This window comes from Acinetobacter sp. 826659 (assembly GCF_000588515.1).
GTDB classification, from domain to species: Bacteria; Pseudomonadota; Gammaproteobacteria; order Pseudomonadales; family Moraxellaceae; genus Acinetobacter; species Acinetobacter pittii.
Map to the genome: position 1 here is coordinate 230687 of NZ_JFYD01000006.1, position 57112 is coordinate 287798.

Annotated in this window: 64 protein-coding genes, 2 tRNA genes and 1 pseudogene (2 of these 67 cut by a window edge); 26 read left to right on the forward strand and 41 right to left on the reverse strand. The window is 37.5% G+C overall.

Translation table 11 applies throughout. The annotated features are described in order from the left end of the window. Window positions 1-540: the 5' end (the start) of an ethanolamine permease gene (gene eat, locus J663_RS14000; protein ID WP_016144775.1), read on the reverse strand. 876 nt of this gene lie to the left of the window's left edge; the window shows 540 of its 1416 coding nt (coding positions 1-540); it begins with the start codon at window positions 538-540; the stop codon falls past the left edge of the window. A gap of 180 nt (window positions 541-720) precedes the next feature. Here eat and J663_RS14005 point away from each other — a divergent pair, with 180 nt between their 5' ends. The 3 genes from J663_RS14005 to J663_RS14015 all read left to right on the forward strand — a co-directional run bounded on the left by J663_RS14005 (window position 721) and on the right by J663_RS14015 (window position 4454). After that, window positions 721-1722: a phosphotransferase enzyme family protein gene (locus J663_RS14005; protein WP_033850477.1), complete on the forward strand. Its 1002-nt coding sequence runs from the start codon at window positions 721-723 to the stop codon at window positions 1720-1722. A gap of 74 nt (window positions 1723-1796) precedes the next feature. Next, window positions 1797-3122 (forward strand): phosphoserine phosphatase, encoded by a 1326-nt coding sequence (locus tag J663_RS14010; protein WP_033850479.1) that lies wholly within the window; start codon window positions 1797-1799, stop codon window positions 3120-3122. Window positions 3123-3419: 297 nt separating this feature from the next. After that, a complete protein-coding gene (locus J663_RS14015; protein ID WP_033850601.1) occupies window positions 3420-4454 on the forward strand; it encodes an AraC family transcriptional regulator in 1035 nt (344 codons plus the stop codon). A gap of 122 nt (window positions 4455-4576) precedes the next feature. Here the strand turns inward: J663_RS14015 and J663_RS14020 are convergent, their stop codons facing one another. Then, complete coding sequence (locus J663_RS14020; RefSeq protein WP_033850481.1) at window positions 4577-5917, reverse strand: aspartate aminotransferase family protein; 1341 nt, start codon at window positions 5915-5917, stop codon at window positions 4577-4579. A 403-nt stretch (window positions 5918-6320) separates the two neighbouring features. Here J663_RS14020 and mutS point away from each other — a divergent pair, with 403 nt between their 5' ends. The 5 genes from mutS (at window position 6321) to J663_RS14045 (ending at window position 11880) form a co-directional block, all read left to right on the forward strand. Then, window positions 6321-8960: a DNA mismatch repair protein MutS gene (mutS, locus tag J663_RS14025; protein WP_002115830.1), complete on the forward strand. Its 2640-nt coding sequence runs from the start codon at window positions 6321-6323 to the stop codon at window positions 8958-8960. 61 nt (window positions 8961-9021) lie between these two features. Then, window positions 9022-9552: a GNAT family N-acetyltransferase gene (locus J663_RS14030; RefSeq protein WP_033850483.1), complete on the forward strand. Its 531-nt coding sequence runs from the start codon at window positions 9022-9024 to the stop codon at window positions 9550-9552. A gap of 344 nt (window positions 9553-9896) precedes the next feature. Continuing rightward, window positions 9897-10220, forward strand: coding sequence for a ferredoxin FdxA (fdxA, locus tag J663_RS14035; protein WP_002051033.1), 324 nt, complete (start codon window positions 9897-9899; stop codon window positions 10218-10220). 131 nt (window positions 10221-10351) lie between these two features. After that, on the forward strand, window positions 10352-11074 hold the full coding sequence (locus tag J663_RS14040) for a D-Ala-D-Ala carboxypeptidase family metallohydrolase (protein ID WP_182917432.1): 723 nt from the start codon (window positions 10352-10354) through the stop codon (window positions 11072-11074). A 137-nt stretch (window positions 11075-11211) separates the two neighbouring features. Beyond that, a complete protein-coding gene (locus J663_RS14045) occupies window positions 11212-11880 on the forward strand; it encodes an O-methyltransferase (protein WP_002115787.1) in 669 nt (222 codons plus the stop codon). A gap of 116 nt (window positions 11881-11996) precedes the next feature. Here J663_RS14045 and J663_RS14050 read toward each other — a convergent pair whose 3' ends face one another. The 11 genes from J663_RS14050 to J663_RS14100 form a co-directional block, all read right to left on the reverse strand. Beyond that, window positions 11997-12839, reverse strand: coding sequence for a universal stress protein (locus tag J663_RS14050; protein ID WP_002115820.1), 843 nt, complete (start codon window positions 12837-12839; stop codon window positions 11997-11999). 155 nt (window positions 12840-12994) lie between these two features. Next, entirely contained in the window at window positions 12995-13606 is a 612-nt protein-coding gene (locus tag J663_RS14055; protein ID WP_032007531.1) for a chloramphenicol acetyltransferase CAT, read from the reverse strand. Beyond that, window positions 13599-14198, reverse strand: a complete 600-nt coding sequence (locus J663_RS14060; protein WP_032038417.1) for an IMPACT family protein — start codon at window positions 14196-14198, stop codon at window positions 13599-13601. Before J663_RS14060 ends, J663_RS14055 begins: the two co-directional genes overlap by 8 nt. 91 nt (window positions 14199-14289) lie before the next feature. After that, window positions 14290-15486 carry an HlyD family efflux transporter periplasmic adaptor subunit gene (locus J663_RS14065; protein ID WP_033850487.1) on the reverse strand — a complete coding sequence of 399 codons (1197 nt, stop codon included), beginning with the start codon at window positions 15484-15486 and terminating at the stop codon, window positions 14290-14292. Continuing rightward, window positions 15483-17624: a type I secretion system permease/ATPase gene (locus J663_RS14070; protein WP_005802602.1), complete on the reverse strand. Its 2142-nt coding sequence runs from the start codon at window positions 17622-17624 to the stop codon at window positions 15483-15485. The genes J663_RS14065 and J663_RS14070 overlap by 4 nt, the downstream gene beginning before the upstream one ends. Continuing rightward, complete coding sequence (locus J663_RS19760) at window positions 17621-19087, reverse strand: TolC family protein (RefSeq protein ID WP_033850491.1); 1467 nt, start codon at window positions 19085-19087, stop codon at window positions 17621-17623. Before J663_RS19760 ends, J663_RS14070 begins: the two co-directional genes overlap by 4 nt. A gap of 273 nt (window positions 19088-19360) precedes the next feature. Next, complete coding sequence (gene lptB / locus J663_RS14080) at window positions 19361-20104, reverse strand: LPS export ABC transporter ATP-binding protein (RefSeq protein ID WP_002122331.1); 744 nt, start codon at window positions 20102-20104, stop codon at window positions 19361-19363. After that, the gene (gene lptA / locus J663_RS14085; RefSeq protein ID WP_002122334.1) at window positions 20104-20652 is read right to left on the reverse strand and encodes a lipopolysaccharide transport periplasmic protein LptA; all 549 of its coding nucleotides are present in this window, start codon (window positions 20650-20652) and stop codon (window positions 20104-20106) included. Before lptA ends, lptB begins: the two co-directional genes overlap by 1 nt. Then, window positions 20636-21184 (reverse strand): LPS export ABC transporter periplasmic protein LptC, encoded by a 549-nt coding sequence (gene lptC / locus J663_RS14090; RefSeq protein WP_005070181.1) that lies wholly within the window; start codon window positions 21182-21184, stop codon window positions 20636-20638. The genes lptA and lptC overlap by 17 nt, the downstream gene beginning before the upstream one ends. A gap of 37 nt (window positions 21185-21221) precedes the next feature. Beyond that, a complete protein-coding gene (locus J663_RS14095; RefSeq protein ID WP_002122322.1) occupies window positions 21222-21761 on the reverse strand; it encodes a KdsC family phosphatase in 540 nt (179 codons plus the stop codon). Between the two features lie 3 nt (window positions 21762-21764). Next, window positions 21765-22742: a KpsF/GutQ family sugar-phosphate isomerase gene (locus J663_RS14100; RefSeq protein WP_002122342.1), complete on the reverse strand. Its 978-nt coding sequence runs from the start codon at window positions 22740-22742 to the stop codon at window positions 21765-21767. Window positions 22743-22955: 213 nt separating this feature from the next. Between J663_RS14100 and cysS the strand changes: the two genes are divergently transcribed. From cysS to J663_RS14115, 3 genes are all read left to right on the forward strand, one after another. Continuing rightward, window positions 22956-24377: a cysteine--tRNA ligase gene (cysS, locus tag J663_RS14105; RefSeq protein WP_033850494.1), complete on the forward strand. Its 1422-nt coding sequence runs from the start codon at window positions 22956-22958 to the stop codon at window positions 24375-24377. A 63-nt stretch (window positions 24378-24440) separates the two neighbouring features. Continuing rightward, window positions 24441-24516 (forward strand) — tRNA-Gly (locus tag J663_RS14110). 125 nt (window positions 24517-24641) lie between these two features. Next, window positions 24642-24779: a hypothetical protein gene (locus tag J663_RS14115; protein WP_033850495.1), complete on the forward strand. Its 138-nt coding sequence runs from the start codon at window positions 24642-24644 to the stop codon at window positions 24777-24779. 268 nt (window positions 24780-25047) lie between these two features. On the opposite strand, the gene J663_RS14120 is transcribed toward J663_RS14115, so the two are convergent. From J663_RS14120 to J663_RS14140, 5 genes and pseudogenes are all read right to left on the reverse strand, one after another. Continuing rightward, complete coding sequence (locus J663_RS14120; RefSeq protein ID WP_033850496.1) at window positions 25048-25677, reverse strand: hypothetical protein; 630 nt, start codon at window positions 25675-25677, stop codon at window positions 25048-25050. Window positions 25678-26061: 384 nt separating this feature from the next. Beyond that, window positions 26062-26655 (reverse strand): DUF4142 domain-containing protein, encoded by a 594-nt coding sequence (locus J663_RS14125; RefSeq protein WP_033850498.1) that lies wholly within the window; start codon window positions 26653-26655, stop codon window positions 26062-26064. A gap of 526 nt (window positions 26656-27181) precedes the next feature. Next, window positions 27182-27328, reverse strand: a pseudogene (locus tag J663_RS14130) (putative peptidoglycan-binding domain-containing protein); the annotation flags it as partial. 70 nt (window positions 27329-27398) lie between these two features. Continuing rightward, window positions 27399-27728, reverse strand: a complete 330-nt coding sequence (locus J663_RS14135) for a hypothetical protein (RefSeq protein ID WP_001210983.1) — start codon at window positions 27726-27728, stop codon at window positions 27399-27401. An 85-nt stretch (window positions 27729-27813) separates the two neighbouring features. Then, window positions 27814-28260 (reverse strand): winged helix-turn-helix transcriptional regulator, encoded by a 447-nt coding sequence (locus J663_RS14140; protein WP_033850501.1) that lies wholly within the window; start codon window positions 28258-28260, stop codon window positions 27814-27816. Between the two features lie 111 nt (window positions 28261-28371). On the opposite strand from J663_RS14140, the gene J663_RS14145 reads away from it, so the two are divergent. Next, window positions 28372-29637 carry an MFS transporter gene (locus J663_RS14145; RefSeq protein WP_033850503.1) on the forward strand — a complete coding sequence of 422 codons (1266 nt, stop codon included), beginning with the start codon at window positions 28372-28374 and terminating at the stop codon, window positions 29635-29637. Between the two features lie 133 nt (window positions 29638-29770). Continuing rightward, entirely contained in the window at window positions 29771-30175 is a 405-nt protein-coding gene (locus J663_RS14150) for a hypothetical protein (protein WP_033850505.1), read from the forward strand. Between the two features lie 72 nt (window positions 30176-30247). Here J663_RS14150 and J663_RS14155 read toward each other — a convergent pair whose 3' ends face one another. Next, on the reverse strand, window positions 30248-31495 hold the full coding sequence (locus tag J663_RS14155) for a mechanosensitive ion channel family protein (protein WP_005070199.1): 1248 nt from the start codon (window positions 31493-31495) through the stop codon (window positions 30248-30250). A 242-nt stretch (window positions 31496-31737) separates the two neighbouring features. Between J663_RS14155 and J663_RS14160 the strand changes: the two genes are divergently transcribed. Next, a complete protein-coding gene (locus tag J663_RS14160) occupies window positions 31738-32100 on the forward strand; it encodes a DUF3592 domain-containing protein (RefSeq protein WP_033850508.1) in 363 nt (120 codons plus the stop codon). Between the two features lie 4 nt (window positions 32101-32104). Here J663_RS14160 and J663_RS14165 read toward each other — a convergent pair whose 3' ends face one another. Genes J663_RS14165 through J663_RS14180 form a run of 4 tightly spaced genes read right to left on the reverse strand, consistent with a single transcriptional unit; the run spans window position 32105 to window position 35115 of the window. Next, complete coding sequence (locus J663_RS14165; protein ID WP_033850510.1) at window positions 32105-32749, reverse strand: glycosyltransferase; 645 nt, start codon at window positions 32747-32749, stop codon at window positions 32105-32107. Continuing rightward, window positions 32746-33345: a class I SAM-dependent methyltransferase gene (locus tag J663_RS14170; RefSeq protein ID WP_033850511.1), complete on the reverse strand. Its 600-nt coding sequence runs from the start codon at window positions 33343-33345 to the stop codon at window positions 32746-32748. The genes J663_RS14165 and J663_RS14170 overlap by 4 nt, the downstream gene beginning before the upstream one ends. Then, complete coding sequence (locus tag J663_RS14175; protein WP_033850513.1) at window positions 33320-34114, reverse strand: PIG-L deacetylase family protein; 795 nt, start codon at window positions 34112-34114, stop codon at window positions 33320-33322. Before J663_RS14175 ends, J663_RS14170 begins: the two co-directional genes overlap by 26 nt. Continuing rightward, window positions 34102-35115, reverse strand: a complete 1014-nt coding sequence (locus J663_RS14180) for an acyl-CoA/acyl-ACP dehydrogenase (protein ID WP_050598824.1) — start codon at window positions 35113-35115, stop codon at window positions 34102-34104. The genes J663_RS14175 and J663_RS14180 overlap by 13 nt, the downstream gene beginning before the upstream one ends. Window positions 35116-35364: 249 nt before the next feature. On the opposite strand from J663_RS14180, the gene J663_RS14185 reads away from it, so the two are divergent. Further along, complete coding sequence (locus J663_RS14185; protein ID WP_002113991.1) at window positions 35365-35598, forward strand: DUF2171 domain-containing protein; 234 nt, start codon at window positions 35365-35367, stop codon at window positions 35596-35598. 301 nt (window positions 35599-35899) lie between these two features. Next, a complete protein-coding gene (locus J663_RS14190; protein WP_033850516.1) occupies window positions 35900-36835 on the forward strand; it encodes a metal-dependent hydrolase in 936 nt (311 codons plus the stop codon). Between the two features lie 68 nt (window positions 36836-36903). Here the strand turns inward: J663_RS14190 and J663_RS14195 are convergent, their stop codons facing one another. Further along, entirely contained in the window at window positions 36904-37464 is a 561-nt protein-coding gene (locus tag J663_RS14195; RefSeq protein ID WP_033850519.1) for a TetR/AcrR family transcriptional regulator, read from the reverse strand. Between the two features lie 607 nt (window positions 37465-38071). Beyond that, a complete protein-coding gene (locus J663_RS14200) occupies window positions 38072-38662 on the reverse strand; it encodes a hypothetical protein (RefSeq protein ID WP_228132955.1) in 591 nt (196 codons plus the stop codon). Between the two features lie 201 nt (window positions 38663-38863). Between J663_RS14200 and J663_RS14205 the strand changes: the two genes are divergently transcribed. Together J663_RS14205 and J663_RS14210 are read left to right on the forward strand one after the other, a co-directional pair. Beyond that, window positions 38864-39772 (forward strand): hypothetical protein, encoded by a 909-nt coding sequence (locus J663_RS14205; RefSeq protein WP_033850523.1) that lies wholly within the window; start codon window positions 38864-38866, stop codon window positions 39770-39772. Further along, window positions 39769-40272, forward strand: a complete 504-nt coding sequence (locus J663_RS14210; protein ID WP_033850525.1) for an AAA family ATPase — start codon at window positions 39769-39771, stop codon at window positions 40270-40272. Before J663_RS14205 ends, J663_RS14210 begins: the two co-directional genes overlap by 4 nt. A gap of 264 nt (window positions 40273-40536) precedes the next feature. Here J663_RS14210 and J663_RS14215 read toward each other — a convergent pair whose 3' ends face one another. Then, window positions 40537-40875 carry a hypothetical protein gene (locus tag J663_RS14215; RefSeq protein WP_014206236.1) on the reverse strand — a complete coding sequence of 113 codons (339 nt, stop codon included), beginning with the start codon at window positions 40873-40875 and terminating at the stop codon, window positions 40537-40539. 284 nt (window positions 40876-41159) lie between these two features. Continuing rightward, a complete protein-coding gene (locus J663_RS14220) occupies window positions 41160-41927 on the reverse strand; it encodes a class I SAM-dependent methyltransferase (protein WP_002117457.1) in 768 nt (255 codons plus the stop codon). 365 nt (window positions 41928-42292) lie between these two features. Between J663_RS14220 and J663_RS14225 the strand changes: the two genes are divergently transcribed. Continuing rightward, the gene (locus J663_RS14225; RefSeq protein WP_031944142.1) at window positions 42293-42778 is read left to right on the forward strand and encodes an Lrp/AsnC family transcriptional regulator; all 486 of its coding nucleotides are present in this window, start codon (window positions 42293-42295) and stop codon (window positions 42776-42778) included. 178 nt (window positions 42779-42956) lie between these two features. After that, window positions 42957-43073: a hypothetical protein gene (locus J663_RS19080; protein WP_002117441.1), complete on the forward strand. Its 117-nt coding sequence runs from the start codon at window positions 42957-42959 to the stop codon at window positions 43071-43073. Between the two features lie 15 nt (window positions 43074-43088). Here J663_RS19080 and J663_RS14230 read toward each other — a convergent pair whose 3' ends face one another. The 4 genes from J663_RS14230 to J663_RS14245 form a co-directional block, all read right to left on the reverse strand. Then, on the reverse strand, window positions 43089-43898 hold the full coding sequence (locus tag J663_RS14230; protein ID WP_017403101.1) for a pyrroline-5-carboxylate reductase family protein: 810 nt from the start codon (window positions 43896-43898) through the stop codon (window positions 43089-43091). Between the two features lie 354 nt (window positions 43899-44252). Next, entirely contained in the window at window positions 44253-44477 is a 225-nt protein-coding gene (locus J663_RS14235) for a hypothetical protein (protein WP_017386331.1), read from the reverse strand. 222 nt (window positions 44478-44699) lie between these two features. Beyond that, window positions 44700-44915, reverse strand: a complete 216-nt coding sequence (locus J663_RS14240) for a cold-shock protein (protein WP_005070223.1) — start codon at window positions 44913-44915, stop codon at window positions 44700-44702. 343 nt (window positions 44916-45258) lie between these two features. Next, the gene (locus tag J663_RS14245) at window positions 45259-46191 is read right to left on the reverse strand and encodes a lauroyl acyltransferase (protein ID WP_033850529.1); all 933 of its coding nucleotides are present in this window, start codon (window positions 46189-46191) and stop codon (window positions 45259-45261) included. 239 nt (window positions 46192-46430) lie between these two features. Between J663_RS14245 and J663_RS14250 the strand changes: the two genes are divergently transcribed. Further along, a complete protein-coding gene (locus tag J663_RS14250; protein WP_033850530.1) occupies window positions 46431-47048 on the forward strand; it encodes a LysE family translocator in 618 nt (205 codons plus the stop codon). Between the two features lie 96 nt (window positions 47049-47144). On the opposite strand, the gene J663_RS14255 is transcribed toward J663_RS14250, so the two are convergent. The 3 genes from J663_RS14255 to J663_RS14265 all read right to left on the reverse strand — a co-directional run bounded on the left by J663_RS14255 (window position 47145) and on the right by J663_RS14265 (window position 48574). After that, the gene (locus J663_RS14255; protein WP_033850532.1) at window positions 47145-47690 is read right to left on the reverse strand and encodes a glycoside hydrolase family 108 protein; all 546 of its coding nucleotides are present in this window, start codon (window positions 47688-47690) and stop codon (window positions 47145-47147) included. A 30-nt stretch (window positions 47691-47720) separates the two neighbouring features. Further along, complete coding sequence (locus J663_RS14260) at window positions 47721-48110, reverse strand: hypothetical protein (RefSeq protein ID WP_002119864.1); 390 nt, start codon at window positions 48108-48110, stop codon at window positions 47721-47723. A gap of 209 nt (window positions 48111-48319) precedes the next feature. Continuing rightward, window positions 48320-48574, reverse strand: coding sequence for a hypothetical protein (locus J663_RS14265; protein ID WP_002119927.1), 255 nt, complete (start codon window positions 48572-48574; stop codon window positions 48320-48322). A gap of 672 nt (window positions 48575-49246) precedes the next feature. Between J663_RS14265 and J663_RS14270 the strand changes: the two genes are divergently transcribed. Beyond that, complete coding sequence (locus J663_RS14270; RefSeq protein WP_002119885.1) at window positions 49247-49918, forward strand: XRE family transcriptional regulator; 672 nt, start codon at window positions 49247-49249, stop codon at window positions 49916-49918. 152 nt (window positions 49919-50070) lie between these two features. On the opposite strand, the gene J663_RS14275 is transcribed toward J663_RS14270, so the two are convergent. Together J663_RS14275 and J663_RS14280 are read right to left on the reverse strand one after the other, a co-directional pair. Beyond that, window positions 50071-50304: a hypothetical protein gene (locus tag J663_RS14275; RefSeq protein ID WP_002119938.1), complete on the reverse strand. Its 234-nt coding sequence runs from the start codon at window positions 50302-50304 to the stop codon at window positions 50071-50073. Between the two features lie 175 nt (window positions 50305-50479). Continuing rightward, window positions 50480-50556 (reverse strand) — tRNA-Met (locus tag J663_RS14280). Between the two features lie 255 nt (window positions 50557-50811). On the opposite strand from J663_RS14280, the gene xseA reads away from it, so the two are divergent. Next, window positions 50812-52077: an exodeoxyribonuclease VII large subunit gene (gene xseA / locus J663_RS14285; RefSeq protein WP_033850534.1), complete on the forward strand. Its 1266-nt coding sequence runs from the start codon at window positions 50812-50814 to the stop codon at window positions 52075-52077. Continuing rightward, window positions 52067-52261 (forward strand): exodeoxyribonuclease VII small subunit, encoded by a 195-nt coding sequence (xseB, locus tag J663_RS14290; RefSeq protein WP_002119890.1) that lies wholly within the window; start codon window positions 52067-52069, stop codon window positions 52259-52261. Before xseA ends, xseB begins: the two co-directional genes overlap by 11 nt. A 254-nt stretch (window positions 52262-52515) precedes the next feature. Here xseB and J663_RS14295 read toward each other — a convergent pair whose 3' ends face one another. Together J663_RS14295 and J663_RS14300 are read right to left on the reverse strand one after the other, a co-directional pair. Next, window positions 52516-52734 carry a hypothetical protein gene (locus J663_RS14295; RefSeq protein ID WP_033850537.1) on the reverse strand — a complete coding sequence of 73 codons (219 nt, stop codon included), beginning with the start codon at window positions 52732-52734 and terminating at the stop codon, window positions 52516-52518. 48 nt (window positions 52735-52782) lie between these two features. Then, the gene (locus tag J663_RS14300; RefSeq protein WP_033850539.1) at window positions 52783-53376 is read right to left on the reverse strand and encodes a LysE family translocator; all 594 of its coding nucleotides are present in this window, start codon (window positions 53374-53376) and stop codon (window positions 52783-52785) included. A gap of 441 nt (window positions 53377-53817) precedes the next feature. Between J663_RS14300 and J663_RS14305 the strand changes: the two genes are divergently transcribed. Then, window positions 53818-54147 carry a hypothetical protein gene (locus tag J663_RS14305; RefSeq protein ID WP_005070242.1) on the forward strand — a complete coding sequence of 110 codons (330 nt, stop codon included), beginning with the start codon at window positions 53818-53820 and terminating at the stop codon, window positions 54145-54147. A 459-nt stretch (window positions 54148-54606) separates the two neighbouring features. Beyond that, entirely contained in the window at window positions 54607-54963 is a 357-nt protein-coding gene (locus J663_RS14310; RefSeq protein WP_033850541.1) for a four-helix bundle copper-binding protein, read from the forward strand. A 608-nt stretch (window positions 54964-55571) separates the two neighbouring features. Here J663_RS14310 and J663_RS14315 read toward each other — a convergent pair. From J663_RS14315 to J663_RS14325, 3 genes are all read right to left on the reverse strand, one after another. Then, window positions 55572-55979, reverse strand: a complete 408-nt coding sequence (locus J663_RS14315; RefSeq protein WP_033850543.1) for a GFA family protein — start codon at window positions 55977-55979, stop codon at window positions 55572-55574. Between the two features lie 27 nt (window positions 55980-56006). Further along, window positions 56007-56408: a Cu(I)-responsive transcriptional regulator gene (gene cueR, locus J663_RS14320; RefSeq protein WP_001020650.1), complete on the reverse strand. Its 402-nt coding sequence runs from the start codon at window positions 56406-56408 to the stop codon at window positions 56007-56009. Window positions 56409-56483: 75 nt separating this feature from the next. Beyond that, on the reverse strand, window positions 56484-57112 hold the 3' end of the coding sequence (locus J663_RS14325) for a heavy metal translocating P-type ATPase (RefSeq protein ID WP_033850544.1). The gene runs 1843 nt beyond the window's last position; 629 of the gene's 2472 nt are visible here — the last part of the coding sequence; the start codon falls outside the window, past its right edge; its stop codon occupies window positions 56484-56486.

A 57112-nucleotide genomic window follows, 5' to 3' on the forward strand; every position in this document is an offset into this window, starting at 1 on the left:
TACGACCAGTGCAATACAAGCAACGGCGGTAATTCCAAACATAATTTTAAGCGCTTCACCTGCACCTTTAAGATGAATGCCCATAAAAACTAAATAGCAAATTAAATAAACTGCCCAGCCGCCAATTCCAAAGAGTGATTCGCAATATGAACCGATAAATACGGCAATGGCAGCAGGTGCAATTGCGTATTCAATTAAAATCGCAGTCCCTGTCAGGTATCCACCAAAAGGACCAAATGCAACGCGGGCAAAACTATAGCCACCGCCAGCGGTAGGTAACATCGTTGACATCTCGGACATTACAAAGCTCATGCAGAGATACATAAACGCGACGATGACTGTTGCAATAAAGAGCCCACCCCAGCCACCTTGTGCCAGTCCAAAATTCCAACCCGCAAAGTCACCCGAAATGACGTAAGAAACACCTAGCCCCACTAAAAGTAACCAACCTACTGCCCCCTTTTTTAACTGACGTTTTGCAAAATACTCTGCGTCCTGTTGTAAAGCACCAACATCTACGCTTAATTCAGATTCTTTCATTGTCGTATGCCTTATCGACTAAATTTACATCACCAATAGTTGCGCAAAAGATATTCATAAAACTTGACAGCAAAACATCTCCCCGACCACTTGAAGTCAAGTTGATTCATTTTTTCTTTTATAAGATCGACGGCATCTCAACACGAAACGTGTTTAAAAATTAAATTGAGGAGATGGGTTATGTCTGTAGAACAAAATGAATTTTTAAGCCAAGTTCAATTACAAATACTGGCAGAACAAGCAATTAAGCAATATCCATCAGACTATCAAGGACAGGTCAAATTACTGTGTCAGTCTGAAAATGCAACCTATCAAGTTTCGACTGGGTCTGCTCGATATGCACTTCGAATTCACCGTCCGAACTATCACAGCAAACTCGATATACAAAGTGAGCTTGAATGGTTAGATGCCTTAAATGCGAGTGGTATTCAAGTTCCTGTTGCGATTGCAGATCAGTCGGGTGAACGCGTCATTACCTTGAAACTATCGAATGATATTTATCGTTACGCAGTCCTTTTCAACTGGGTTGAGGGCGATATGCCGACGGTTGAAGTTGACCCCACTGCATTTGAACAATTAGGACAAATTACCGCAAAGTTGCACGTACATAGTAAGACATGGCAAGCGCCTGAAAACTTTCAACGTATTGTGTGGAATCATGAAACCATGATCGGTGCAGATGGACACTGGGGAAACTGGAAAAATGCACCTCATTTAAGACCACAAGATCACGGCGTAATTGAAGAAGCCATTGCACAGATTTCGAAAGATTTAAATTTCTTTGGCAAAACTCAGGAACGCTATGGCCTGATTCATGCTGATTTGCGTTTAACTAATCTCTTACTACAACAAGAACGTATCGGCGTGATCGATTTTGATGACTGCGGCATGAGTTGGTTTATGCATGATCTCGCTGCTGCGATTAGCTTCAATGAACATTATGCAAATGCGCCTCATTGGGTTGATTACTGGTTAAAAGGCTACGAACGCGTAGGTCATATTCAGTCTGAAGAATACGAAATGATCCCGACTTTTATCATGCAACGCCGCATTCAAATGATGGCTTGGAATGGTTCTCACGCACAAACAGAAATGGCTCAAAGTCTTGGCGATCAATGGTCCAATGAAACTGTGCGTCTCTGTAAAAAATATCTAAACGGACAAATGCCTGTCGGAATTTGAAAAGTGATTTAGATCGCTTTTCTTCATTTTCAATTTTTAGTTTTTAAATTTTATAGAATTTAAAGGAAGGGTTTATGCAAGCTACCCATCAACTGAGCAAAGTTGCCAAAGTACTATTACTCACCAGTAGTCTGGCAAGTATGGTTGCTCTAAGCGCATGTAACTACAACCCTATACAAAATACATCTCCCGCAGTCGCTATTCCCAAAAAGGAATATATACAAAAAGGTCAATGGGACACTTTTAACTTTGACCAACTTAACCAATTGATTGCTACTTACGGAAAAGATAGCCCTAACTATAACCCTGAAAAACGCCCATATATTGTCACTGACTTTGACAATACTTCGGTATTTTTAGACATCGAAGAAGCAACTTTAATTTATCAGCTTGAACATTTAGCCTTTAATGTCACGCCAGAACAGCTTAATCAAATTATTCGTAAAGGAATTAGCTCGCAAAATTTTGAAGCGGCCTACAATAACCAGCAAGGCCAAGCGGTTAATATTGATAAAATTGCCCCAGATATTATTGCCAGCTACTCATGGCTTTATCACCACTATAGCGGTCTAAAAGGCCAGCAAACTCTCGATCAAATTAAACAAGATCCGCATTATCTCGATTTCATTACTAAAATGAGATATCTATATGCGGCGATTGGAGACACCTTTGATCATGAAGTCGCATATCCTTGGGTCACTTATTTATTTACTGGGCTTACCGAACAACAAGTCCGTAATCTGGTAAAAGCAACGGTGGCTTGGCAAATGCAGCAACCGATTGGACCCGCGACATGGACCTCTCCCGCTGCACTTTCGGGTCAAGCAGGCGTTGTGAAAACCACTTGGGAAAATGGTTTAAGACCATACCGTGAAATGCAAAATCTATTTAAGGCCTTTCAGGATAATGGCATTGATGTCTATGTCTGTTCGGCATCTTTTATTGATGTGATTAAGGAAATTATTTCTAATCCAGAGATTGGCTATAACATTAATGAAAAAAATGCCTACGCCATGGAGTTAGAACGAGATGCACAAAATCGAATTTTACCCGAGTTTCGTCATGGCTATGCGCAAACTCAAGGTAAAGGCAAAACTGCAACCATCCAGCGTTTTTTAGTCTCTAAATATGGTTACGGACCAATTTTTATCGCAGGTGACAGTGAAGGCGATCAAAATATGATGCAAGATTTTGCGGCGACTCAGAAGGTTCTGATCATCAACCGATTGCGCAGCCCAAACTCTGATATCGGCAAGTTTTCTCAGCAGGCTGTGCAAGGCTATGGTCAAGCCAATACTAAGTTCTTACTACAGGGCCGCGATGCCAATACTGGTCAATTTAGACCTTCAATGGCCAGTTTAAATTATGGTGCACAAACGGCAAAAACTACAAAAAATTAGTATTTCACTTATTTTCTCATGCCTACAATACATGTTGTATGCATGAGAAGCCGCTTAATTTCTTGTTTTAGTTCTGCCCTTTTTGCCTATCTCTAATGCATTTTCTGCCTTCTTTTAGTTCTCTACCCAACCTAAAGATATCTTCTTAAAGAATCAAACCTGAAACTTAAAACAGCAACACATAAACCATTATTTTATAAATAGTTTTAACCACAAAAAATCATGGACGTAAGCAAAAACTGGTATGGCTTTTGCTTAATATAATAATAGTTAGGAATAAATATCATGAGACTTGACATGTTACATCTCAATCCAGCTCATCTTGTCGATTCAAATATGTGTAATCAAGGTGTATTGTCTGCAGCCGCCTCTGGATTAAGCGAGTTTATTCATCAAAAAGGTGCAGATGTTGATCGTGTTTTAGGAATTAGTGGTATTAATCCTGAACTTCTAATCAGCCCAACTTTGAGTTTACAACTACCCAATTATTGTAAGGTGCTAGAACAGGCAGCATTGGTTTCAGGTTGTGATAATTTTGGTTTGCATTATGGTCAACAGTTTCAACCGAAATCCTTAGGGCTCATTGGGTACATTGGTCTTTGTTCAAACACATTAGAGTCTGCACTCATGAACATGACCAATAACTTTTATTTGCATCAGAAAGATACCCTCAATCGGATGGTCGATTTAGGAGATAGCTGGCGCATAGATTATCAGGTCCAACACGGCGCGATTTTAACTCGCCGCCAAGATGCAGAACTGACCATGGGCATGTTTATGAATGTGATCCGTGAAGTGATGGGTCCTCATTATTCACCACGCGCGATTCACTTTGAGCATACTCGACCAGAATTCTGGCAAGAACACAGCAAATTATTTAACGCGCCTGTTTATTTTGATCAGCCTTTTAACTCCATCATCATTTCAAAAAAAGACGTCCAGCATACTATGCCGGGCCGTGATTCTATTTTGTTAACAGTGATTCTAGATACATTGCACCTACTCAATCGCGCTTCACCAAGTCAATGTCTCGCAGATCAGGTACGCTCTCACATCCAACTTGAACTCAGTGAAGGTGAACCAAACCTTGAAAAAATCGCTCATGATATTGGTTTAACGAGTTGCACCCTTCCCCGCCGTTTAAAAAATGAAGGACTGACCTTTACCCATTTAGTCGATCAGGTCCGTTGTGAGTTGGCCGAGCATTATATTAAACAGAAAAATATTCCAATTTCAGAAATGGCATTCTTATTAGGTTACTCAGAAGTAAGTGCTTTATCTCGTGCATTTAAGCGCTGGTTTGGTGTTACACCACGTCAATTAAGACACTAAAACATCGCAAATACAGGCCTTGAATAAAGGCCTTTATTTTAATAGCTGAGCAAATTAGACAAGAAAATACCCTTCAAATTAGATTTAACATCCAACTTGAAGGGTATTTTTTATAGAAGGTCTTACTTTAATTTTGTTAAGGCTTGATCTAAAGCACCGACTAACCAATCGATATCTTTTGTTTGGAAAGCCAAAGGTGGCCGCAGTTTCAATACGTTGCCATAAGGACCTGCAACTGAGGTTAAAACTCGATGAGTATTTCTGAGCTCTTCAATAAGGTTCAAAGCCAATGCTTTATTTGGTTCTTTTGTGGCTCTATCTTTAACTAGTTCAAACCCTATAAACAGACCAGCACCACGTACATCACCAACCACTTCATGTTTATCCATAAGTTTAGTGAGTTCTTTTAGAAGTAGCCCTCCCACATATTTACTATGGGTTTGCAATTCTTCTTCCTGAATGACTTTAAGTACAGCCTGTGCCGCTGCCATAGAAACAGGATTACCACCAAAGGTATTAAAATATGGAATTTTATCGCTAAAAGCAGCAAGGACTTCACTCTTGGCTAAAAGCCCTGACACAGGAACACCGTTACCCATTGGTTTACCTGTGGTAATGATATCAGGTACAACGTTGTGACGGCCAAAGCCCCAGAAAGAATCGCCGGTGCGTGCGAACCCCGGTTGTACTTCATCGGCAATAAAGATTCCGCCATTGGCATGCACGACATCAACCGCTTTTTGTAAAAACCCAACAGGATTAGGCATGACACCGTCAGAAGAAAATATTGAGTCCGCTAAAAAACCTGCAAACTTGATGCCTTTTGCGTTCATATCGTCAATTTGCTGTTGAATCTGCTGAGCAAACCAAGTGCCTAAATCATCAGTTTGAATCCGATAATAATCAGGTGCCGGAACTAGGCGAGTTGTAGCATCTAAAGGCTGCTCAGTTCCAAGTGCTGGAGAACATCCTGATGTTAAACTACTGGTCCCATGATAGGCTTCTTGAGAAACAATAATTCCTGTACCACCGCTATATTCACGGGCAATACGAATCGCTAAATCATTCGCTTCCGAACCCGTACACATATACATGGCACGGTCAATTTCATCGGGAGTGGTTTGTAAGAGTTCTTCGGTATAATCCAAAATATTTTCATGTAAATAACGGGTATGGGTATTGAGCATTTTCATTTGCTCATTTACCGCTTCAATCACCGCAGGATGACAATGACCAATGCTGGCAACATTGTTGTAAACATCCAAATATTGATGACCTGCTGCATCCCATAAATATTGACCCTGTCCTTTCACCAGATGCACGGGATTACGATAAAACAAGCGATAGGATTCACCTAAAATTTTATTTCTTTTATCTGTCAGTTTGCGGGTAGCATGGTCCAGCTCAGCAGCATGTTCTGGACGAAAGCTATTGGTATCCATAATGGTTGAACGCGTACCCATGAATGACTCCTCTATTTATATTCAGCATACTTTTGCGCGAGACAATGACTGACGTAAGCAATTCATACTCTGATTCGACATATTTCAGTATTTGTTTGAAGCTACGCAAACCATATTGCTTAAGTATCTTGAAAAAAACTTGACCTCAGACCACTCAAGCCACGATTTGAAGTCAACTTATTAGTCTTATACTTCAAGGTTTCACTACTCTTTTTTTCAATAACTCAAATTTGTTACCATTACACATCTGGAGTGACTCCAAATCGCTTTATACTATGGATGCCAATTCTCAAAGTTCATCCAGTTGTGTTCTTTTCTTGAATGACATTCATTTTTAAAAGACTTGAAATTGGTTAGATGACCAAACGTAAAATATTACTGATTTTTTAAGGGTTTAATACGCATGAATAGCGCTGAAATCATGGCTGACTTATCTTCTCACACACCTATGATGCAGCAATATCTCAAAGTTAAAACGGACTATCAACATGCGTTGCTGTTCTACCGTATGGGTGACTTTTATGAACTCTTCTTTGAAGATGCTCATTTAGCAGCCAAACTTTTAGGCATTACCTTAACCCATCGCGGCAAAGCCAGTGGCCGACCTATTCCAATGGCGGGGGTTCCCTATCATTCAGCCGAAGGTTATTTGGCGCGACTTGTTAAAGCTGGGCGCACGGTAGCCATTTGCGAACAAGTTGGAGAAGTAACAGGCAAAGGCCCTGTTGAACGTAAAGTTGTTCGTATTCTGACCCCTGGTACATTAACTGATGATGCATTACTCAGCAGTTATCAATCATCTAATCTCGTTTCATTGTGCATTCATCAAAACCAGATTGGTTTTGCTTTACTTGACTTGAGTGCAGGCATTTTTAAAGTTCAACAACAAGATTACAAGCCAGAACAATTACCTATTGAACTTGCGCGTTTAATGCCAAGTGAGATCTTGATTGATGAAGACTTGGTCGATACCAATATTATCGAACAAATTAAAAAGCATTTAGATTGCCCTGTTACTAAACGTCCAAATGTAGACTTCAACCTAAATAATGCACAAAAAACCTTATGTGATCAGTTTACAGTATCAACACTTTCAGGTTTTGGTTTAGACCCATTACCTTTAGCCAAGGCTGCTGCCGCTGCGCTTATTCACTATGCAAAAGAAACCCAAAAAACTGCATTACCACATATTCGCTCAATCCAACTTGAACAAAGTACCGACTTTATTGCGCTCGACCCAATTACGCGCCGCAACTTAGAAATTATCGAGCCATTATTTGAACATGGAACATCATTATTCCAACTGGTAAATGATTGCCAAACTGCAATGGGTGGCCGTCTATTAAGCCGCACACTCATGCAACCTGTGCGTGATACTGCATTGCTTGATGCTCGTTTAGATGCGATTGAGCAACTCATTCAGGGATATCACGAAAACCCAGTTCGTTTAGTGCTTAAAGAAATTGGTGATATTGAACGCGTGCTTAGCCGCGTTGCGCTAGGCAGTGCGCGACCACGTGATTTGGTGCAACTTCGTCATGCATGTGCACAAATTCCAGCTTTAAGAACGGCGTTAACTCCAGTCATTCAAGCGAAGAAATCTAAGTTATTAGTTCAATTAGATGAAGAGCTTGGAGACTTCAAAGCGCTTCATCAACATTTAATGGCAGCAATCGTTGAAAATCCACCTGTATTACTTCGTGATGGCAATGTAATTGCAGAAGGATATGATGCTGAGCTCGATGAATTACGCCAAATTCGTGATCATGCAGGTCAATTCTTAATTGATCTAGAAATTAAAGAGCGTGAACGTACAGGCATTAATACCCTTAAAATCGGCTATAACCGTGTAAGTGGTTACTACATTGAACTGACTCGTGCTCAAGCAGAACAAGCACCAGCCGACTATATCCGTCGTCAAACTTTAAAGAATGCTGAACGCTACATTACCCCTGAGCTTAAGAGTTTTGAAGATAAGGTCCTGTCGAGTGAGTCGCGTGCACTCTCTCGTGAAAAAGCATTATTCGAAGCTTTGCTTGAAAACCTTCGCGAAAACATCGCTCATCTACAAATGATGAGTTCAGCAATTGCTCAAATTGATGTCATTGCAAACTTTGCTCATCAAGCACGTTTAAACAATTGGGCGCGCCCTGAATTTACCCCGGAAACAGGCATTAAAATTCAGGCAGGTCGTCATCCTGTTGTTGAAGCATTAAATAAAGCACCATTTACCCCAAATGATACTTTCCTTGATGCTCAACACCGTATGGCCATTATTACCGGTCCAAACATGGGCGGTAAATCAACCTTCATGCGTCAAACGGCATTAATCAGTTTACTTGCTTATTGCGGTAGCTATGTTCCAGCTAAAGCCGTTAAACTTGGTCCAATTGACCGAATTTTTACCCGTATTGGTTCAGCCGATGATTTATCTACAGGCAAATCTACCTTTATGGTCGAGATGACTGAAACTTCGCAAATTCTGCATCATGCCACCAATCAGTCGTTGGTGTTAATGGATGAAGTTGGCCGCGGAACCAGTACATATGACGGTTTATCTTTAGCATGGGCATGTGTGGTCGATTTAACCAAGCGCGTAAAATGTTTATGTTTATTCGCGACTCATTATTTTGAGTTGACCGAACTTGGTAGTGAAGCAGGAATCGATAACTATCATGTCACGGCGCAAGAGCTGAACGGCAATCTGATTTTATTACATAAAGTTCAGCAAGGCCCTGCAAGCCAAAGTCATGGTTTACAGGTCGCAAAATTAGCGGGTATTCCTGCCAATGTTATTAAAGAAGCGCAGAAACGTTTGCGCATTTTAGAAAAACAGCAGCAACAACATCTACAAACCAGTTTTCAAAATGATTTGTTTGCTCCACCAGATGCAAATTCTGGTTCACAAATCATAGAGAAAGTTGTCGAGATCGAAGTTTCATCCCCTGCTCTAGATTTGCTTAAGCAAATTGAAGTCGATAACTTATCGCCTCGTCAGGCGCTTGAACAACTCTACGAGTTAAAAGCTGCACTCAAATCTTAATAAAGCACTTCCGAATAAGCAGGCTTAGGTCTGCTTATTCATATCGGAGAATAATATTTATATGATCTTAAGATCTTTGCAAAGTTCAGAAATTGATCTTATTTGGCAGCAGATTAGCCGCCGTGAATTAATTACTCAAAACTACATACAAAAACAGCAACAGTTAGAATTGGTTGATTGTTTTTTTGATGTACAAAATTGGGACTCATACCATCTAGAAAATGACCCACCTAAACTCAAACAACTCTTTGAACAAGGTTCAATATTTGTAGGCGCATTTGATGCCACAGAAAAACTTGTTGGCGTGAGCGTAGTGTCAAATCAACTTATAGCGGATTACCCACAAGCGAAATTACTTCACTATTTCTATGTCGATGCTGACCAACAAGGTCAAGGCATTGGTGCTAAGCTTATGCAAGCCGCAAAAGAGTCCGCCAAGCAACTCGGTGCAGACCAACTGTATATTTCAGCAACCCCAAGTCGACGCACTGTAGACTTCTATATGAAACATGGTGCGCAACCGTTAAGTGCACCAGATCAACAACTTTGGCAGCTCGAACCTGAAGATATTCATTTAGTATGTAAGCTTTAGCTCTAAAAATTTAAGGTTTTCTAAGCAAAAAAGCCGTAAATCAAAATTTGTAAAACAAAAAATGAAAAGTTAAGGTATTTATTAAAATGGATGCCTTGACTTAAATGACATCTAAATAATTAAATAAAATAATTTTTAAGTTATTGTTTTATAAAATATATTATTGTTTTAATTTTATAGACAAGCAGTTCATAAGACTGAAAGATCTGTTTGATTATCAACGTATTAACTTATCTTCATATGCATGAATAAAGAATATCAATAAAAGCAATTGTTTGTTTACCCCTTTTTTGCCTAAAATAAGCTATTCGAAATGAAACCATATTTTTTAGGTAGCTGTCGCCATGACCTTTGTTGTCACTGAAAATTGTATTAAATGTAAATACCAAGATTGCGTAGAAGTTTGTCCTGTAGACTGTTTTTACGAAGGTCCGAATTTCCTAGTGATTAATCCGGATGAATGTATTGACTGTGCATTATGTGAACCAGAGTGCCCAGCAAATGCAATTTTCTCTGAAGATGAGTTACCTGAAGGTCAAGAAGTATTTATTGAATTAAATGCTGAACTTTCTCAAAAATGGCCTAACATTACTCAAATTGGCGATCAACCAGCTGACCGTGAAGAATGGAACGGCAAACCTGATAAATTACAATATCTTGAAAAGTAATTTCAAAAAAGATCAGCAACTGCTGATCTTTTTTTATACCCTATTCAAACATTTCATTGCAAATTCCTCGTAATTTGTGCACTGTTTTGCATTAAAATACCCGCAATATTTATAAGTGCTTAATTTTTCTTATGCGGAAGTTTTTGCAGAGTATGGTGCCCTTATGCATAATCCCAGCGGTTATGGTAGGTTGTGTCAGCTCTCCCCAACACACAACAACAGGCAAAACCTCTCCAAGTGGTAAACGAATCTTTATTCCACAAGAGCGCGTTATTATCGAGCGCCCAATTCCCCCTAAAGTTGAGCCTGCATCTTATCGAAGTTGGTTAAGTTCTGGTGAAAATTACCAACGTGTTCGGGAATACGAAAAATTCTTAACCCGAAATAATGTTGCAGGCATTGTGCCAAGCTTTGAGTTATTACGTTCAGCACGTGATTGGCAAAAATGTGGCCGCTCTGAATATGCTGTACCTAATCGCGAGCTATGGGGAAATTCTTTATCTACCCTACGCGTATTTAAATATTTAGTTGCAGCAAAAGTTCTTACCGACTTTGAAGTGACCTCGGTTTACCGAGATTTACCTTTAAATGAATGTGCAGGCGGTGCAAGCTCATCTAAACATTTATTTAACTCGGCAATCGATTTCCGTATTGGTCCTGAGTTCCCCCAAGCTCAAGATTATGCATTTATCGAAAATACCAAGTTTAAACTTTGTCAGTTCTGGGCTCAGCATGGTCAAAGCTTAAATATGGGTATTGGTCTATATAGTTCAGGTCAAATTCATATCGACACTCAAGGCTATCGTACTTGGGGACCTGACCTCACCCGCAACAGTTCAATGTGTAATTTCTAATAAAAAACTCCTTTCAACTGAAAGGAGTTTTTTTATTGTTCATTTCCCAATCAACCAAAATTTCTTGAAACGAAGATTTTTGCACTCTATGCATAAACGTTTAAAATAGCCCGATCAACATATAGGTAAATTTAATTATGCAGCAGATGTGGACAGACATTGACCAATATATCGATTCACATTTAATTCCCGAAGACCCGCGACTCGAATATGCATTAAAGAATACCGACGAACACGGCTTTTCAAATCATCTTGCAGTAGCACCTAACCAAGGAATGTTCTTGCAAATGCTTATTCAAATGAATAAATGCAAACGAGTCTTAGAAATCGGAACTTTTGCTGCATACAGTACCATCTGGTTAGGCCGTGCTTTACCTGAAGATGGTTATTTACTCACAATAGAAGGCCGTGCTACTCATGCAGAAATGGCTCAAAAAAATATCGATCATGCCAATCTTCCTGTAAAAGTCGATCTTCGAGCTGGCCGTGCTGCAGATATCCTTTCTGCGATTGATCCTCAATCTATCGAGCCTTTTGATTTTATTTTCATTGATGCTGATAAACAGGGTTATCCTGAATATTTAGAATTGAGTCTGAAATTCTCAAGATCAGGCACCATTATCGTGCTCGACAATGTAATTCGTGCAGGTGATATTTTAAATCCTGACAATAAAAAACCGAGTATTGAAGGCATCCGTGAAATGTTTAAAGCCTTAGAAAATCATCCGCAAATCTTGTCTTGTACAGCCTTACAAACAGTTGGCTCAAAAGGTCATGATGGCTTCGCAATTGCAATTGTGAAATAATGGTTAAAAAATCATCTTTTTTATTTTATTATTTATAATCAATTAATTACTTTTATTACTATTGCTTTTCCATATAGTTATCCACAAGATTTGCGGATAACTATATGCAAATCTCATCATTTAGCTACGAGTAACGGTACAGTCGCGTTTCGGAATATGGTTGTCGCAATACTTCCCAAGAAGAACTGGTGAATTTTGCTATGGCTAAATGCCCCTAACACAATGATCTGAATACCATGCTCTTGTTGGTACTCTAGAATGTTTTGTGCAACATCGCCATAACGGTAAACGGTGACTACATCTAGACCCGCTTGTTTAAGATAATGTTCTGGTTCATTTAATATTTCTGGATGATCACCTACATACACCAAATGACATTGCAGTGTTCGCAATAAGTCACTTTGGGCAATACGGCGCATCATTTTTTGACAAGTTGGCGAATATTCATAAGCAAAGATAAATCGTGTTGGCACTTTAAAGTTTTCACCAATGGTCAAAACAGTACAGTTCGCACCGCGGATGAAGTTTTCAACATTGCTACCGATTGGTTTGTGTTTCTCGGCTGCTCTTTCCCCGACTCGACCTAAAATAACGATGTCATTTTCATGTAAGAGATTAAAACTTTGTTCTAAAAAATCACCTTTTTCTTGAATTTTTGAGCTGGTAATTCCGTGCTTTTCTTGAATAAGATCAGAAATATGGCGGAGTAAATTATTACTATAATCTAACGCGAGTTCACTTTGTTTTTGCTCTAGCTCAGCTAACTCTTTTAGCAGCATTGCATTGCTTTCAAAGCCGATTACCCCACTAATTTCACCAAGATGGTAACTGGCTGGGTAATAGTCCAGAATTTGTAATAATACAAGTTCCCGTCCGGTCGCTTTAGCAACCCATGCTGCTGCATCAGCAATAGCATTAATACACGGTGATGAGTCAATACACGCAATAACACGGTTCATGTTAGCCTCTCTTCTTCAGGTCTATTGCCTTGGAGATTATTATTAAAACTTAGCTTTAACTTAACATAGATAAAAATTGGTATGTTAAGGTTTATGTATAAAAACCAACTTTTTTGTTTAAAGATCAAACATTTTATTACATTCTTAGGACTGCATTATTCTCTTAAACGAATAAATTTTGCGGGGTTCCCACCGACAATATGGTACGGCTCAACATCTTTAGTCACCATACTATTCATCCCGACCACAGCATGTTTACCGATTTTAATACCGTCTTTGATCCCCACATGTGCACCCAACCAAACGTCTTGCTCAATTTCAATTCCTTTAGAAGTAACTGGCTGTTGGTAAAGTGGACGGTCTAGTTGCATCCCATGGTCAAATGCATATAAATGGCAATACGCGGCAATACGGACTTGATCATGCAACTTTATGCCCGTTCGTCCCCCATCTAAAATACAATGATGGTTAATCGCGACTTCACTACCGATTTCCAGCGGTCCATGCAATGTGCAATCAGCCGCAATAAAACTATTATCCCCAATAATAATTTTGCGGCCTGGTTCAGCAAAAATATGTGCTAGCGGCGAAATAAAACAATTTTCACCAATCTCAACTGTTTCCATATCCATTAAATAAGCTTGATATTCCTTTTGCCACTCTTCAGCCCAAGCACGGTTTTTAGGTTTTAAAGTCCAATATAACCATGGCATATAGTTTAAGCGGTGCTTATGTTGCTCACGATATTTCAGTAAGGAATCAGTCATCAGTTAATTCCTCTTCAATTTTTAATTCTTCACGACCACGTGTTACGTCTCTGAGTTTTAAGGCGAGCGGTTCAATTTGATGTATCTGTAGTCTCGCTTCGATATCTACACCTGTTGCCGTATAGGTTTCCTGATATTCAATCTGTTGTTGAGTCAGTTCATATTGAAATATGGCCCACTCATTAAAATGACAAGAAAAGTGAATCGTCTTCTTTGCAATGAGTTCAATACGTTCAGCCAATAATAAACATTGTCCAGCACAGCCACCGTATGCTCTAACAAGGCCGCCCGTTCCAAGTTTTATACCGCCATACCAGCGGTTAACCATCACAATAATATTCGTCAGGTCATTCCCTTCAATAGTCGCCAAGATTGGACGCCCTGCTGTTCCTGACGGTTCACCATCATCGTTAAAGCGTACGTTATGCCCAATTTTCCAAGCCCAACATTGGTGAGTGGTCGAGATATCCTTGTTGTATTCTAAAAATTCTTTAACCTGCTGTTCATTTTCTACTGGCGCAGCAATGGCCTGAAATCTACTTTTTTTAATTTCTTCTTCAAATGTAATCTGTGATGCAATCGTAAAAGCCATAAATAAGATAAAGCACAATAAAAATCAAATTATAACGTGAATTTAATAGAATCAAACCTATAAAAAAGCCCCGAATCTCGGGGCTTTTTTATTATCTTTCTCGTAATGCCTCTTTGGCTTTATTAAATGGTTTAAGTAAGTAATCAAGTACTGTTTTTTGACCAGTACGAATATCTACTGTTGCCACCATACCCGGTGTAATACCAAACGCTTTACCTTCTTTATTGTAAAGTTTGTCGGAATCAGTACGGATATAAACACGATAATAGAATTGATCCTGTTTTACTTCATCACGAATCGTATCTGGTGAAATAACCGTAACCTTACCTTTTAAACCACCATAAATTGAGTAGTCATAGGCAGTGATTTTAACCAGTGCTTCTTGTCCCGGACGAATAAAGGCAATGTCACGCGGTAAAATACGCGCTTCAATCAGCAGTTGTTCATCAATCGGTACAATCGTCATTAGTTTACCGTTTTGTGGAACAACACCACCACGAGTAGTGACTGCAATTTCTTTGACGACACCACGCACTGGTGCTCTGAACACTGCACGGTCTAAACTGTCACTACGACCCAGTACAATTTGTTGTTGCGTTTCGCTATCGGTATTCGCTTTCGATAACTCTTCACGCGCTTTCACATAGTACTGGTTCTGCGCATCATTCATTTTGTTTTGCAAATCATTTGCTTCACGACGTAAACGTAAAACCTCAACCTCACTTGCAGCACCTTTAGCAACCAAAGGCTCTGTCATCGCCAGTTCTTGTTGCACCAGTTGTAAAGCCTGTCTTAAACCTGCAAGCGTTTGTTCAAGATCAGCACGGCGCGAACGATATAATGCAGTTTCTTCTTGTACTAACTTTGGTTCTTTCATCACAATTTCAGGAAAAACCAAAGGTGTACCGTTTACTTCCGCACGCAAACGCGCTGCTGTCGCTTGAGCAGAGATTAGTAAAGATCTTGATTCACCAACATTTGATGCAAAACGGGTTGGATCGAGCTGCGCAAGAATTTCGCCCTTTTGAACAATGTCACCTTCTTGTACATTCAGCTTAGTTAAGATACCGCCCTCTAAAGACTGAATAACCTGCTCTTTAGATGATGGAATGACTTTACCCGTACCGGTAGAAACTTCTTCAAGTTTAAATCCCCACGCCCAGATAAAGAAAATAACCAAGCCAATGCCCACAATCCAGATCACTAGACTGGCACGTGGTAAGGGTGGCTCACTATAAGATACATTCATTGAACGGGTGAGTTGTTGTTCTTGTTGTGGTTCGCTCATGAATTACCCCCTTGGCTCACTTGTTTTTGTTGGGCTGTTGATTGATTGAGTACCTGATCTCTTGGACCGTCCATCACGATTTTGCCTTCATTCACGACAATAATGCGGTCCACCAGTTCTAATACAGCGCGGCGGTGGGTCGCAACGACCAAAGTACGATGTGCCAGCCAACCTTTTAAATGATCAATCAGTTGTTTCTCTGCCACGTCATCAATGGCTGCTGTCGGTTCGTCTAACAATAAAATGTTAGGTTGACGAATCAATAGACGAGCCAGTAACAATGCTTGTTTCTGACCACCAGAGAAACCAACACCACCTTCTAAAATCAGGTGATCTAGCCCTTCTTTTTTCTCTTGAACAAAAGGTAATGCACCAGTCACTACTAGCGCACGAAGAATCTCTTCATCCGTTGCAAGCGGCGCACCTAAAGTGAGATTTTCACGAATCGTACCGTAGAAAAGATGCGCATTCTGGTTGAGCAAACCCATGTCACGACGTACATCAGAAGGGTCAATTAATGAAAGATCGAGACCATCTAAATGTACTGCGCCTTGAGTTGGAACTTGCATACCAGATAGAAGCTGGAGCAGTGTTGATTTACCTGCACCGTTACGCCCTAATATGGCAATTTTTTCACCAGCACGAATTTTTAAATGACGGATTGCCAAACTTGGTTTTGGGTCTTCTTCGCCATATTGGAATAAGACATTTTTTAATTCGTAATCGCCATTTAAAACTGCTTTGTGTACCAGATGCGAACGATCTGCCTGATCGATCGGACGTTGCATGAGTTCATCAAGGCTTTGTTTTGCGACTTTTGCTTGCTGTAAACGTCCTAACACACCTGTAATTTGAGCAATCGGTGCCAACATACGTGAAGATAAAATTGAACAAGCTACTAACGCACCTGTAGTCATTTCACCTTCCATCACGGCAAAACATCCTACCAACACCACAATTGCATAGGTCAAACCTTGAAGCATTTGAGTCCATGCCATTAAGGTGCCAACAATTTTACGCTGTCTCATCCCGATATCGGCTGAAACCTCGTTCATGTGGTTCCACTGGTTTTGGAAGCGAGACTCAGCACGTAATAGCTTAATGTCTTCAATACCCTGCACCGCTTCAACAAGAATAGCGTTACGGATTGAAGATTCTCTCATACCTTCTTGTGCGAGTTGCGCTAGCTTCTTCTGTGCCAGAATACCCGGCAAAAGCATAAGTGGCACAACCAGCAGCATCACCCAAAACAGTTTTCCACCAATAATCGCAAAAATGATCAGGAAGAGGAAAAAGAACGGGAAATCGGCAATTGCACTAATGGTGGTTGAAGTCACCAGCTCACGAACACCTTCGAGCTCACGAATCTGGGAAATAAAACTACCGGTAGATTTTGAACGGTCTTTATTCTTGATACGTAAGGCATGACCAAATACACGGTCAGACACCCGTAAGTCAGCACGCTTACCAATAATATCGGATAAGTACACGCGTGATATACGTAAGGTAAATTCAAAAAGTGCTGCAATAAGCACACCGCCTGCCAGCACCCATAAAGTCGGGATAGACTGAGATGGTACAACACGGTCATACACTTGCATTGAGAAAATAATGGTTGCCAGTGCCAAGACATTGGCAATCAGTGAGGCAAACATAATATCAACGTAGCGTTTCCAGTCTCTTAAAACAATCGACCAGAACCAGCTTGCTTCATATGGTTTGATATATTCGTCAATACGCGCATCGGGAATAGAAGTTTCAGGACGCAGGATGTAGACATTCTTAATTGTTGTTTTTAAGACATCTAAGCTTAAATTTTGGGAAAGGCCGTGATCTCCACTAAACTGGATACTAACATTTCCTTGAGTATCGGCTTTATCAATTACACCGACCTGTCCGTCATTAAACTCAACCATGACCGGTAAACGCCATGGATTAAGTAAATCTAATGAAAAAGGTACTTTACGTAAATTGAGTCCAACCTGACGTGTCATTAACTGCAAAACATCATCAAGGTTTTGATTTTGATTCCAGTCAAGTTGTAAACGAATTCTTTCTTCTGAAGGCTCAATTCTATAATGTTTAGCAATCGTTAAGACCGCCTGTAACCAGGGCTGGTAGTTTATTTTTGTCATCATGGTTGTACTTCGAACCCCTGAATTGAAATATTATTTAAGTCATAAGCTTGGCGGGAACGTCCTGTTGCTGCAATGTACTGAACAATACTGCTGTAGATGTCATAACGTGCAGTTTCAAGTTCTGAATTGGCGCTATGAATCGCTTGTTCAGCATTCAATAAGTCAACCAATGAACGGGTACCGAGTTTGTACTGCTCTTGATAAAGTTCGCGTGTACGAACTGTCGTCGCTTGGCGGTTGGCTAAAACCTGCATTTGACGTTGTTTATTTTCAATTTGTTCACGGCTGGTTCTGATCTGATCGAGCACATCCAGATACACAGAATTCACTTTAGATTTAGCGGCTTCTTCTGCGTAACTTGCCATTTTTACCTGAGAAGAAACTGCTCCACCTTGATAAAACTGGCTGGTAGCTTCAAGCATGATGGAACTATATAAACCGTCATCTTCATCATTGTTTGGGTTTTTTCCATTAATGGCCTGACTCACCGAGCCTTTCACTGCCAAAGTTGGATAACGTGTTAAACGGGTCTGTTCCTTTTGAGCTTTCGCCACTTCAATGCCCGCTTGTGCCGCGATCATTTTTGGAATGGTATTAAACTCAGGTTCACCATATAAATCAGACACTTTCACCAAATCATCTGGAATAATCCAACCTGTACGTGAAACATCAGCACCCAACAATGTTCTTAAATGTTGTTGATACTGGCGTAATAAAGATTGCTGTGCAATCAAACCGGACTGTGCAGCTTGTAAATAAGACTGAGCTTGGATCGGGTCAGCTTGGCTACTAATACCAGCATTTGCACGTAAATTAGCGATTTCCTGAATTCGCTGAATACCCGCAATTTGCTGCTCGGCAATTTTATTTAATTGGAGATAGCGCTGAATGTTGATAATCGACTGAGCCACATCAAGTGCAATATCGTCAATGCTGACCAAAACATTCGCCTGTTCGACTTGGAGTTTGGCCTTCTCAACCGATACACCTGATTTGACTTTACCAAAATCATAAAGCATTTGAGTTGCGTTTAAAGTCAATAACTGCCGACCACGCTCGCCACTACTCAAGTCACCTGTGGTAATACCACCTGAAATTTGAGGATAATAACCTGCCTTCGCAACATCAATACCGGCATTTTGGCCAGCTAAAGTTGAAATGGCTTGGGAAATATCAGGGTTACGCTGGATGGCGATTTTCACCGCTTCCTGTAGAGTCATTTTCCTTGATGGCAAATTTGAATAAGATGAAGCTGCTCTATCATTGAGTTGAACAGTCGGAAACTCCTGCACTCTAGAGCGATCTAGCCTAAAATTACTCAACTCTTGCATCTTAGCGACTTTAAATTCATCACTACTTTTAGGGGCAAAAAGTTGTGATAAGTTGTCTTTTAATGTGTGATATTGCTCACTTGGTTTAGCGGCATATATCACCATAGGTACATGCAGTGAAGTTAAAAGCATCAACCCTTTCAGGAAAGCTGGCTTTTTACATGTCCTTTTTACTCTTCTCTGGTTATATCCAATCATGCTTGTCTTGTTGATCTTGTTTGTTATCGTTTAAAAGCTTTTACATTCTACATATTTTTTTGCATAAAGAAGCATAAATGCAGGAATAATTCACACATTACTTTTTCATTAACTAAAGATTCTAATTTATTGTTTTTAAAAAATAAATATAAAAAAACTAAAAAGAGGTACTGACCTCTTTTTAGCCAAACAGATTAACTTTTTTATTTAAACTGTAAAATCGTCGCCTAAATATACTTTACGGACTTGTTCATTATCCAAAATTTCTTGTGGAGTACCTTCCGCAATTACCGCGCCTTCGCTCACAATATATGCACGTTCACAGATTGCCAAAGTTTCACGTACGTTATGGTCTGTGATGAGCACACCAATACCACGATCTTTTAAGGTTTGGATAATATCTTTAATATCACCTACCGAAATTGGATCGACACCGGCAAACGGTTCATCAAGTAACATAAACTTAGGATCAGCAGCCAATGCACGTGCAATTTCAGCACGGCGACGCTCACCACCAGACACACTCATTCCCAATGAATCTTTAATATGACTGATTTTAAAGTCATTCAACAATTCAGTAAGACGTTGTTGTCGCTGTTGCTTATTTAAGTCTTTGCGTGTTTCTAAAATAGACATAATATTTTCAGCAATTGTCAGCTTTCTAAAAATAGAAGCTTCTTGCGGAAGATATCCGATTCCCTTACGTGCCCGTTCATGCATTGCCAAATCGGACATATCAAGATCATCAAGGTGAATTTCACCTTTGTCCATACGCACTAGCCCAACAACCATATAGAAGCTTGTTGTTTTTCCTGCGCCGTTAGGGCCAAGCAAACCAACAATCTGTCCACTTTGCATACTAAAAGATACGTCTTTGACGACCCAACGTTTACTATAGTTTTTTGCTAAGTGCTTAATACACAAAGTTTGGGGTTGAAGAGCTTGTTGCATTAGTCACGCGCTCCTGGGAAACTTTTTGAAGTTGATGGCGGAATAATAATTTGAACACGGTTTGATGATGAACCTTGAGCTTCAACATCACCTTTGTTCATACTATATTTCAATGAGTTACCACGGATGCTTGAACCATCTTGATATAGATATGCACCACCAGTCAAAGTAATAATGCCTGTATCTGCATTATAAACAATGGTTTGACCCTCGCCTCGTGCAACGCCCTTGTCAGCACTAATTTGCTGTTGGAATTTAGACGGTCTACCTTTGGCAGTAATCGTTTGAATTTCACGTTTAGAGTTTAGCGTAGCAACAATTGAGTCGGCTTGAAGCTTCATCGTACCTTGCTCAATCACGACATTACCCGTATAAGTCGTTAAACCCGTTTTCTCATTATAAGTTGCACGGTCTGCCACTAACGAAATTTGTTGATTACGGTCAGACGGTAAAGCAAAAGTCGAAGCAGATGATAAAGCAACGAATGTAATTACCGCAGCTTGTTTTAGGAAAGCTGAAGAACGTTTTAAATTAAGACTTTGGTGCATACTTTCCTCGAATATTAAAAAATTCGTACTGACCATTATTCAAATTAGCTTTTAACCCTTTGCTGACAAACTCGGCTTGCGGAGATTGAACAACCACTTGGTGATCTGTTTCAATTTCTCGGGTTTTTGGATATCCGGTTAACTCATCAGTTTGGAATTCAATCTTCCCTTGTGGTGCCAGTTTAGTTGCGACCACATCACCCGATAAAATAACTTTACGGTTATCATCGTAGCCATTTGCCTGTTTTGCAAAGAATGTCGCATCAACTTTGCCATCTTTATACATCGAGGCATTAAGTTGATCCAACTTTGATGTTTTTTGTTGCATATCCTGTTCAAGCTGACGAACTTCAGCACGAATATACAAATTGCCTTGATCATCAGTTTGAGTCAAATGGACGCCCTGCGCTGAATATGTCATATTCTTCGCAGAACCAATGTCTAGTTTTTTTGCCTTGCCACTATAGTAGTAATAACCACCACTTATAGCAGCAACCACTACAGCAACAATTGATAAAACTCTGGTATCCATGAGCAGGAATAGCCTACCTTTTTAAGTAATCTTATTATTAATGCGGTACTGCAAGATATTTTTCAAGAAGTTCTTGGTAAATGCCTTTTGCGATCAGCAACATATCACAGACTTCACGTACAGCACCACGCCCACCCATCGATTGCGTAACCAAATGCGCACGGCGACGTACTTCTTCATGACCATTTGGCACAGTAACACTCATACCTGCGATTGCAAAAGCAGATAAATCAGGCCAATCATCGCCCATATATAAGCAATCAGACGGCAAAATATTAAACTGCGCACATGCTTCACGAAGTGCTGAGCCTTTGTCTTCACGGCCTTGAAAAACGAGGTCTACACCTAAATCAGACATACGTTTTTCAACAATATTACTTTTTCTGCCTGTAATAATGATAACTTTCATGCCTGCTTGCTGTGCAAGCTTCATTCCTAAACCATCACGAATATCGAATGATTTAATTTCATCGCCGCTATTGGTTAAGGTTACGAAGCCATCACTCAAAATACCATCAACATCCAGAACCAATGCCTGTAAATGACGTGCTTGTTCTAACAATGCATAAGATGCCATTGATTAATTTACCCCTGCCTGAATAAGGTCATGCATACTAATTACACCAATCACTTTGTTTTGGTCATCTACCACCACAAACTGACTAATTTTTTTCAGGTTCAGCTGTTGTAGAGCTTCTACCGCACGTGCTTCTTGAGAAATCGTTGATGGTTTTTTTGTCATCACTTCTGAAACAGGCAAATTCACATCGAAACCTTGCTGTTTATCAATTAAACGGCGCAAGTCACCATCGGTGAAAATACCAAGCAAATGTTCTTGTTCATCTACAATTGTCGTCAAGCCTAAACGTTTATTAGAAATTTCATAAAGTACTTGATTCATTGGTGTATCTGGTGAAACTTTTGGCAGTTCATCGCCTGTATGCATCAGATGTTTTACATGTAAAAGTAAGCGTTTACCCAACGCACCTGCTGGATGCGAACGAGCAAAATCATCTGCAGTAAAACCACGCGCTTCAAGTAAAGCGACAGCCAGTGCATCACCCAATACTAAAGTTGCTGTAGTACTCGACGTAGGTGCTAAACCTAATGGGCATGCCTCGTCAGATTCGCCTAAAGTTAAAGCAATGTCTGCGTTTTGCGGCATTGGGCCTTTATCATCACGGCTAATGGTAATAAGAGGAACGCCAAGATGTTTGATTAAAGGCATCAACATCATGATTTCATCACTTTTTCCAGAGTTGGAAATCGCAATTAAAACATCACCACGAACCAGCATTCCCAAATCGCCATGTCCAGCTTCGCCCGGGTGCATAAAGAAAGATGGTGTACCAGTTGAGGCGAAAGTTGCAGCCATTTTACGGCCAATATGCCCTGACTTACCCATGCCAGTGATCACAACACGACCTTTACACTGTAACAATATTTCACAAGCTCGATTAAAACTGTCACCAATTTGTGTTGCTAACACGTCTAAGGCTTGTTGCTCAATACGCAATGTTGCTAATGCGCTGCTTTGGAAATCTGTAGGATTGGGCATACGAGTTTGACTCAAAATAATTGATCTGATCTCTTGTGAAGATCGGTGATTTTAATCAAAAGATTTGGGGGCATTCTAACATAACTCAATCATCTACACGTTTTTAAATGTATAAGATTTCACAAGCTTATAAAATTCTTGCATAAACCTTTGTGAAAAATGATGCATCAGTTATGATGTAACACTGTTTTTGTTGAGTGTTTGAAAACCCTTATGCAACCGTTTGTTTTATATAACTCTGAGCAACGAAAAAAAGTTGAATTTGTACCTCGCAAAGAAGGTCACATCGATATGTACGTCTGCGGTATGACCGTTTACGACTACTGTCATATCGGGCATGCTCGAGTTATGGTTGCATTTGACTACATTATTCGTTTCTTACGTAGTCAGGGCTGGAATGTTCGCTACATTCGCAACATTACCGACATTGACGACAAAATCATCAAACGTGCGAATGAGAATGGTGAAACAATCCAACAACTCACCACTCGTTTCATCGATGCAATGAACGAAGATGCAGCCAATTTAGGCTGTGCTGCACCTGATGAAGCACCTAAAGCGACTGAATATATTGATCAGATGCAAAACATGATTGGCAATTTGGTCAATAAAGGCTCTGCTTACCCTGCTGCAAATGGCGATGTTTATTTTGAAGTGACCAAATTTGAAAAATATGGTCGCCTCTCTGGCCGTAAGCTTGATGACATGCAAGCTGGCGCAAGTGAACGTGTTGATGTAGAAGTTGAAAAGAAACATCCTTTTGACTTTGTACTTTGGAAACATGCAAAAGAAAATGAACCATCTTGGGCATCTCCTTGGGGTAATGGCCGTCCAGGTTGGCACATTGAATGTTCTGCAATGTCGACTTGCTGCTTAGGCAATCACTTTGACATTCATGGTGGTGGTTCAGATTTAATGTTCCCGCACCATGAAAATGAAATTGCGCAAAGTGAAGCTTCGACTGGTGAGCAATATGTAAACTACTGGATGCATGTTGGCTTCATTAACGTTGATGGTGAAAAGATGTCTAAGTCTTTAGGCAACTTCTTTACGATTCGTGACGTGATGGAGAAATTCCACCCTGAAGTGATTCGCTACTTTATTGTATCTTCACACTATCGTAGTCCTGTGAACTTCTCTGATGTAGCACTTAAAGAAGCAAAAACTTCTTTAACTCGCTTCTACCATTCATTTAAAGCTTACCAACAAGTGTACGGTCAAACGACAACTGAAACGCTTGATCAAAGCTTTATTGAACGTTTTAACAATGCAATGTGTGATGACTTCAATACTGCTGAAGCAATGGCTGTATTGTTTGAACTCAATAAAGAGTTAAACCGTGCTGTAAAAGAAGAGCAAGCTGACCAAGCGACTGTGCTTTATTCGACATTACGTCACCTCACCAACATTTTAGGTTTGGTACAACACAATGTAGATGATTTCTTAAAATCAGATATTGGACAAGAAGCGCTTGCTTTGTCTGATGCTGAAATTGAAGATTTCATTCAACAACGTGTTGGTGCGAAAAAAGCAAAAGACTTTGCGAAAGCAGATGGTATTCGCCAGTCTTTGCTCGACCAAGGTGTGGTACTTGAAGACACTCGTCAAGGTACAGTTTGGCGTCGTGCTGATTAAACGTTCAATTAGATCACAAGAGTGTTGACACTTTAATGAAACACTCTATAATGTGCTCACATTGCGGGAATAGCTCAGTTGGTAGAGCATAACCTTGCCAAGGTTGGGGTCGCGAGTTCGAGTCTCGTTTCCCGCTCCAAAATTTAAAGACCACCTAATTCGAAAGAATTAGGTGGTTTTTTTATTGTCTATTGATCAATTCAAAATTCGCATTAAAAAAGCTTTATATTTCCATTGCAGTACCATGAAATTTGGAGTGTTATTATGCAAAAGCCGGTTAAGCGCGGAGAAGCGTGGCGCATCACTGTCCGTTATTTAGGCAAACGTTATACAGCTATTCGAGATACTGCGAGTGAGTGTGAACAATGGGCCGCTAAAAAATTATTAGAATTACAATTTTAACAGGCTAATCCTGAGTCTGAAAAAATCCATATCTCCTTCTATGCTTTTTGAAAAGTACTATCAAGAAGAAGGCAGAAAAATGAAGAGTGCCCGCTTAATTGTTCAAATACTTAAATGCCTAAAGAAAAAAGAATAATGAAAATATAATTAATATTTTATGATTAAACCCATCATTAAGTTTTTATTGATATTGAAATTAAAAATTAGCTTAAAAGTATATTATCGCAAAGTCTCCCCCATTGAGGAGACGTTCTAAGTATTAAATGACTTAAGGATGAATTTTTTTCAATCCATCTTCTACAGCAAATTTAGCTTCCTCCCACTGTAAACGTGAACTGCCTTTAACTTGTTCCCATTTAGTTTTCAATTTAGATTCAACCTCGGAAAAATTAATTTCTGCATTATTAGGTACACGATTTTCATAACCTAAACGATAAGCCGCCCGATAATCACGATCATATTCTAGATTCTTGTTTTCAGTATAATATGGCATTTTTTTATAGTTTTCTCGCCAATAATTATCTTCTTCTTGCCAAGAATTACTATCATCTTTTTGATTATTTGTTTGAGCTATATCATTACCTGCTATTCCCCCTACTACACCACCAATAATCCCTCCAACAACAGCACCTGGAGGCCCCCCAACAACACCAAATGCAGCACCTATAGCCGCTCCTCCCAAGGTTCCTGCACTTACAGCTGCCAAATCTTCTCCCCCTTCATTCATATCAGGTACATGATTGTTATTGGTCGGTGGTGAGTTTAAATCTGGACGAGCATTATCATTTGTGGATGAAGTATCTTGTATTGGTTTGCTATTTAATACATTACTATTGGAAGATAGCTCTTTTTGAATCGTATGATTACCATCTGAAATTGATTTTTTTGTATTTACCATTTTCTTACTCCCTATATTTTAAAATCTAGTGTCTTTTAAAAGAGCTAGAATATAAAAAGGATTTTTGGAATATACCGAACAATTATTAGTATAATTTACGTTTCGGTTATTTGTGTTTTATAAGTGTCCACATTAAGTGAGGAGATGTTATTAATTAATAAAAAGTATTTCTCATTTATAAAAATTCTTGTCCAGAGAATCTTCACAATTACATCACGCTTCACCTAACAATCATTATATTTCTCTAGAATAAACATTGCCGATAACATTCCAGCTTTACCCTGACCGACAAGAAATTATGATTTTATTTATACACAATTTAAAAAGCCTAGTTAATTAGTACCAGGCTTTTTAAATTTATTTTTAAAAGATAATAATTATATATTATTTTATATTTTTAAATATATCTTCAGCTGCTTTTAGGTGTTTCGCAACAGCATCACGTGTTTGTACGAGCATATTTTTTAATTCAGAACTTTTCGTGTTTGGTATTAACTGCTTATCAATTATTGTCAAAACTTTACGGTGAACTTTAACTTGACTCATCATATAATTTTTATCAGTATCTGATGTTATTTGATTAAGCTTACTAACAATTTTATCACTATCATTTTGCAATGATTTACTAAGATTACTGGTTTGTGAAATCAACTGTAACCGACTTGCCAACGCTTGTGCATTTTTTTCATTGGCTGAATGTTCTTTAATCATCATTTCAGCATATTTCTTAGCTTCATCCATTTTTAGTTTTGGCAATGCAGTTTTTGCCTGCTTAATTTCACCATTATTAGCTGTACTTAATATCTTGAAAATTTGACTATCAGTCAAATTTTCATGGTTTTCATTTAATATTTTAGAGTGATTCTTCCCATCATTTATAGTTTGTTGATTCGCTGCCATAATCTCAAATGCACTGAAGCTTAAAACACCACTAATTGCGATACAGCTAATAATTTTCTTCGTTAAAATAGCTTTCATACCAATATCCTTTAACTTAATTCATGAGTATTTACACTTATGGGTAGCTTTTTCACATTTCCATTCTATATCCCTACTTGTAAATTCAAGCTTGGGTTTATTTATTCATTATTTCAATCAATCATATTTATACCGCTCGTTGAATATTCTTCGCAAAGAGGTAAATAGCTTATTTAAAGTAGATGATATAAATTTAATAATGAATCATGCATCTGTATCCAATCTTATTAATGTAAATATAAAATATATATAATTTTAAAAAACATTAACTTAAAAACAATTTTTATTTTTTATTTTTACGAAAATAACAATAAAGCTCGTTATATTAACTTATAGACACTAAAGCTAAAATTAAATATATTCAAAGAAAATTTAAACAAATTTAACTTATTCGCACATCTATAAAAAAGCGTTCTCCTAAAGACTTTAATTCACATACTGCACACACAAACAGTGACATGCACTTTTGTAGATATCGTATGAGCTGTGCATCCTGAAAGTAGAATACACAGCGAAATCAGAACCTTCATAGTGAAACGCGGTTAGCGATCCAACCATAAAAGAATTGCTCTTGGGTAGGATTTCGTTCACAGATTTCAATGTAACGTTGGCCTTGCATGATATTAAGAACTCGAACTAATACCTTCTTTCCTTCTTTACCGCGCTTAGCCAGTGTTAGTGAAGAGGTAAGTGAGAAATAAAGTTCTATCTTCCAACCTAAGCTAGCCATTTCCCCCCAACACTCACATATTTTTAGCTAATTCTTTTGCCAAACATTGTTCATGCCAAGTGGTTTGAAAATTTTCGACAGCTTTTGACTTAATGAGAGGATCTTCAAATAGCTTTGAAGAATATGCAGATTTGATAAGCTCTTGATAAAGTTGTTTGGCTTGTTGCTCTTCAAGATGATTGGCGATGTCGTGTAACTCTTTAGCGGGCACTTCATGTTGTCTAGCATCCATCACACCACTCGCTGCTTTTTTCACAGTTTCACAGTAATGAAGTTCCATAGCTTCTGATGCTGCATAACATTGAATTGAAATCGCGCTTATAAAGAGGAATATAAATCTCATAATCTCACCTTAATTTGACGCGCAAGGTTATCAATTAATCTGCCCAAATTTAAGTTAAAAAAGGTTATTTTTGTTTTCTCTTCTTTTATTTCACCTTTTGCACTTCAGTATTAGAAGCTCTCAGCACTGTTCCATCCGCCGCGACTGGTGCCATAAATGGAATTTGCTGACCTGTAGTTTTATCAATTAACAGAGAATGGCGCTCACCACTTTCAAATAGGTTTTGCTCTCCCCATTGTCGTAAAGCCACAATCACTGGAAACAGTCTTTCCCCTTTATTGGTCAATACATATTCCTGATAAGCCGTGCCATCCGAAGCATCTTGTAGTTCAAGAACACCAGCATCTACCAACTTTTTTAGGCGATCTGAAAGAATATTTCGCGCCACTCCCAAGCTCCGCTGAAAATCTCCAAAACGGCGCATTCCATCAAAAGCATCACGCACAATAAGCAGTGACCAACGATCTCCTATGAGATTGACACAGCGCGCAACAGGACAAGGTTCATCTTTTATCAGTGTAGAGTTCGCCATTGAGTTTCCTAACCAATCATCAGCAAAAAGTTATCTAGTTGCATTTTAAAACTAGTCGATCTAACATTCAACTAGTTGCATTTTAAAACTAGATTGAATGGAGTTAGGACAATGAAAGCTTCTCTTGCATCTTCAACTTCATCCGCCGAAAGTGATAAACCGCTTCCAAGCATGGCTCGTGGCGTAATTTTGTTGTTTGCTATAGCAAGTGGTGCAAGCGTAGCAAATGTCTATTATGCCCAGCCCTTGCTCGACATTTTGGCCAAGGACTTTAATGTTAGTCATGCCGCCATTGGTGGTGTGGTGACAGCTACTCAAATAGGTTGTGCCCTAGCCTTAGTGTTTTTAGTGCCGTTAGGTGATTTGGTAAATCGGCGTCGGTTAATGACACTGCAACTACTGGCCTTAATATCTGCATTGCTTGTGGTTGCCTTTGCTCATTCTATGATTATTCTTTTGGCAGGAATGCTTGCGGTAGGTTTACTCGGCACAGCCATGACTCAAGGACTTATTGCCTATGCTGCAAGTGCTGCTCTCCCACATGAGCAAGGACATGTGGTCGGTACTGCACAAAGTGGTGTGTTCATTGGTTTACTGCTTGCCCGTGTATTTTCAGGGGGAATTAGTGACGTGGCGGGTTGGCGCGGCGTGTACTTTTGCGCAACCATCATCATGCTCATGATTGCATTCCCCCTTTGGAGACGTCTCCCTCATTTAAATATTCAACCCAGTGCCATGCGCTACCCGCAGCTTCTAGCCTCTATGTTAAAACTACTACGCCAAGAAAAAGTGCTACAAGTGCGCGGCGTGTTAGCTTTACTCATGTTCGCCGCATTTAATATTTTTTGGAGCGCATTGGTACTGCCGTTAAGTGCCCCGCCTTATAGCTTCTCGCATACTATTATTGGGTCTTTTGGACTCGTTGGAATGATTGGTGCTTTGGCTGCTGCACGTGCGGGTTACTGGACCGATCGTGGATATGCTCAGCGCACAAGCTTGGCAGCACTGTTAATGTTACTGCTCGCTTGGGGTCCACTTTCACTCATGGCTCACTCGCTCTGGGCACTCGTGATTGGCATCGTATTGCTAGACTTGGGCGGACAAGCCTTACATGTGACCAACCAGAGTATGATTTTTCGTACTCGTCCAGAAGCGCATAGCCGTCTTGTTGGTCTATACATGCTCTTTTATGCGGTAGGTAGTGGATTGGGTGCAATCAGCACAACAGCGACTTATGCTTATGCAGGTTGGCTTGGTGTATGTGCCTTAGGTGCAGGTGTTAGCCTTCTGGCATTATTATTTTGGTGGATGACACGTCATATCGTGCCTCAAATCACTAATGAAAAAGATAACAATATACAAATAAATAAAATATAATAATCCAAAGTTTTATAAGCCCATGAATAAGAAAGTTTAGTCTTTAAATCTTAAGTTCGAACGGTAATAGAATGAAATCTTCTTTAACAATCTAAAGATTGATATGCAACTTTAGACAATTACTATCAAATATATGCAAATCCCTATAGGAACAAAATTGGGTATTAATAATAAATTGCTTTACACGGTTGTATTTGCCCTTGTTGCAGGATGTCATCAACAAGAAGCAAACGACAGTACCAATGCTGTGAAACTCCCAGCCTATCAGTACGATGGTTTCTCTGGTTCAGCACGCTTAAAAGGAAACTTGGAGTTAAAGCAAGGATGTCTTTATGTGAAAGATATACTCATTGTCTTTCCAGAACATAGCGCTCAGTGGGATGCTGAAAAAAGCACTTTAAGTTATAAAGGTCAGCAGATCGGCTTAGGGGGCATATTAGATATTGCTGGAAATATTGGTGATTTTGAGCAAGACAATCTACGCATTAAACATTTGAGTCCCATGTGTGATCATCAGAATATTTGGTTTGCTGGATAAGGTTTTGTCAAGAGTATGAGTAAAAAAGCCCCCGTCTGGGAGCTTTTTAAAATTCGTTTAGCAGCCTAAAACTTAACTTGGATGAATTTCTGCCGTCAATCTTTGCAAGTCATGACCCGAAGGTGCTTGGTAAACACGTAAACCAAACTCGGGAAGAATCGCAATTAAATGGTCAAAAATGTCTGACTGAATTGCTTCATAAGAAACCCAGGCAATTGTGTTGGTAAATGCATAAATTTCTAACGGCAAACCTTGGCTGGTCGGCTGTAATTGACGAACAATAATGGTTTGATTTTGAGCAATGCCCTTGTGCTGACGTAAGTAAAATTCTACATAGGCCCTAAATGTACCAATATTGGTTAGACGGCGCTTGTTGTAACGAGATTGATTGCTTAGATGCTTATTGAATTCTTCAATTTCAGAGTTCTTTGCATTTAAGTATTGATCTAACAACAAAAAGTCTTTGAGCTTTTGTTGCTCTTCATCACTCATGAAATGAACGCTACTTTGGTCAATAAAAAGTGAACGCTTCATTCGACGGCAACCCGAATTGCTCATACCACGCCAGTTTTTAAATGTGTCGGTCACGAGCTTATTGGTTGGAATGGTGGTATAGGTTTTATCAAAGTTTTGAACAGTCACTGTATGCAGTGAAATATCAATTACATCACCATCTGCATTGAGTGATGGCATTTCAATCCAGTCTCCAATACGTACCATGTCATAAGAGGCAATTTGTACACTCGCCACCAAAGACAAAATGGTGTTTTGGAAAACCAGCATTAATACCGCTGCCATTGCACCAAAACCTGCAAGTAAAGTGAACACATCCTTTTTAAGGAATGTTCCCAAAATCATAAGGCCACAGACAACAAATAAAATGAGTTTAACCAGTTGTAAGTAACCTTTAATCGGTTTGTTTCTAGATTTTGGATTACGCTGATAAATAAGATTAAAGATATTTAACAGCTCGCTGACCGTAAGCGCGAGTGTAAGAAAAATGAATGCTTGCGCCGCCATCTCTACAAAAGCAATAAACTTCGGAGATAGATGAGGAACCGTTGCAATACCGTTCATAATCACAACGGCAGGAACAATATTTGCAAATTTCTTTATAACGCTATGCTGAGCAAAAATAGACTGATTTGGTGATTTGAGTTTTGTGACTAAATGACGAACGCCCCGAACAATAATGCGTTTGGCAATAAAATTTGCTATTGCAGCAAATAAAATCAAAATCGTGAGTGAAACCAACATTTCTAGCCAAGGATATTGACTTAACTCACCCCGAATATCACGGAAAAAATTTAAAAAATCCAAACCTATACACCTTTAAAATTTCTTTTGTAGAATTTTAGGGGTTAAGAACGGTTCTCATAAGGTTTGTTTACATATGTAGTCATAAATACAACAACTAAGTTATATACCCTGCCCAAATTTAATTATGATCCGTTAATTTTAAAGCTTCATTTGCTTATGTTTTAGACCAATTATATAAACTAGATCAGGCTTATCAGTTCATTTAGAATAAGGCGTTAAACGAATAATTCTGGTTTGAGTGAGTGAAATTTTCTGATTTTTTGACTTTTATTGGAACAGTCTGGTTCAGCTTATTGTTTATCTATATTGCTTGGACCTTTTTTCTTAAAAGTCAGGTTCAAAGATTTTTAATTTATAAAAGAGGAAAGATGACTTCTGCCGAGGTCGTATATTTTCAAGACTCATTAGCTAAGGTGCAATATCGCCCTTTATGTTATATCAAATTGAAATTCCAAACTGAGCAAGGCCAAATCACTACTGAAAATCTAAAGGTGCTTATTGCTAAGCAAGATCACTATAAATATAAACTGGGTAGTATTATCAAAATTAAATATGATCCCAAAAATTTAAAGAATATTTCGATATTGGGTGAAGTGATGATTTAGGTCATTAGAGATTATTTAAAAAGTAGGATAAACCTTGAGGTGCGCGTCCATTTAAACGACTACTTGTAGTTACTCGAACCAGATTGCTCCAAGTAATATTGCAACAATGATTGATCAATTTTTTGATTAAAGACACGTCTTCATGACATGAGATAGGCTCAAAGCCACCAACCAAAAGATAAACCTCTGCACTAAAACTTAAATTTGCCCCGTGAATATGCGCGTGGTCCATCTGATCTTTATAGTGCGCTAAATATTTTTGCTGTTTCGTTATAGAGAGATGACTAAAATCGTCTAGCGTTACAGTACCGCAAATTGCATCTGTGGGTTGATGCTGGATTTGATAACGCAACCAATCTGGACTCACCACAGTGTCTGCATCGGTACATGCAATCCAAGTTACACCACGCCCGATTAAATGCCGGATTCCTAAATCCCTCGCCTTGCCGACACATGCATAGTTGCATTCAATCCAGTTAATGTGATGGCTTTGGACAATCAACCGCGACTGGTCTGTACAGCTATCGAGTACAACAAGCACTTCTACCTCATAACCAGAAATATTATCTATGGCGACCTGAATAGATTGCAAACAGGAAGATAAATAGTATTCTTCGTTATGCGCTGGAATGACGATACCTATTTTCATCTTAGTTTTTCCTGCTGTGCTAAAGAGGAAGTGTTCGCCGTCCACAGATCAATCATAAAATCTGGATCGTTTAAACTGAGGTAATGATGAAATGGAAAATGTTGCTGAAAAGCTTGATGGACTTGCTCTGCATTTAATTCAAAATCTTGAATTTCATGGCGCCAGTGACAACACAGAATCTCACCGTCATCATTTAAACTATGCTTTAATTTTTCAATAAACTGATGCAATTCATCTGCCGATAAGTAATAGGCCATCTCACTAATTAAAATCAGGTCAAACTTTTGAATTGAGTAGTCTTCGGGTATTTTCCTGTTCTCAACCACAACATGCTCAAACTCTTGTAGCCGTGCGGACGCCAATTGAACAGCACGCGCAGAGACATCTATACACAGTAACTCCTCGGCTCTTTGCGCCAAATGAAAACTTAAATGTCCATTTGAACAGCCGACTTCTAGCACCTTTAGGTAGCGGGGTTTTGTCAGCAGTGCGAGACAAATTTGTCTTTTACGAGCTTCATACCAATGAAAGTCGTAGCCCCATGGATCACTGTTATGACGATATAAATCTTCAAAGTACACGCGAGAATGAATCACTCAAATAAACCTCATAAGGCATTAAAAGACGATTAATCGCACTTGGAGATAGCACTGCGGCATTCCCCGTGCTTTCATCTGCTTCTAGTTGGGTTTTAAACTGCAAAATTGCTTGATGTTTTTTAGTTAGCTGTTCTTGTGTTAAGGAAAATGCTTTTGCTCGGTGCCAATCAATGCGTGGGTCTAAAGGCTCTGCCCAATGCCAAGCCCAGATTAATACGTGTAAACAAAGTAGTTGCTTAGCGGTTGCATAGGCTTTTACGGTTTTACCTACTGCTTCATGGTCTGGGTGACCATCAAATTCATAGCTACAAATTAGAATATCGTCGGCTTGAACTAACTTATCTAAACTCTGCCGCAGTTGATCAGTTTGCAAATGGATCTGGCCATCTAACAAATTAAGCTCTACACGCTCGGTTGACTCTGCTACGCCTAGACAATTTAAGGCTGCCAAGCTTTCTTGCGGACGAAGAATATTAAGCTGATCTAGAGAATATTTTGTAGAGTTAGGATGACTTTGGGTGCCGTTACTTACCGCTAAAACCAAAATCTTGCAGTTCAGTGCAATAAGTTGCTGCATTAATCCGCCACAACCAAGCACTTCATCATCAGGATGTGGCGCGACAATCACCACTCTTTTTGAGCGAAATAGCTCAAGATCTAAAGCTGCTAACGGTTGTTCTTTAAATGCCTTTAACCATTGCTCTTTGGCCGTACCCTCACCAAAAATAACGCGGTCTTCAACCAATGGATGTTTTAAAGTTCCCATAAGCTTTGCTCCGACACACAGAGTTCTGCAATTTGTTCATAGTCAAAAGCAGCATGACTTTGCCTGATAAACACAGGCAGATCAGCCATGAGCTGAGCAAATGTGGCATCTTCACAAAAAGGACGAGCACCCAAGGCTTTCCCTACTCGCTCAATAATGCTCAGGCAGCATTGTTCTGTTTGAGCACGTAATATGCGTATTTCCCGCTCATGACTTAGCGTTGGTTTATGGTCTATGAGCTTGGCAACATATTGAAAATACTGCTTAGTGATTTCTAGCTGCTGAGCGACCTCACCTAAATATAATTTTTTATAAGGATTCGGAGTTGCCTGACAGCTTTCTTGCAAAAAGTTAGCTAGACGCACGGCGGCACCATACCAACAGGCCGCTACACCTGCTGCACCATGCCAAAAACCTGGGCGTTTTAAATAACTATTTGGCTGACCAATCAATTTAACAGGTGTATTTTTAAAAGTTACTTGCGCAGTCTGTGTCGCATGCATACCTACAGCGTTCCAGTGGCTTAAGTCGGTTGTAATGGATGGATGACTTAAGTCGGCAATACAAAGCTGCGCCTGCCCTTGCTGATCTTTATAACTTATTAAAGCTTTTTCAATGAATTCAGCACCAGAGCACCAAGGTTTTATGCCATTACAAAGATTGTCTTTTATTTGCAATGGTGCTGGTCCACCGTCTGCTGCCCAAACTGCCCAAGTCTGGTCATCTATTTCTTGTTGATAACCCAATTCATTTAAAATGCTTAAAGCATCACAATGAGACTCAAAAAGCTTGGCTAGACTTAAGTCGACTCCAGCAATCTGCGCAAAAAGTTGCCAACGTTGATACGTCTGACCCGAAGCTGGATGAGGCAAATTTTGAGTTAAATTTACAAGCTGAAAAAGTAAATTTATACGAAGCTTACTTTTATCTTCAGCTAGGGCAGCTTCAAATTCACTCAAACTGCTTAGTATCGTCATGTTTATAGGTATTTTAATATTCATTGCAAATAATTATTTATAAGACTTAACCCAACCATAACTAAAGATTTCTGTTTAGATAAACATATAAATTGTAATAAAAAGAAAAATATTATTAGTTTTATATCTAATTATTTCACTGTTACTCAAATATCACGATTAAGTGAACTTATAATCCGATCATGTAAGGTTTATTAAAAACTCAACATTTAATCGATTATTTAAAGTAGTTTAGTTCTTACCGTTTTTCTATTTCCAAAGAAGAGGTCTAAAATGAACACTTTAAATATTAATGATATTAAAAAACACGCAGATGTTATTGCTTCATGTGGTACTAAAGTAGGTACTGTGGACCATCTCGATGGTGAAAACCAGTTAAAACTCACCCGAGACGAAAGTGGTCAACATCACCTCATCCCTACTGGGTGGATTGGGGAAGTAAAAGAAGATCAGGTTATTCTGAATAAAAATTCAGAGGAAGTTAAAGATCAGTGGCAAGCGATCTAAACTTCTAAGCTAGCTAGTTTTAGCTAGATTAAAATAAAATAAATTTATAATTAAAAATTTAAATTATAAAAACCAAAGCTCCTTTTTATTAAGGAGCTTTTTTTATTCATCTCATATTTAAAATAAATAAAGCTTACCCTCGTGTTGTGTCAAATCTACCCAGTCTTTAACAGAGCTGCTTTTATCTCTACAAACCTTTTTGAGACTCATTTTGTCCCTTAAGCACATGGTGATCAATTTTACTTAATGCTAAAAATTGTCCATTCGCATTAAATGAACAATTATGAATAGGGTGACATATATGATCACAGGGAATCATCAGCTTAAAGCAAGAAAGGTCCATTTCGATTTTACCGAATCATCGGTCTGTTGGATGCCGAATGATCCTCTATGCTCGCATGTCGCCAATGGCATCAACATGCTCTTGCCCGCTGGTGAATTTTGGTTTTGCCGTGTGTTTAATAAAACCCTGCCCTTAATTACCGATGAAACACTAAAACAAGAAGTGATTGGATTTGTCCGTCAAGAAGCTGCTCATGCACGTGCCCATGAAAAAGCACAGGACTTCTTACGTGAAAATGGTTACGACATTCAAGAAACACTCAACCGTGCCCATTTTGTTTTTAATATTTTATTGGGTGACAAACCTCTAGGCATACCATTTTTAAAAGGCGAAAAGCTTGATGAATATTGGTTACTTTTTCGGGTAGGCGTGATTGCTGCAATCGAGCACTTTACGGGAACCATTGGTCAATGGACGCTGGACAGTAAGACTTGGGACCAAGCTGACCCTGCTATGGCAGATTTGTTCCGTTGGCATTTGGCTGAAGAAGTTGAACATCGCTGTGTTGCTTATGATTTATTTGAGCACCTTTTGACAAACAAGTTTGGGTTTTATGTGTCGCGCCAAGTGATTATGGCGGCGGGTTTCCCACTGTTTATTTACTTCCTTGCTGACTTTGCCCGTAGTTTAGGTAAGCAAGATTTAGAACACGAAGATATTCAAAAATTGATGCGCTGTGGCTACTTCAAAATTATTCGTGAATTTGAAAAAACCGCAACTCGCTCAGACAACTTACCGACCATTAAATATTTGTGGAAAGCGACGTTAAGATGGGTTTCTCCAAAATTTAACCCAATTCATGAGGGAGACACCGAGCAAGCTTTAGCTTATATGGCTCGCTCGCCTGCGGTTCAATATTTTGAAGGTATGGCGCAGGCTGCAAAACCTGTGTAATTGAGCTAAGCACTTAATTAAATGCTAAGAAAAGCCTCCTTTTTGGGAGGCTTTCTTTCGTTTAAGAGTTATCTAGACCGACACAGATTAAAAAGAAACAATCGAACTAGCGCGCTTTCATCAATGCTGTTTTTTTCAAAAAGTCGGAACATCGCCCCGTCAATCATACATAAAAACATGTAAGCGTCTTCGACTGAGGCAGTAGTTTTGACAGTTAAAAGTAGTTTATAAATTTCATTGATGAGCCAAGTTCGGTACTCAATCGTAACGCCATAGGCCTTGGGATAGACTCTTTTAATTTCAAACAATGCCTTAAAGGGTAAATGATATGGCCCTTCTAAACTCGCATGTAAAAAGTAAATTTGCTTAAGTTTATCCAGCACCATAAGTTCATTGTAAGAATAGAGAATTGAAAACACTTTGTCTTTTAGCGTGTCTTTTTGGAAACTGATACACCTCTCGATTAGCCGTTCTTTTGAGTGAAAGGCATTATAAAAAGTGGCTTTGGAAACTTTGGCTTCACTAATAATTCGGTCGACACCAACTTTATGAAACCCATAGTGATTAAATAAGTCTTTTGCTACGTAAAGCACTTTTAATGCTTTAAAGGAAGATTGTAAATTTGGCATAGATATACCGCTTAAAATAATTTTTTGTTGTATGTAAATGAGATAGAAATGCCGTCACTCTTAAAATGAGTGCTAAAAACAGGCATGCAAAAGCCGCACAAAATGGCGTGCTGACCTATCTCAAGTTTTATAGTTGCTGACTTTTAGATTCTTAAAGTGTAGAAAACCTAGAGTCGATTGAACCAATTTATAGAGTATTTAAACGATATAAATAGTGAGACTTTGGCGTAGGTCAATTTAGAAAAAGTAGGCATGAATGAAATCCTATATGCATAAAATTTCTGCCAATCACTGCTAAATGATTATGGTGGCAGAACGAAAGAGGGTTAGCAGACTGGGCATATAGAACCAGCACGCACAAGGCGTCCCCCTTCCGTCCTACCGCTACGAATGGGGGACGAACGAGTTCGCCACCAAAAAATTGCTTTTTTGATGCGCTATACGCTCTCGGTCTGCTAAAACCGACTGGCAATGTGGCCAGCAGGCAAAGGATAATCGGAGGGGTTTTAGGTGTCAATATTCTGAATTAAAGAAATCATATACTGAATATAAAAAAACCTCTTTAAATAACAAGAGTTTTACAAACTTAGATATCAGTATCTATACTCTATAATTCACTAATGTGCTCGTCCTGCTTTTTCGATTTAAAAGCTTCCTTCTTAAAAGTATGAAGAAAAAGCCAGCTATCTGCTGATTTCTCTATATATTTTAGACAAAGGAACCCACATACCAAGCATATTAAAAAGATTGAAATCTTTAAAAATAGATTTAAATACATCCCTTCTTGAAAATAACTACTAATTTGCTGCATATATATGTTGAATTTTACAAAAGGAATTAAGCCTATAAATGTAAAAAATATATACCCTAACACTGAATAAAAGATTTTTGATTTAGTGTGTTTTATAGTAAAACCACTAATATTCTCTTCCTTATCTCCTATACGTTTCAGTCGCCCTCGAACTTTAATGAATTCTTTAATCCATAAATCCGCATTTTCGTATTGGGCAAAGAACTTCGCCTCCCTATATGTTAAAGTATCATGATTGAAGAGAGATTTAGCTAATCTATCTTTGTAAAGTATTGATCTCCTCTCCACTTCTTCATGTTCAAATTCCTCTGCTAATTTCAGGAACTCAGCCTTAATTTCACGTTCATGTTTGAGTCTAGCAAGTCTATTATTTAAAAAGACAACCATGATCGGAACTATTAACACCCCAAGAATTTTTAAAAAATTTTCTATATTAAAAGTATTCTTATAAAAAACTTTAATATTTTTTATTAATTAATTTTTTTGTCAATAAAATTCATAAATAATTTCTTTGATTAAAATTTTTTTATTCTTTAATATTCATTTTTAATTTAAGTAAAATTAAATAGCTTGAGTAGAGAATTTTAAATGGTTGATAATATTATTCACTTTAAAAAAAGAAGAGAAAAAAAAGGCTTGATTTTATCAGGTGCAGGTGGAGTTAAAAATGAAAATGGTATTGTAGCTAAAGAATTGCACGATGAAGATTTAATGTACTATGGCTTATATTGGGATAATATAATTATAACCCAGATCCCAATGTTTCAATTTTCCAATCCACTTATTGATCAATTCCGGAGCAATGGTGTAGTAGATTTTTTTCAAAATGCTCCACCTGAATCTGTACATTCATCCCAAATGCAAAAACTGGCTTTAGAATCACTTATAGCTTGCCAAAGTGTAAAAAAGCAAAATAAAGAATTTGATTGGTTAATTTACAATAATGTTTCAGATAGCTTTAATGGCATAGATTCCGAAGAAATCTTAGAAGCACATGCTATTAGGATTAAGATTGCAGAATGCTTACCATATCCTAGTAAATATGTTCCGATTGATGTGTTAAGAAGATTTAGAGAAGACAATATTGAACAACTTGATAACTTACATTATGAAAAATACAAGTTATTCGAAAAAATTAGTAATTTTGATAGTAAAGATAAAAGAGAATTAGCTGAACAATATGAAATCACTGCTTTTGATAAAGCTATTAAAGATTATCAAGATGTTTTTGCAGCTCGCTTCCCTGCATACTCATTAAAACCAATTATTGCTGATATAAAAAATAATAAACCCACTTTATGGGAAATAGGTGCAACTGTTGGAGATATGTTGTTAACTGGAGGAAGCCTAGCAGGTATTTATAATGTTGGTAAATTAGGACTTGAAATTTTTGGTAATAAACAAAAAATCCATCAAGCCAAACTTAACTCCCCTCAGTTCCATTTTATCTCAAACGCTATTGAACAAGGCGTAATTCTACAAAATTATAAGTCATGAAAATTTGTATTGTAGGCCCTTCTGGTGCTGGTAAAACAACTATCACTAAGAAATTAGCTGATGAATTAAAGATATCAACTTATGGGTTTGATGAAATCTACTGGAATATAAGTGGAACTGAGTTTGTAAAGAATTCGGAAGAAACAATCTCAAGTGGTACTCAAGAAATCGCCTTACAAGATAGCTGGATTGTAGAAGGAGCTTACGATAAACGCTTACTTCCATTACTTCTTGAATGCTCTTTAATTTTAAAAATGGAAGTTCCTTTTTATTTAAGAACAATAAGGCTTTTACAACGTTATTTAAAGTCTATATTTACACGCAAGAAACCCAAAGAAAATCTAAAAAATACATTAGAACTGATTTGGTTTTCACATAGTTTTGATAAACGTTTAGAAAAATTTTTGAGTAGTAATGCTCAACTCTCTAAAAAGACTATTCCTTTTAATAACTTTTCAAAAGCTATAAATATTATTCAGACTATTTTTAAAAACAATTAATTCATTTATGAAATCATGATGAAAGAACGGAGGTGGGTTAACAGACCAGTCATCTAGGAACTGGCACGCACAAGGCGTCCCTCCTCCGTTCTTTCGCAGAGAATAATAAGAGCGACTATATGTGTCAATATGATCTTAGGTGGATTTTTTGAAACTTATTTTCTATTTTAATTGGCAGATTATATTTAGTAATACACCGATAAAATGGATAATTAAATCCATCTTATCGGCTTTCTAGAATCGGGTTTTTTAAAACCTTATTTTTTATTGTTTAATATATTTTGGGAACTCTTTTAAAACCTTATGGCAAAAGTGTCCCTGTGTATCCGCTTTCTTACGTTCTTCAAATTCCTTCATACCAAATTTCATAACCTCTCTACCGTATTTTTCACCAAGGTCATGTTTAGTACATTTTGCGGCAGCATCCTTTAACTCTTCTGAGTAATAGTGATAATTACAATCGAGCTGAGCACGGCTTAAAAAACCATGTAGCTCTACTGCTTTCTCACACTGTGTTTGCTCTAGAAGATTTCTAGACTCTTGAGCAGCATAAATTGATGTTGCTACGAATAAAGTGAAAATCGTTACTAAAAAATTACGCATTATTTCCCCGACAAAGTTATTAAAAGTATTAGTGATAATATTGCGGGCGTATTAAATAATAATTATTTATAAGTGTCTATTAATAATAAAGAAAATGGGATAACCCTCATCTCTTTTGAATACTTAATCACCTTAATAAAATTGGGTGATTAATTTTTATCAAGTGAATGATATTAAATTTGTTTTATAACCATCTTTAATATTATTCGAGTTATTCGAAAAAAGAGTTTTAGTGATATTTAATCCATTTCTAATCTACTAAAACCCTTATTCATAACACTACGTTAAAACCCTAATTTCTTAAAGACAAAATAACCCACATGGCTTTCAAAGCTACCGTCATTTTGAATTTTGAAATATTTCTTCACAAGGTCAGATGAACCTTCCTGCAAATAACGTAAAGTTTTGATTTGATCTTCAGGCGTTTTCATTCGCTTTACCCAACTATCAAAGTCTAACGAAAGCGTTTGTTTGTCTAAACCCACCAAATCAAAGCCTGCATCTTCAATAAAATAGACCCACTCTTTCACACTATAGTTTCGTACATGACTTGGGTCTCGAATCGTTTCGATGGTCTGTAAAAACGTATCTAATATTGGCGAGCTAGAGCTAATAATGTCTACAAAAATAACAATACCATCTGGCTTAAGCACGCGGTTTACTTCTTTCATGGCAGTCGGAACATGTTGCCAATGATGCGCAGAATATCGGCTAATAACCACATCAAACTGCTGATCACTAAAAGGCATATCTTCAGCAATGCCCTGCTGCACAAAGATATTTTTTAATTTGCGTTGGCTAGCCGTCTTAGACACGGTGTCTAACATTTCATGAGATAAATCGTAGGCAAAAACAAGGTCCGCATGCGGAGCAACATTGTAAGAAACATGCCCACCACCACAGCCTAAATCAAGAACTACAGCTTTTTCAATTTTCTGAATTTCATTAATAAATTTATTAAATTCAATACCTTCAGAATGAGCTTGGCTATTTAAATAGTCGAGAGATTTATTTTGATATTGTTTTTGATTTATATCATGCTGGGTGATCATAACCTTGCTCCTCCTTTGTAATGGAATTACATTAAAGGAAAAGTTAGATAAAAAATAATGATTAGTTTTTCTTCAATTGATAAATAAAAGTTATTATTTGATTTGTTTTGATATGTCATGCCAGTTAATAAAAATAAGATTTAAAGATTAATAAGAAATCCGCAAAGAGCACTGTTTAGTCACCCTTACTGAAACAGTGCTCTTTGCTCCATCCCAACCTCTATCCAGAAAGGTTCGATGCATAGAAATAGTGTATTTACCTTTGACTCAAAATGTTTCCTGTATTTTTTAAAATTTTTAAACATTCGCAGCATAAAAATGAAGTATATTGAATTTTATCAGAAGATTCTTCTTTGGTTTATATTTTGAACAGAACAGAATACACACTAGATCGTATAGATCGGAAAATTTTATCTGCATTACGTGGAAATGGCCGTTTAACTGTAGCTCAACTGGCCGAAGAAGTAGGTCTTTCATCTTCTCCGTGCTGGACTCGCCTGAAACGTCTGGAAACTTTAAAAATTATTGAAGGATATACAGTAAACGTAAACCAAAAAGCGATTGGCATTCATGAAGTTTTTTTTATTGAAATTACTTTAGAGCGCCATGATGACGAAATGCTAGAAAATTTCAGTGAAGCATTAGCAGATATACCTGAAGTAGTGGAAGCGCATCTCGTCACAGGTGACTATGATTATCTGGTTAAAGTAGCAGTCAAAGATGCTGACCATTACGAACGATTTTTAAGAAAGAAACTTTATTCAATTAAAGGAATACGCCACACCCGTTCGACCTTCGCCCTACGCCCTCTCAAATCTGCTAATACAGCCGATTTAATGTTAATTGAATAAAAAGGTTAAACGCTGACAGTTAAATCTTTAATTTATTGATTTTAAAATATTTATTAAGGAAAAACCTAGAAAATATAACAGATGATAGCTCTGTTATATTTTTTTTAAAAAATTCTGTATCTATGATTACAGCCATCACTTCTTCAAAATGTAATTAATCTGAATTGGAGGCATCGCCATGAACATTTTGAAGAAAAAAAATAAGGCCAGTTTTGTATTCTTTATTATTACTCTCTACTCGTTTATTGGGTTTGGCTTAGGCTTCGTAATTTGGGAATACTTTTTAAAGGCCTAGTTTGCTAAAGAAGCGCTAACTCACCTCAGTAATAATTTCTGAAGTGATTTCTTTACTACGATGATATGCGGCCTTCATAGCTAAACGTATATCATCAGATACATTTCCTAGCTCAAACATTCTGAGTGCTGATTCGGTAATCCCGTTAGCCAAGGTCACCTTGCCACACAGATCCGCTGGCGGGACATTACTTTTACGGACCATTTCAACTGCGCCACTAGCCGCTTGGAGTGCTAAATCTAGAGCAAATTGTTTATCAAGTCCTAAAGAAACCCCTGTCTTTATCATGCTGTCTAAAATATAGAAAAAGTAAGCCGGCCCAGAACCAGACAAAGCAATAATTGCGTCTGACTGCGTTTCAGACGGCGCCCAAAAAGTCTGACCCGTTGCAGAGTACAGCATTTCGATTAGGTCTTTATCAAGCTGGTCCATTTGCTCTGAAGCAATAAGCACATGTGTCCCCGTATGCGTCAGCACAGGCGGATTTGAAATTACACGAACAATTTTTTTCGAACCCGTAAAACGAGTCAAGTTTGCAATATCTACTCCCGCCATCATAGAAACTATAATTTTACTAGCTAACCATTTTTTTAGCGGTATAAGTGTCTCTTTTAACTGTTTAGGCTCTAGTAGCAAAACAACAATTTCAGCTTTTTTTAGTCCATTTTCTTTTTGCTTTAAAGCATTTGTATCATTAATCTTTTTCTCTTCAATGAGGTGTATTTTTTCTTTTTTAAATCCTTTTAAAACCAACCCTCCTATTAACGCTAAAGCTAGATTACTACTGCCAATAAAACAAATATTAGGTTGTACTGCACTTAACATTTAAAATGTTTTCCTTTCTTAAGAGAGGTTTATAACAACAAATATTATCTATAATTTAATTATGTATATTGAATTAATGATGACCGTCTGAATAAAGAACCCACTTTAATAAGATATATTATTAAAGTGGGTTTTGTTTTATTCGCGCAATAAATAAAACAACTTTAGATTAAGCCTAATGTATTACTATTGTTAGTAAATACCACAAAAAAAATGTTAAGCTGTGTAACATATACAAGAGTATTGTAAAAAATTCTGTAACGAATTCTATTAAGCTAATATAAAAAATATCTATTACTTAATAAGAAAATCTTTAAACCAAATTAAGGCACGGAAGTGTTCTACTTCAAACAACTAAAGAGTTTCTTTCTTATTCGCTAAAATTCTCTCGGCTTTTCTGATTGCCTGTTGTAAATCAATATCTTCGCACACCCAAAAGGTAAAAATTTTTCCAAATAGGTGGAAATGCTGTTTAACATACTGAGAGCTATTATCTGAATAGTGCTCTTCAATCTTAAGAACATCATTATGATTTTCTATCTTTTGACCGTCTAAAATACCGCCAATACAAATATCCATTTGAGTACCATACACCTAATTAATTATATTTTAACAAAAAATTTAGAAGCACTTTTAAGAGCATATTTTTATTCTGCTTTTTATTTTGAAAGATAAGTTTAATTAAAACTTATAAAAAACCCACAAGATAGAGTGGGTTTTTAAACTCTTCTAAAGCGCTTTAGCCTTAAACATATTCTATTTAAATAATATATTTAAAACAACTCTAGTCGCTCTATGAAATTATGAATTCTGAAGAATCACAATATTTGAAGCTTGTGGGCCTTTTTTACCCTGTACTACAGTAAACTCAACACGTTGGCCTTCTAAGAGAACCTTAAAACCTTGTGTTTGAATATCGGTAAAATGAGCGAAAATATCCTTACCTTCATCAGCCGCAATAAAACCAAAACCTTTAGTTTCATTGAACCATTTTACTGTACCAGTAGAAGTAGACATATATTTATCCTAAATTTTAAAATATTATAACTTATTATTGGGGAAACCAATTTAACTAAAAAATAGACGTGAAAACTTAAATATCTGAATGAACCGAAGACTTATAAATAAAACTGCGAAATAGAAATTTATGATGACAAGAATATTTTGTTAGTTATGCTCGACTATACACGCTTCAAAATCATTTGCAATCGATATTCAAAATAATTAAAGCAAGAAAAATTTTATAGTGTTGACTCAACATCTTTCATCTTGATTTGATTAAAGATCCTTTCAATTAAAAATCTAATATTCTATATTTTAATTGAAAGAAGTACTTTTAATTCTTGAGTTACTGACGCCATTAATAGAATTTCTGTTCACCAGCAGGGCGTGTTTTAAAGCGTCGGTGAAACCACATGTATTGTGTAGGAGCAATACGAATTTGGTTTTCAATAATCTTGTTTACCCTTTCAGCGTCACTGACTTCACAGCCACTTGGGAAATTTTCTAATTTAGGTTCTACTAAAACATGATATTGCGGATTACGAATATCACCACTACGGTAAAAATATAAAGGCACGGCTGCTGCTTTTGAGATATCCATTAGTCTGCGATGCGCTGTAACAGTGGCTGCCTGAATACCGAAAAATGATGCCATTACGCCTTGTTTTAAGCCAAAATCCTGATCTGGGCTATACCATATCGCATGACCATGTTTAAGGTTTTGTATGAGTCCACGCATGTTATCTCGAGCAATTTGGTTTTTATACACTCGCGCACGACTACGATGAATCAGAAAATCTAAAAACGGATTGTTTTGAGGTCGGTAAACCACGTCCATATTAAAGAATAAAGTACACGCCGCTCCACCTGCATCTAAAAGTGTACTGTGGGTACCTAATAAAAGTACGCCATTTTCCTGATTATTGGTTAAATTTTCTAAACCATCTATGTGGACACGGCTTTTAAACCAATTTGGGCAATACCAAGCATTGAGAGCTTCAAATACACCCGTTAAAGTATCAACAAAAACCTGTTTAGCTTTTGCCTCAATTTGCAAAGGTGTTTTTTCTGGAAAACATGCTTGTAAATTACGTAGTGTGGTTTTTCTTCGAGAACTTAAAGATTTCCACGCTATTTTTGATAGAAAATCAGCGAGGCGCCATTGAATAGCCCAAGGTAACATCGCAAATAACATTAGAATAAAAGCTAGAAACCATATACCCCAATATTTAAATGATAAAAAGGAAAATTGAAACTCGCCAGATTTAAACTGCCGTTCATTTTTCGTCATACTATAGATTTCTTGAGGTATAGACTTAGTATACTAACATGCTCAATTTTTAACGTTGTGTGTTTATGTTGCTTTCACTTTTATAGTTTTATATGCCCTATTTATTTATACAAATCTATATTTTAAATATTTAATCTATTTAAGGCTTAAATATACATAACCTTCTGTATACAACGATTATTTTCTCATTTAAAGTAACCGCACAATCTTGCCTCAATTGATAAATAGGATATATCAGCGTGAGCGGTCTTTTAGTATTTATAACTATAGCATTTCTTACCCTATTAAGCCCAGGACCGGGAGTTTTATTTACTGTCACAAATTCAATTAACTATGGTGTTAAAACTGCTTTGTTTGGAATAAGTGGTTTAATTATTGGTATGTTTGTGATTGCTGTAATTTCTGCCAGCGGTGTAGGACTTATTATTACCAGTAACCCTACTATTTTTACGGTTTTAAAATTTATTGGTGCATTTTATTTAATGTATCTCGGATATAAAAACTTTACTAAAAAACTTGCAACCCAAGAGTTAATGACCGATCAACAAAAAGATAAAGCTGTAAGTAAATCTAAATTGTTTTATCAGGGCCTATTCGCATCTTTGCTTAATCCTAAAACAATCGTATTTTTTATCGCACTCTTCCCTCAATTTATTGATATCAAGAAAGAGATTTTAAATCAATTTTTAATTCTTTCTTTAACCTTTTGTTTTATTGGTTTTTTAATTCATTTAGTTTATGCAAATTTCTCTTCAATTTTTAAAGATAAAATGTTAGCTGGAAATAATTTCTCGATGCTCAATAAAATTAGTGGTGCTATTTTCTTTCTACTTGCCATTTTACTTATCGCACAATAAAGCATTGCTCGACCTATTATTTGTTAAAAAGCCTTAACTCATGGTTAGGCTTTTTAACTCATTAGATCTTTAAACATGTTCTCTTCTAATACATTTTTAGAGTGTTACTCTGTTTAATATCCAACCATAAAAGAAATCTTCGTAGTTAGGGTTGTTCTCGGTAATTTCAATATAATGCTGCCCTTGCATAATATTTAAAATGCGCACGAGTACTTTTTCACCCTCTTTATTACGTCTATTTAAGTACGTAGCCAGTGCTTGCAAAGTAAGAGGTCCGTACTGGCAATCTACCACAAGATTTGACCAACCTTCCTTCCCCTGCTTATTCAGCAGATTTAAAGCACGTTGTAATAAAGGCTTTGTAAAATTGATGCCACAATTTATAGCTGTATCCAGTAACTCTTCTGCAATAGCTGGGCTAATCGCATTAATCTGGTCAAACTGTGGTTCAAGCCAGTATTTTTGCTTATAAATAGATTTGGCGACACTTAAGGGCAAGTCTTGCATGTTGCCTTGATATCCGTTCGATCGAGCGACTGCTTCTGTAATGCCAAATTTAGTCGCATGGCCATGATCTGATGGATGGTTAACATATCCGCCTTCTCGGCTGATAACTTTTTCTAAATATTGATCAATATTCATTTTATTCTACCTTTATATTTAAAGCTGTCTTTAGCTATTTTGGAGATCATCTTTTGCTTTTTTTAGGTCTTTAATGACCTCTACAATCGTTTTACCTTCTTGTTTATTGATGAAGTTAAATATCCATCTCACAATAGCCCAGCCCGGTAAACCACAGATGAAGAAAAATCCAGATAGGGTGATCATTCCCCAAATATCGGATACCCATTCATGCAGGTTCCATTTCATAATAATGAATGAGCCGCCTGTCAGGCTTGAAACTACTGTACAGATGAGAGCAACAATCCATTCTTGTGGAGAACGAGGAAAGCGCATCATCAATACAACTGCGACAACTAAGCTGACTGCCAGAGCCACCATAATTGCAATACTATAAAAATTTAAAAATGTGGCTAACCCACTGCTAGAAACTGTTTCCATGACTTTGTCCTGCGCTAAAGGGTAAAACTTGAAAACTCATCACGTTGACCAGCTTGTGGTTTTCAATGTTTATTAATCCCTTCGTTTTCTTTATTACAGTCAATAAAAAACACTAACGCTTTAAAGCAGCGCTAAATTGCAAGACGAACTTATCCTTGACCCCATTTATTTCAGGGGTCCGAGAAAGAATGTTTGTATGCTAAAGCCTGTTAGTGTGCACCGTTTAAGGCTTGTTCAATCAACTCAATCACTGTGATTGCACCAATCGCTTTTTGCATAGAGACTTGATCATCGAATTCGAATGCGTCATCTTCAAGCTCATTTACAATCTGCTTGGCCTCCTCAAGTGCCCTTTTTATTTTTTGTACCTTATATTTGTTTACGTCTTTGGCAATTGTCGGGATATACCCTCCACGTTTTGCATTTTTAAGTTGTTTAGCTCTGTTCTGCATTGCTGTAGTCATTCACTATCTCCAACTCAATGTACTCGTTAGTAAGGCGTCTTTATCGTTTGTTATTCTTGAGGTTTTGATACATTCTTTGAGCAATATAGCTAAGCTATGACTACAAATGTGTGTTCGAAACGTTTCATCTGGTACAACAATCATAAAGAACCAAACTATATGCAATTAAGCCACTAATTTATAAACAAATATTTCCTTTTCTAAAAATGTAAAAAAGTATTAAATTTTGTGGATTTAAGCTTTTTACACGCCTTAATTTTTTGACCAAAAAGTTCATATAAGGCTTTGCCGTATATCGGAAACTTTTGTTAGGTCTCACAATCTTTGTTAAATTCTTCATGTTCTTGATACCCTTTATCGACGAACATTAAGCCTGATCCACGGAATCGGGCTTTTTTTATTCCAATTTTTGTTTTGATAGCCTGTTTGCAAATAATAATTGAGCTATCTCCCTTTTATTCTGCTACCTCTAGAAACAAAATAAATTTAGCTTCCATCTCAAAGCTTTGATAAAGCAATAAATAGAGACTTAGGCACCACTTAAAATTTCTCTATTCATCTTGAGATATAACTGATATTATAACTATAGTTATTATTAGTCAATAACTATAGTTGTTTTACTAGATATAACTTAAGTTATATATTTGTTATAAGTTTACTGGTGTAACCATTATGGCTCTTAAAGACCGTTTAAAAGACTCTAGAATTAAAGCCAAAAAAACTCAGGCTGAAGTGGCAGAAGCTGTAAAGATGTCACAACCTGCCTATCAGGCTTTAGAGTCAGGGAAAAATTTAAAATCTGCATTTCTTCCTTTAATTGCCCAATTTTTAGGAGTGGATGGTTATTGGTTAACGACGGGGAATACTGAAGACTCTTTTAGAGAAAGTGATGTATTTAGCCCGACTGTGGTGAGTGCAGAATCTACCGATCAATATGTTTGGATTGAAGTTGTAGAAGCTAACTTTTCTTGCGGGACAGGTGAATCTATCGAATTTCATTTCGATGCTATTAATGGAAAAATTCCTTTCCCCGCTTCATTCTTTAAAGAAAAACGCGTTGCTCAAGAATGCATGCGTATTATTAAAGCTAAGGGCGACAGCATGACCGACTACATTAAAGACGGAGATTTGGTGGGTATTGATATCTCACAGACTGAAGTCATTGATGGCGAGATTTATGCGGTTTACTTTGCCGGTGAAGGAATGATTAAACAGATTTTTAAAGAGGCAGATGGTTCTTTAATTTTGCATAGCTTAAATGAAAAATTTAGAGACCGACGTGTAACAGAAGAGAACGGTAAAAACTTTAAGGTTATGGGTCGCCAGTTCTGGCGAGCAGGCTAATTTAGTTATTAAATATAATTAAAATAATAATGCACTTATTTTTAATCACTTCAGCCTTTTTATAACTTTAATTATTTATATAACCTGTAGACATAAAAAAACCTATCTCCTTTAAAAGAGATAGGTTTTCTCGCTTTATTACCATGGTTTTATCAACAATATGTATTTAAACGATAAAGTTGATTAAATCCGGCATAGAAGCTTTTACCATCTTGGTTTAACTCAATTTCTTCACCAGATTGAAGTTGAATTTTTTTACCAACTTCGACCCAACGATATCCATCGAGAGAGTTTTGTTTACGCACATGAGGAACAATCCTCACATTAATTTCGTTGCCATTTACGGCTGTGGCAATGTGCCACTCATTTACTATATTCACAATCATTCACTCATCACTGAGCTCATGTGATTTTACGGTATGTAATTAGAACGCTAGATTTAGGGTATGGACAGTTCGTCTAGAATTTAATATTTAGCTTTATATAGGGTTATTTATAAGCTAATTGCTTTTCATAATTTTCGTATTATGAAAAGTGGTACATCACAGAGCATAATATTTTTGGATGCGGGAGTCGGATTTGAACCAACGACCTTCGGGTTATGAGCCCGACGAGCTACCAGACTGCTCCACCCCGCAATTGGAAGTAAGCTTTATACGCTCATATATTTTATAAAGCAAACTTTATTTTTTAATCGGTTGTAATTATTAACAATTCTCTTTTTATTATTTTTTCATTTTAACCGTTCAGTCTAAATTCACTTATCAATTTCAATTTTTAATTCTTTAATTTGTTGTATTTATTTTAAATAGAACCCGATATTCATAGACAACAATTGCCTTGGTTGGATGGCTTTTATACTATCTAGTTTGGCCCTTTAATTTTTAGTTCGTATGTCTGAACCTCAGTTTTCCCTTAGTGAATATCTCGGCACAGTTCAGGAAGTCATACGTGTGGCTTTTGATGAGCCAGTTTGGGTAAAAGCAGAAATTCGAAATTTAAATATTAAGGGCGGTCATTACTATTTAGAACTCGCAGAAAAAGATGCAGAGACGGATAAAGTCATTGCCAGCTGTAAAGCCACGATCTGGAAATTTTCAGCGAGTAAAATTGTTTTAAAGTTTGAACGTGAAACTGGGATTGAGATTTCTAGCGACTTAAATGTGCTCATCAAAATTAGAGCACGTTTTGATCCTCAATATGGATTTTCAGTCAACATTGAAGAAATTGACTCAAGTTTTACATTGGGTGAAATTGCTAAACGTTATCAGCAAATTATTGAACGCCTTACTCAAGAAGGTTTAATTCATAAAAATAAACTTCTCCCCACTCCTTTTGATATTCAAAATGTTTTAGTCATTGCCCCTCAAAATGCTGCCGGCCTTGGTGACTTTAAAAAAGATGCAGATGCACTTGAGCGAAATGGGGTTTGCCATTTTGTGTATCACACCGCTACTTTTCAAGGAAACACGGCTGCAACCAGTTTGATTGAATCTTTAGGTTCAGGTTTAAGACAATGGGCCAGCACATTTACATTTCCACCAGATTTGATTGTGATTATTCGTGGTGGAGGTGCTGTCAATGACTTGGCTTATTTAAATGATTATGAGCTTGCCGCCCTGCTCTGCAAACGCAGTGTACCGATTTGGGTGGGAATTGGTCATGAAAAAGACCGTACTATCTTAGATGAGATTGCACACCGTTCGTTTGACACACCAAGTAAAGTCATTGCTGGTATTCGCAACCACATTGTTGAACGCGTACAAGAAGCTGTAGATAGCCTACAAACGATTAAGCTACTTTCTCAACATCAAATCACGACCTATCAAAGCAAAAATGATCAACTGCTTCATCACATTAAGTCATCCGCACAGAGTCAACTTAGCTCGGCACATCGTTTGCTTGACCAGATGAAAGAACGTATTCAGTTTAGCTCACAACAACAAGTTAAATTTTCATTAGCCCAAATCGAATCTTTGATGAAAGAAATTCTTTTGCAAAACCCGAAACAGGTTCAGGCCAAGGGCTATGCAATTGTTAGATCAGAAGGAAAAGCGATTCGCTCTATACACCAAATTTCAAGCCCCGCCCTTGCTATTGAGATGCAAGATGGTGTGGTTGAAGCCAACATTACGCAGGTAATTCCAAATGAAGAATGAAGAGTTAACGTTTAAAGATGGTCATGACATTTTGAAGAAAAATGCCGAATTATTAGAGTCTCAAGAAAGCCCGGATATCGATAATTTAATGAAGATTGTTGAAGAATCTATTACGGCTTATAAAGCGTGTAAATCACGAATTGAAGCCGTTCAACAAGCTCTAGATGAGACATTCAAAGAATAAAAAAAGCCCACTCCTACTTCTCATTGAAGGAATGGGCTTAGTGAAATCCACTTAATCCTGAAATGCAAAAATGTGGATTAGGTCACATTTTTACACAGGCATAGTCCCATAACCATTTTAGATGTTCAATATTTTAATTGTGTCTATACGTTAGTTTGGCTTAATTTTCACCATCTCTTAAATAAAACGATTTCTATTAAGACCATACAAAATACAAACTCTACTCATGGTTATTGTTAAATTTAATTTAAGAGTTATTCCTCACTGAATGGACCAATTAACTGATAAATTTTGCCGTCTTTAGGGTTTTCATAGAGCAAATCCATATTGGGTAAAATAATATCATCATTAATTTCAATATGTTCAATGCTCTTATGAAGTTCGAGCGCGTGATCATTCATGGGTCTAACTTTTGCCAAAGCAATTGATTCTTTATCAAACTGATCCTTGATAATTACTTTTAATCTTGTCATGAAAATCTCCTAAAAATTAAATTTTTTAATATAAATAAAGGGTTAAGTTTAAAATGAGCTAATCGCAGAATAGCCGATTGGCATCGCAAAAAAAGTTAAAATAAATGCAGCCGTACGTTGTAAATTACGTTGGTTTAACCAAGTTACTTTGTTTGAAATTAATACTGTTCCAAAAGCAATCCATAAAAATGCAATGGGTGTAATTAATGATAAAAAAATAGCAATATGCACAAAATAAACGTGAAGCACTTCCCATGCTGCATGTGGAAAAATAGCAGAAGCAAAGAGTAAAGCTTTAGGGTTTAAAAGTGTTGCAACAAATAAAGCCTTAGGTGTAATCAGTGGGCTGTCTAATTTGATGTCATTTGTTGATGTTATCCAAAGTTTAAATGCAAGGTAGAGAATAAAAGTTGCACTTATTAACTTTAATAAGGCAGGAAGCCAAGGGATAAAATGTGAAACTGACTCAAGCAAAATACCCCATGAAGTAATTGCAATGAGATAACCCATCACTTCAGCAGGAATAAGTTTAAGAGACTGCTTCACCCCCGCTTGTATTCCAGCCGAGGCTAACAATGTATTTGTTGGGCCTGGAGTCAACAAAATGGTGACCACAAGTCCAATAAACATAAATGACACCATAGGCAACGAACTCTTTAGTTATGCTAGGCGAAATATGTCAAAAAGGAATATCTATTGTCGACATAATGGTTGTAACAAGAAATATTGAAGTTTATTTTTTTAATTTTAAAACAAACAATTAACTCCACCTGACTACAAATTCACTTACTATTTCAATAATTTTAAATATGCAAAATCGATCACATAAACCTAGAATAAGCGCTATTTTTTATGCTCGCTAAACACTTAAATCAAGCTTTTTTTCACAGAAAAATAAGCCGTTATTTTTAATATTTATTTCTTATTCAGCTTATTTAATAAACGCTTTTTTCTGACTTGAAATTTGAAAATTGATCAATATATAAACAACTAGAAATCGTGATTTTACTGAATATGATGTCCCGTTCCCCATCAATTCTTTGATTGTCGCTTTCATCAAATAAATCAGATGATGGAGGATGCATGATGAATGCTTATGTTCGCCCTCATCCAGATGGTTTTAAATCTTATTTAGGCAAGAATCAGAAAACCGGACTCTACATTGTACGAGTTGGTTGGACGGTTTATGAAACGAATGGCAATGGCTCTGTGCTGTACATTGTTAAGAATGAAGATACGATTCCGTTGGATGTAGAAAAGTTTAAAACTGATCGTCCCAAAATTTATGCTGCTCTTCTAAGTGAAGTTCAGTTTCAACGCAAGAAACAACTCGCGATTGATCTCCAGCAATCAAACATCCCTTCTTATGACCGTAAAGCCTACAAAAAACGGCGTGGCTTTATAGACTCTTAAGTGAAGGCATTTACTTTAAACTCATATAGAAAAAGCACCCTTAGGTGCTTTTTCTTTTAACGACCAGTTGTAATTAATACGAGCATACTCAGTATTAAAGTGCTTAATGATCGTTTGCAATGTATGTGGACTTCATGCTCAGCTCCGTGAGCAAATTGATTAACGTTTTCCATTTCGTGTGCCCTTAAAGTTCACACTGATAATTTGCACAATTTTCACACAATAAGAAATTAGCCAAAAGTATTATATCGAATCAAATTTTAAATCTAATGCTAGGCAGGTAGTTTTGAAATTTATAACTGAAGTAGCTAGATGTAACATTCTTATACGAGGTTAAGCCCTATTGAGCGTTTGTAGACCTTTCATTTCAAACTCACCTAGCAAAGAAATGATTTTATAAAATGAAAAGAGATAACAATATTCTGTTTTTTAATAATAGTCTTCGACAGGAGAACTTTTATGGAAACTCAACAAGAAACCAACTCTTCTTTATTTTGTAATGCCTCTACCTCAATTCAAGCCTGCATTGAATGTATGATTGCCTGCAAAACATGTGCAGCTGCATGTTTGCAAGAAGAACATGTAAGTATGATGCGTGACTGTATTAAGCATTGCATGACATGTGTAGAAACCTGCCAACTTTGTACGTCTTTAGAACTAAGAAACTCTGAGCTAGCAGAATCAGCCATGCAACTTTGTGCGAACGCTTGTCAACTTTGTGCAGCAGAATGCAGTAAACATGACCATAAACACTGCCAAGTTTGTGCTAAAGCATGTCTTGCTTGCGCACAAGCTTGTCTGGCATATCGTTCCTAAGTGGTATTCACAACTTTAAGCCTACGCAATCTTTAGATCGTAGGCTAATTAAAATATTTTAGATAACAGTAAATTAGATATTTTTTATTTAAGCTGATTACAATTTTTACTTTTTTACAGGCATAAAAAAAACCCGCATCTTGGGGAAAATGCAGGCTCTTAGATCTCCCACAACGACCATGAGTTCATTATTAAACTTGAACTTTAAACCGTTAACCAAATGTACCCTTAATAAAAATAAATTGCAATACAGAAAAGTCTGTATATTTGAAATATTTTATTATTTTTACATTAATTTTTCATAAATAGTTTAAAAGTATAAGATATTTCCAAATAAGAAATAGCTTTTTTACAGGCATTAAAAAAGCCCGTTTCACGGGCTTTTCTGCAACGGTGAGCAATGTAAGCGTTGTGTCTATCCAACTCTTGTTTGCTCTTTGCTAGCTATATGTAAGGTCTTATCGTATCTTTTGCCCTGTCCCAAGTTTCCCTGTGGATCGAGGAGATATTACGATTACCTTAGGTACAGTTATAGCACATTATTTATTCATGACTAGTCTTGTTCACGTTTTTTTACAAATGAACAAAATACGATCTATCCTTAATATTTAAGGGTTTTCTACCCCATTTGGATATTGGCGAGCGTCATCACAAATTGGATACCACTTCACTTGTGAATTAACAAAAGCATGAGAGATGACTGGCGTCGATATTTCTTCATTAATAAGTCCGACCCTCAGGCGTACCACTTCTGGCTTATCTAGACGTTCACTCCAGATCGGTGAACCACAAGTTTTACAGAACACTCTCTTTTTATTAGGTGATGCAAAATAAGCCTGTAACAGGTTTTCACCCTGCACAATGTTTAAATCACTTTTTTGTACTTGAGTGATGGCAGCAAAAGCAGCCCCTTGTGCTTTTTGGCATTGCTTACAATGACAAACCATAATGGGATTTAATTCAGCATTAATGCTGAGTTGAACACCATTACAAAGACAAGAAGCTGTATAAATCATGATTTTAACTTTTTATTTTTATGGGATTTAGCTTACACCCACCCCTTTTTCAATATGATCTAAAATGGCACAAGAAGCCTGTTGATCGCCACAGCAATCATCGGCAGAAGCCTGCAAAATATTAACCATTTCTTGTAGGTGGGCAATTTTTTGCTTTAATTCGGCAATGTGTTTGACGGTTAAGGCTTTCACCTCTGCACTATGCCGATCAGTATTTTTCCAAAGTGAAATAAGCTCTTTCATCTGTTCAGATGAAAAACCTAACTCTCGAGCATGCTTTAAAAAGTTTAAAGTTTTAAGGTCTGTTTCTGAATAGATGCGATAGCCAGAAGCAGAACGCTGAGCTGCTTCAAGTAAACCGATTTCTTCATAGTAGCGAATCATTTTCGCCGAAATGCCCGAATGTTTGGATGCCTGACCGATATTCATCTCACACCTCAAATATTAAATTTGGTTTAAGACCTGCTGTCATGATCTTAAACCAAAAGTTGATTTTCAGCACGCTTACTCTACTGGCGCATGAAAGCGTTTTAAGCGTAATGCATTGCCTAAAACAAAGACCGAAGAAAGTGCCATCGCGCCTGCTGCAAACATCGGTGAAAGTAACACACCAAATGCTGGATATAATGCCCCTGCTGCAATTGGAATTAGGGCTACGTTATATACAAATGCCCAGAACAGGTTTTGACGTATGTTTCGCATGGTGGCTTTACTTAATGCAATTGCATTCGGTACGCCTTTTAAACTACCTGACATGAGCACAACATCAGCTGCTTCGATGGCAACATCTGTTCCTGTACCAATAGCTAAACCGACATCTGCTTGCGCCAAGGCTGGTGCATCGTTAATACCATCACCAACAAAAGCTAAGCGCCCATACTGTTTTTGCAGTTGGCGGACTGTGTCCACTTTGCCCTCGGGTAAAACCTCTGCCACAACTTCATCAATGTTCAGCTTTTTGGCAATGGCTTGTGCCGTATGACGGTTGTCTCCAGTAATCATTGCAACCTTTAACCCAAGCTGATGTAAGGCCTCAATCGCAGCATAGGTTGTTTCTTTAATTGGATCTGCCACGGCAATAATTGCTGCAAGTTGCTGATCGATAGCAACATAAAGCGGTGTTTTACCTTCTT

Coding starts and splice junctions, on each gene's coding strand:
- J663_RS14305 (WP_005070242.1), top strand. CDS start 53,818: ATGATGAATGCTTATGTTCGCCCTCATCCAGATGGTTTTAAATCTTAT.
- J663_RS14210 (WP_033850525.1), top strand. CDS start 39,769: ATGAAAATTTGTATTGTAGGCCCTTCTGGTGCTGGTAAAACAACTATC.
- J663_RS14145 (WP_033850503.1), top strand. CDS start 28,372: ATGAAAGCTTCTCTTGCATCTTCAACTTCATCCGCCGAAAGTGATAAA.
- J663_RS14050 (WP_002115820.1), bottom strand. CDS start 12,839: ATGAACCGTGTTATTGCGTGTATTGACTCATCACCGTGTATTAATGCT.
- J663_RS14265 (WP_002119927.1), bottom strand. CDS start 48,574: ATGACTACAGCAATGCAGAACAGAGCTAAACAACTTAAAAATGCAAAA.
- J663_RS14180 (WP_050598824.1), bottom strand. CDS start 35,115: ATGAATATTAAAATACCTATAAACATGACGATACTAAGCAGTTTGAGT.
- J663_RS14270 (WP_002119885.1), top strand. CDS start 49,247: ATGGCTCTTAAAGACCGTTTAAAAGACTCTAGAATTAAAGCCAAAAAA.
- J663_RS14005 (WP_033850477.1), top strand. CDS start 721: ATGTCTGTAGAACAAAATGAATTTTTAAGCCAAGTTCAATTACAAATA.
- J663_RS14185 (WP_002113991.1), top strand. CDS start 35,365: ATGAACACTTTAAATATTAATGATATTAAAAAACACGCAGATGTTATT.
- J663_RS14150 (WP_033850505.1), top strand. CDS start 29,771: ATGCAAATCCCTATAGGAACAAAATTGGGTATTAATAATAAATTGCTT.
- J663_RS14030 (WP_033850483.1), top strand. CDS start 9,022: ATGATCTTAAGATCTTTGCAAAGTTCAGAAATTGATCTTATTTGGCAG.
- J663_RS14125 (WP_033850498.1), bottom strand. CDS start 26,655: ATGAAAGCTATTTTAACGAAGAAAATTATTAGCTGTATCGCAATTAGT.
- J663_RS14215 (WP_014206236.1), bottom strand. CDS start 40,875: ATGCGTAATTTTTTAGTAACGATTTTCACTTTATTCGTAGCAACATCA.
- J663_RS14190 (WP_033850516.1), top strand. CDS start 35,900: ATGATCACAGGGAATCATCAGCTTAAAGCAAGAAAGGTCCATTTCGAT.
- J663_RS14315 (WP_033850543.1), bottom strand. CDS start 55,979: ATGATTTATACAGCTTCTTGTCTTTGTAATGGTGTTCAACTCAGCATT.
- J663_RS14070 (WP_005802602.1), bottom strand. CDS start 17,624: ATGATGACAAAAATAAACTACCAGCCCTGGTTACAGGCGGTCTTAACG.
- J663_RS14235 (WP_017386331.1), bottom strand. CDS start 44,477: ATGGATATTTGTATTGGCGGTATTTTAGACGGTCAAAAGATAGAAAAT.
- J663_RS14310 (WP_033850541.1), top strand. CDS start 54,607: ATGGAAACTCAACAAGAAACCAACTCTTCTTTATTTTGTAATGCCTCT.
- J663_RS14055 (WP_032007531.1), bottom strand. CDS start 13,606: ATGACTGATTCCTTACTGAAATATCGTGAGCAACATAAGCACCGCTTA.
- J663_RS14015 (WP_033850601.1), top strand. CDS start 3,420: ATGTTACATCTCAATCCAGCTCATCTTGTCGATTCAAATATGTGTAAT.
- mutS (WP_002115830.1), top strand. CDS start 6,321: ATGAATAGCGCTGAAATCATGGCTGACTTATCTTCTCACACACCTATG.
- xseB (WP_002119890.1), top strand. CDS start 52,067: ATGAAGAATGAAGAGTTAACGTTTAAAGATGGTCATGACATTTTGAAG.
- J663_RS14065 (WP_033850487.1), bottom strand. CDS start 15,486: ATGAGCGAACCACAACAAGAACAACAACTCACCCGTTCAATGAATGTA.
- J663_RS14115 (WP_033850495.1), top strand. CDS start 24,642: ATGCAAAAGCCGGTTAAGCGCGGAGAAGCGTGGCGCATCACTGTCCGT.
- lptC (WP_005070181.1), bottom strand. CDS start 21,184: ATGGATACCAGAGTTTTATCAATTGTTGCTGTAGTGGTTGCTGCTATA.
- J663_RS14275 (WP_002119938.1), bottom strand. CDS start 50,304: ATGATTGTGAATATAGTAAATGAGTGGCACATTGCCACAGCCGTAAAT.
- J663_RS14295 (WP_033850537.1), bottom strand. CDS start 52,734: ATGACAAGATTAAAAGTAATTATCAAGGATCAGTTTGATAAAGAATCA.
- J663_RS14220 (WP_002117457.1), bottom strand. CDS start 41,927: ATGATCACCCAGCATGATATAAATCAAAAACAATATCAAAATAAATCT.
- J663_RS14020 (WP_033850481.1), bottom strand. CDS start 5,917: ATGGGTACGCGTTCAACCATTATGGATACCAATAGCTTTCGTCCAGAA.
- J663_RS14260 (WP_002119864.1), bottom strand. CDS start 48,110: ATGGAAACAGTTTCTAGCAGTGGGTTAGCCACATTTTTAAATTTTTAT.
- J663_RS14230 (WP_017403101.1), bottom strand. CDS start 43,898: ATGTTAAGTGCAGTACAACCTAATATTTGTTTTATTGGCAGTAGTAAT.
- J663_RS14120 (WP_033850496.1), bottom strand. CDS start 25,677: ATGGTAAATACAAAAAAATCAATTTCAGATGGTAATCATACGATTCAA.
- fdxA (WP_002051033.1), top strand. CDS start 9,897: ATGACCTTTGTTGTCACTGAAAATTGTATTAAATGTAAATACCAAGAT.
- cueR (WP_001020650.1), bottom strand. CDS start 56,408: ATGAATATCGGTCAGGCATCCAAACATTCGGGCATTTCGGCGAAAATG.
- J663_RS14135 (WP_001210983.1), bottom strand. CDS start 27,728: ATGAGATTTATATTCCTCTTTATAAGCGCGATTTCAATTCAATGTTAT.
- J663_RS14040 (WP_182917432.1), top strand. CDS start 10,352: ATGCGGAAGTTTTTGCAGAGTATGGTGCCCTTATGCATAATCCCAGCG.
- J663_RS14240 (WP_005070223.1), bottom strand. CDS start 44,915: ATGTCTACTTCTACTGGTACAGTAAAATGGTTCAATGAAACTAAAGGT.
- J663_RS19760 (WP_033850491.1), bottom strand. CDS start 19,087: ATGCTTTTAACTTCACTGCATGTACCTATGGTGATATATGCCGCTAAA.
- J663_RS14140 (WP_033850501.1), bottom strand. CDS start 28,260: ATGGCGAACTCTACACTGATAAAAGATGAACCTTGTCCTGTTGCGCGC.
- lptA (WP_002122334.1), bottom strand. CDS start 20,652: ATGCACCAAAGTCTTAATTTAAAACGTTCTTCAGCTTTCCTAAAACAA.
- cysS (WP_033850494.1), top strand. CDS start 22,956: ATGCAACCGTTTGTTTTATATAACTCTGAGCAACGAAAAAAAGTTGAA.
- J663_RS14095 (WP_002122322.1), bottom strand. CDS start 21,761: ATGGCATCTTATGCATTGTTAGAACAAGCACGTCATTTACAGGCATTG.
- J663_RS14010 (WP_033850479.1), top strand. CDS start 1,797: ATGCAAGCTACCCATCAACTGAGCAAAGTTGCCAAAGTACTATTACTC.
- J663_RS14165 (WP_033850510.1), bottom strand. CDS start 32,749: ATGAAAATAGGTATCGTCATTCCAGCGCATAACGAAGAATACTATTTA.
- lptB (WP_002122331.1), bottom strand. CDS start 20,104: ATGCAACAAGCTCTTCAACCCCAAACTTTGTGTATTAAGCACTTAGCA.
- J663_RS14245 (WP_033850529.1), bottom strand. CDS start 46,191: ATGACGAAAAATGAACGGCAGTTTAAATCTGGCGAGTTTCAATTTTCC.
- J663_RS14200 (WP_228132955.1), bottom strand. CDS start 38,662: ATGGTTGTCTTTTTAAATAATAGACTTGCTAGACTCAAACATGAACGT.
- J663_RS14045 (WP_002115787.1), top strand. CDS start 11,212: ATGCAGCAGATGTGGACAGACATTGACCAATATATCGATTCACATTTA.
- J663_RS14300 (WP_033850539.1), bottom strand. CDS start 53,376: ATGGTGTCATTTATGTTTATTGGACTTGTGGTCACCATTTTGTTGACT.
- J663_RS14255 (WP_033850532.1), bottom strand. CDS start 47,690: ATGAATATTGATCAATATTTAGAAAAAGTTATCAGCCGAGAAGGCGGA.
- J663_RS14195 (WP_033850519.1), bottom strand. CDS start 37,464: ATGCCAAATTTACAATCTTCCTTTAAAGCATTAAAAGTGCTTTACGTA.
- J663_RS14175 (WP_033850513.1), bottom strand. CDS start 34,114: ATGGGAACTTTAAAACATCCATTGGTTGAAGACCGCGTTATTTTTGGT.
- J663_RS19080 (WP_002117441.1), top strand. CDS start 42,957: ATGAACATTTTGAAGAAAAAAAATAAGGCCAGTTTTGTATTCTTTATT.
- xseA (WP_033850534.1), top strand. CDS start 50,812: ATGTCTGAACCTCAGTTTTCCCTTAGTGAATATCTCGGCACAGTTCAG.
- J663_RS14100 (WP_002122342.1), bottom strand. CDS start 22,742: ATGCCCAATCCTACAGATTTCCAAAGCAGCGCATTAGCAACATTGCGT.
- J663_RS14060 (WP_032038417.1), bottom strand. CDS start 14,198: ATGGCTTTTACGATTGCATCACAGATTACATTTGAAGAAGAAATTAAA.
- J663_RS14205 (WP_033850523.1), top strand. CDS start 38,864: ATGGTTGATAATATTATTCACTTTAAAAAAAGAAGAGAAAAAAAAGGC.